Annotated in this window: 55 protein-coding genes (1 of these 55 cut by a window edge); 28 read left to right on the top strand and 27 right to left on the bottom strand. The window is 66.7% G+C overall.

What is annotated here, in order from left to right:
* A protein-coding gene (gene recO, locus CHU93_RS07900; protein WP_094473550.1) for a DNA repair protein RecO crosses the window boundary here: on the top strand, positions 1-437 show its 3' portion. 298 nt of this gene lie to the left of the window's left edge; the window shows 437 of its 735 coding nt (coding positions 299-735); its start codon lies beyond the left edge, outside the window; it ends in the stop codon at positions 435-437.
* 71 nt (positions 438-508) lie between these two features.
* Here recO and CHU93_RS17535 read toward each other — a convergent pair whose 3' ends face one another.
* On the bottom strand, positions 509-1,219 hold the full coding sequence (locus CHU93_RS17535) for a cistern family PEP-CTERM protein (protein WP_094473549.1): 711 nt from the start codon (positions 1,217-1,219) through the stop codon (positions 509-511).
* A 381-nt stretch (positions 1,220-1,600) separates the two neighbouring features.
* Between CHU93_RS17535 and parC the strand changes: the two genes are divergently transcribed.
* The 6 genes from parC to CHU93_RS07875 all read left to right on the top strand — a co-directional run bounded on the left by parC (position 1,601) and on the right by CHU93_RS07875 (position 5,666).
* Positions 1,601-3,850, top strand: a complete 2,250-nt coding sequence (gene parC, locus CHU93_RS07890) for a DNA topoisomerase IV subunit A (RefSeq protein WP_094473548.1) — start codon at positions 1,601-1,603, stop codon at positions 3,848-3,850.
* A gap of 38 nt (positions 3,851-3,888) precedes the next feature.
* Positions 3,889-4,032 (top strand): hypothetical protein, encoded by a 144-nt coding sequence (locus CHU93_RS17530; RefSeq protein WP_165768658.1) that lies wholly within the window; start codon positions 3,889-3,891, stop codon positions 4,030-4,032.
* A gap of 4 nt (positions 4,033-4,036) precedes the next feature.
* On the top strand, positions 4,037-4,213 hold the full coding sequence (locus CHU93_RS17525; protein WP_165768657.1) for a hypothetical protein: 177 nt from the start codon (positions 4,037-4,039) through the stop codon (positions 4,211-4,213).
* Between the two features lie 59 nt (positions 4,214-4,272).
* Positions 4,273-4,485, top strand: a complete 213-nt coding sequence (locus CHU93_RS07885; protein WP_094473547.1) for a hypothetical protein — start codon at positions 4,273-4,275, stop codon at positions 4,483-4,485.
* Positions 4,486-4,555: 70 nt separating this feature from the next.
* Positions 4,556-5,461 (top strand): SPFH domain-containing protein, encoded by a 906-nt coding sequence (locus CHU93_RS07880; RefSeq protein WP_423825897.1) that lies wholly within the window; start codon positions 4,556-4,558, stop codon positions 5,459-5,461.
* 4 nt (positions 5,462-5,465) lie between these two features.
* A complete protein-coding gene (locus tag CHU93_RS07875; protein WP_086117873.1) occupies positions 5,466-5,666 on the top strand; it encodes a type II toxin-antitoxin system antitoxin in 201 nt (66 codons plus the stop codon).
* 31 nt (positions 5,667-5,697) lie between these two features.
* Here the strand turns inward: CHU93_RS07875 and CHU93_RS07870 are convergent, their stop codons facing one another.
* The 13 genes from CHU93_RS07870 to CHU93_RS07810 all read right to left on the bottom strand — a co-directional run bounded on the left by CHU93_RS07870 (position 5,698) and on the right by CHU93_RS07810 (position 19,084).
* Positions 5,698-6,888 (bottom strand): CCA tRNA nucleotidyltransferase, encoded by a 1,191-nt coding sequence (locus CHU93_RS07870; RefSeq protein ID WP_094473545.1) that lies wholly within the window; start codon positions 6,886-6,888, stop codon positions 5,698-5,700.
* Complete coding sequence (locus tag CHU93_RS07865; RefSeq protein WP_094473544.1) at positions 6,888-7,484, bottom strand: CoA pyrophosphatase; 597 nt, start codon at positions 7,482-7,484, stop codon at positions 6,888-6,890. Before CHU93_RS07865 ends, CHU93_RS07870 begins: the two co-directional genes overlap by 1 nt.
* A complete protein-coding gene (locus CHU93_RS07860) occupies positions 7,474-8,043 on the bottom strand; it encodes a DUF1285 domain-containing protein (protein WP_094473543.1) in 570 nt (189 codons plus the stop codon). Before CHU93_RS07860 ends, CHU93_RS07865 begins: the two co-directional genes overlap by 11 nt.
* 27 nt (positions 8,044-8,070) lie before the next feature.
* The gene (locus CHU93_RS07855) at positions 8,071-8,598 is read right to left on the bottom strand and encodes a GNAT family N-acetyltransferase (protein ID WP_094473542.1); all 528 of its coding nucleotides are present in this window, start codon (positions 8,596-8,598) and stop codon (positions 8,071-8,073) included.
* Positions 8,599-8,762: 164 nt separating this feature from the next.
* The gene (locus CHU93_RS07850; RefSeq protein ID WP_094473541.1) at positions 8,763-9,323 is read right to left on the bottom strand and encodes a F0F1 ATP synthase subunit B family protein; all 561 of its coding nucleotides are present in this window, start codon (positions 9,321-9,323) and stop codon (positions 8,763-8,765) included.
* A gap of 11 nt (positions 9,324-9,334) precedes the next feature.
* The gene (locus CHU93_RS07845; protein ID WP_094473540.1) at positions 9,335-9,811 is read right to left on the bottom strand and encodes a F0F1 ATP synthase subunit B family protein; all 477 of its coding nucleotides are present in this window, start codon (positions 9,809-9,811) and stop codon (positions 9,335-9,337) included.
* Positions 9,812-9,880: 69 nt separating this feature from the next.
* Positions 9,881-10,105, bottom strand: a complete 225-nt coding sequence (locus CHU93_RS07840; protein WP_086117866.1) for an ATP synthase subunit c family protein — start codon at positions 10,103-10,105, stop codon at positions 9,881-9,883.
* 36 nt (positions 10,106-10,141) lie between these two features.
* Entirely contained in the window at positions 10,142-10,870 is a 729-nt protein-coding gene (locus CHU93_RS07835; RefSeq protein WP_086117865.1) for a F0F1 ATP synthase subunit A, read from the bottom strand.
* Between the two features lie 18 nt (positions 10,871-10,888).
* Positions 10,889-11,185: an AtpZ/AtpI family protein gene (locus tag CHU93_RS07830; RefSeq protein WP_165768655.1), complete on the bottom strand. Its 297-nt coding sequence runs from the start codon at positions 11,183-11,185 to the stop codon at positions 10,889-10,891.
* A gap of 134 nt (positions 11,186-11,319) precedes the next feature.
* Positions 11,320-14,742: a chromosome segregation SMC family protein gene (locus CHU93_RS07825; RefSeq protein WP_094473538.1), complete on the bottom strand. Its 3,423-nt coding sequence runs from the start codon at positions 14,740-14,742 to the stop codon at positions 11,320-11,322.
* Positions 14,743-14,745: 3 nt separating this feature from the next.
* Positions 14,746-15,486, bottom strand: a complete 741-nt coding sequence (locus CHU93_RS07820) for a DsbA family protein (RefSeq protein WP_094473537.1) — start codon at positions 15,484-15,486, stop codon at positions 14,746-14,748.
* The gene (locus CHU93_RS07815) at positions 15,483-16,238 is read right to left on the bottom strand and encodes a thioredoxin domain-containing protein (RefSeq protein WP_094473536.1); all 756 of its coding nucleotides are present in this window, start codon (positions 16,236-16,238) and stop codon (positions 15,483-15,485) included. Before CHU93_RS07815 ends, CHU93_RS07820 begins: the two co-directional genes overlap by 4 nt.
* Positions 16,239-16,288: 50 nt before the next feature.
* Positions 16,289-19,084 carry a M16 family metallopeptidase gene (locus CHU93_RS07810; protein ID WP_243375409.1) on the bottom strand — a complete coding sequence of 932 codons (2,796 nt, stop codon included), beginning with the start codon at positions 19,082-19,084 and terminating at the stop codon, positions 16,289-16,291.
* Between the two features lie 62 nt (positions 19,085-19,146).
* On the opposite strand from CHU93_RS07810, the gene CHU93_RS07805 reads away from it, so the two are divergent.
* Complete coding sequence (locus CHU93_RS07805) at positions 19,147-20,778, top strand: M28 family metallopeptidase (RefSeq protein WP_094473534.1); 1,632 nt, start codon at positions 19,147-19,149, stop codon at positions 20,776-20,778.
* Here CHU93_RS07805 and CHU93_RS07800 read toward each other — a convergent pair whose 3' ends face one another.
* The 4 genes from CHU93_RS07800 to CHU93_RS07785 all read right to left on the bottom strand — a co-directional run bounded on the left by CHU93_RS07800 (position 20,779) and on the right by CHU93_RS07785 (position 23,470).
* Positions 20,779-21,843 (bottom strand): 5-(carboxyamino)imidazole ribonucleotide synthase, encoded by a 1,065-nt coding sequence (locus CHU93_RS07800; RefSeq protein WP_094473533.1) that lies wholly within the window; start codon positions 21,841-21,843, stop codon positions 20,779-20,781.
* On the bottom strand, positions 21,843-22,346 hold the full coding sequence (purE, locus tag CHU93_RS07795) for a 5-(carboxyamino)imidazole ribonucleotide mutase (RefSeq protein WP_094473532.1): 504 nt from the start codon (positions 22,344-22,346) through the stop codon (positions 21,843-21,845). Before purE ends, CHU93_RS07800 begins: the two co-directional genes overlap by 1 nt.
* Before the next feature lie 94 nt (positions 22,347-22,440).
* Complete coding sequence (locus CHU93_RS07790) at positions 22,441-23,031, bottom strand: TetR/AcrR family transcriptional regulator (protein ID WP_133064352.1); 591 nt, start codon at positions 23,029-23,031, stop codon at positions 22,441-22,443.
* A gap of 64 nt (positions 23,032-23,095) precedes the next feature.
* Positions 23,096-23,470: a hypothetical protein gene (locus CHU93_RS07785; protein ID WP_094473530.1), complete on the bottom strand. Its 375-nt coding sequence runs from the start codon at positions 23,468-23,470 to the stop codon at positions 23,096-23,098.
* Between the two features lie 106 nt (positions 23,471-23,576).
* Between CHU93_RS07785 and CHU93_RS07780 the strand changes: the two genes are divergently transcribed.
* Together CHU93_RS07780 and CHU93_RS07775 are read left to right on the top strand one after the other, a co-directional pair.
* On the top strand, positions 23,577-24,623 hold the full coding sequence (locus CHU93_RS07780) for an MBL fold metallo-hydrolase (RefSeq protein ID WP_094473529.1): 1,047 nt from the start codon (positions 23,577-23,579) through the stop codon (positions 24,621-24,623).
* Entirely contained in the window at positions 24,620-26,347 is a 1,728-nt protein-coding gene (locus tag CHU93_RS07775) for a sulfatase-like hydrolase/transferase (RefSeq protein ID WP_094473528.1), read from the top strand. The genes CHU93_RS07780 and CHU93_RS07775 overlap by 4 nt, the downstream gene beginning before the upstream one ends.
* On the opposite strand, the gene CHU93_RS07770 is transcribed toward CHU93_RS07775, so the two are convergent.
* The 4 genes from CHU93_RS07770 to CHU93_RS07755 are packed head-to-tail and all read right to left on the bottom strand — an operon-like array spanning position 26,344 to position 29,603.
* Entirely contained in the window at positions 26,344-27,006 is a 663-nt protein-coding gene (locus CHU93_RS07770; RefSeq protein WP_094473527.1) for a 2-hydroxychromene-2-carboxylate isomerase, read from the bottom strand. The genes CHU93_RS07775 and CHU93_RS07770 overlap by 4 nt on opposite strands.
* Positions 27,003-27,413, bottom strand: a complete 411-nt coding sequence (locus tag CHU93_RS07765; protein WP_094473526.1) for a DUF1330 domain-containing protein — start codon at positions 27,411-27,413, stop codon at positions 27,003-27,005. The genes CHU93_RS07770 and CHU93_RS07765 overlap by 4 nt, the downstream gene beginning before the upstream one ends.
* A gap of 5 nt (positions 27,414-27,418) precedes the next feature.
* A complete protein-coding gene (locus CHU93_RS07760) occupies positions 27,419-28,324 on the bottom strand; it encodes a haloalkane dehalogenase (RefSeq protein ID WP_094473525.1) in 906 nt (301 codons plus the stop codon).
* Positions 28,299-29,603, bottom strand: a complete 1,305-nt coding sequence (locus tag CHU93_RS07755; RefSeq protein ID WP_243375406.1) for a spinster family MFS transporter — start codon at positions 29,601-29,603, stop codon at positions 28,299-28,301. Before CHU93_RS07755 ends, CHU93_RS07760 begins: the two co-directional genes overlap by 26 nt.
* Before the next feature lie 111 nt (positions 29,604-29,714).
* Here CHU93_RS07755 and CHU93_RS07750 point away from each other — a divergent pair, with 111 nt between their 5' ends.
* From CHU93_RS07750 to CHU93_RS07730, 5 genes are all read left to right on the top strand, one after another.
* On the top strand, positions 29,715-31,148 hold the full coding sequence (locus CHU93_RS07750) for an NAD-dependent succinate-semialdehyde dehydrogenase (protein WP_094473524.1): 1,434 nt from the start codon (positions 29,715-29,717) through the stop codon (positions 31,146-31,148).
* Between the two features lie 43 nt (positions 31,149-31,191).
* Positions 31,192-31,926 carry a 3'(2'),5'-bisphosphate nucleotidase CysQ gene (locus tag CHU93_RS07745; RefSeq protein WP_341476568.1) on the top strand — a complete coding sequence of 245 codons (735 nt, stop codon included), beginning with the start codon at positions 31,192-31,194 and terminating at the stop codon, positions 31,924-31,926.
* Between the two features lie 125 nt (positions 31,927-32,051).
* The gene (locus CHU93_RS07740; RefSeq protein WP_094473523.1) at positions 32,052-32,975 is read left to right on the top strand and encodes a hypothetical protein; all 924 of its coding nucleotides are present in this window, start codon (positions 32,052-32,054) and stop codon (positions 32,973-32,975) included.
* Entirely contained in the window at positions 32,972-33,511 is a 540-nt protein-coding gene (locus tag CHU93_RS07735; protein WP_094473522.1) for a DUF2141 domain-containing protein, read from the top strand. Before CHU93_RS07740 ends, CHU93_RS07735 begins: the two co-directional genes overlap by 4 nt.
* Before the next feature lie 89 nt (positions 33,512-33,600).
* Entirely contained in the window at positions 33,601-34,761 is a 1,161-nt protein-coding gene (locus tag CHU93_RS07730; protein WP_243375404.1) for a glycosyltransferase, read from the top strand.
* 100 nt (positions 34,762-34,861) lie between these two features.
* Here CHU93_RS07730 and CHU93_RS07725 read toward each other — a convergent pair whose 3' ends face one another.
* Positions 34,862-36,088, bottom strand: coding sequence for an acyl-CoA dehydrogenase (locus CHU93_RS07725; RefSeq protein WP_243375401.1), 1,227 nt, complete (start codon positions 36,086-36,088; stop codon positions 34,862-34,864).
* An 88-nt stretch (positions 36,089-36,176) separates the two neighbouring features.
* On the opposite strand from CHU93_RS07725, the gene CHU93_RS07720 reads away from it, so the two are divergent.
* Positions 36,177-37,187: a fumarylacetoacetate hydrolase family protein gene (locus CHU93_RS07720; RefSeq protein WP_094473521.1), complete on the top strand. Its 1,011-nt coding sequence runs from the start codon at positions 36,177-36,179 to the stop codon at positions 37,185-37,187.
* A gap of 12 nt (positions 37,188-37,199) precedes the next feature.
* Here the strand turns inward: CHU93_RS07720 and CHU93_RS07715 are convergent, their stop codons facing one another.
* Both CHU93_RS07715 and CHU93_RS07710 read right to left on the bottom strand, forming a co-directional pair.
* The gene (locus CHU93_RS07715; RefSeq protein WP_094473520.1) at positions 37,200-38,702 is read right to left on the bottom strand and encodes a S8 family serine peptidase; all 1,503 of its coding nucleotides are present in this window, start codon (positions 38,700-38,702) and stop codon (positions 37,200-37,202) included.
* An 11-nt stretch (positions 38,703-38,713) separates the two neighbouring features.
* Positions 38,714-40,159: a hypothetical protein gene (locus tag CHU93_RS07710; RefSeq protein ID WP_094473519.1), complete on the bottom strand. Its 1,446-nt coding sequence runs from the start codon at positions 40,157-40,159 to the stop codon at positions 38,714-38,716.
* A 511-nt stretch (positions 40,160-40,670) separates the two neighbouring features.
* Between CHU93_RS07710 and CHU93_RS07705 the strand changes: the two genes are divergently transcribed.
* The 11 genes from CHU93_RS07705 to CHU93_RS07655 all read left to right on the top strand — a co-directional run bounded on the left by CHU93_RS07705 (position 40,671) and on the right by CHU93_RS07655 (position 52,480).
* Positions 40,671-41,717, top strand: coding sequence for a UDP-glucose--hexose-1-phosphate uridylyltransferase (locus CHU93_RS07705; RefSeq protein ID WP_094473518.1), 1,047 nt, complete (start codon positions 40,671-40,673; stop codon positions 41,715-41,717).
* Positions 41,714-42,883 carry a galactokinase gene (gene galK / locus CHU93_RS07700; RefSeq protein ID WP_094473517.1) on the top strand — a complete coding sequence of 390 codons (1,170 nt, stop codon included), beginning with the start codon at positions 41,714-41,716 and terminating at the stop codon, positions 42,881-42,883. Before CHU93_RS07705 ends, galK begins: the two co-directional genes overlap by 4 nt.
* A 247-nt stretch (positions 42,884-43,130) precedes the next feature.
* On the top strand, positions 43,131-45,479 hold the full coding sequence (locus CHU93_RS07695; protein ID WP_094473516.1) for a TonB-dependent receptor: 2,349 nt from the start codon (positions 43,131-43,133) through the stop codon (positions 45,477-45,479).
* Positions 45,480-45,645: 166 nt separating this feature from the next.
* The gene (locus CHU93_RS07690) at positions 45,646-46,824 is read left to right on the top strand and encodes an alpha/beta hydrolase family protein (protein ID WP_165768654.1); all 1,179 of its coding nucleotides are present in this window, start codon (positions 45,646-45,648) and stop codon (positions 46,822-46,824) included.
* Positions 46,821-47,597 (top strand): SDR family NAD(P)-dependent oxidoreductase, encoded by a 777-nt coding sequence (locus CHU93_RS07685; RefSeq protein ID WP_094473514.1) that lies wholly within the window; start codon positions 46,821-46,823, stop codon positions 47,595-47,597. Before CHU93_RS07690 ends, CHU93_RS07685 begins: the two co-directional genes overlap by 4 nt.
* Positions 47,598-47,649: 52 nt before the next feature.
* Positions 47,650-49,020, top strand: a complete 1,371-nt coding sequence (locus CHU93_RS07680) for an MFS transporter (RefSeq protein ID WP_165768652.1) — start codon at positions 47,650-47,652, stop codon at positions 49,018-49,020.
* A complete protein-coding gene (locus CHU93_RS07675) occupies positions 49,017-49,793 on the top strand; it encodes a VOC family protein (protein WP_094473512.1) in 777 nt (258 codons plus the stop codon). The genes CHU93_RS07680 and CHU93_RS07675 overlap by 4 nt, the downstream gene beginning before the upstream one ends.
* A 21-nt stretch (positions 49,794-49,814) precedes the next feature.
* Complete coding sequence (locus CHU93_RS07670; RefSeq protein WP_094473511.1) at positions 49,815-49,994, top strand: hypothetical protein; 180 nt, start codon at positions 49,815-49,817, stop codon at positions 49,992-49,994.
* On the top strand, positions 49,994-50,950 hold the full coding sequence (locus tag CHU93_RS07665) for an alpha/beta fold hydrolase (protein WP_094473510.1): 957 nt from the start codon (positions 49,994-49,996) through the stop codon (positions 50,948-50,950). Before CHU93_RS07670 ends, CHU93_RS07665 begins: the two co-directional genes overlap by 1 nt.
* The gene (locus CHU93_RS07660; RefSeq protein ID WP_165768651.1) at positions 50,943-51,707 is read left to right on the top strand and encodes an SDR family NAD(P)-dependent oxidoreductase; all 765 of its coding nucleotides are present in this window, start codon (positions 50,943-50,945) and stop codon (positions 51,705-51,707) included. Before CHU93_RS07665 ends, CHU93_RS07660 begins: the two co-directional genes overlap by 8 nt.
* A gap of 26 nt (positions 51,708-51,733) precedes the next feature.
* Positions 51,734-52,480 (top strand): Coq4 family protein, encoded by a 747-nt coding sequence (locus CHU93_RS07655; protein WP_094473508.1) that lies wholly within the window; start codon positions 51,734-51,736, stop codon positions 52,478-52,480.
* 6 nt (positions 52,481-52,486) lie between these two features.
* Here the strand turns inward: CHU93_RS07655 and CHU93_RS07650 are convergent, their stop codons facing one another.
* Entirely contained in the window at positions 52,487-53,149 is a 663-nt protein-coding gene (locus CHU93_RS07650) for a TetR/AcrR family transcriptional regulator (protein ID WP_094473507.1), read from the bottom strand.
* 127 nt (positions 53,150-53,276) lie between these two features.
* Here CHU93_RS07650 and CHU93_RS07645 point away from each other — a divergent pair, with 127 nt between their 5' ends.
* Entirely contained in the window at positions 53,277-55,196 is a 1,920-nt protein-coding gene (locus tag CHU93_RS07645) for a beta-galactosidase (RefSeq protein ID WP_094473506.1), read from the top strand.
* Between the two features lie 249 nt (positions 55,197-55,445).
* On the opposite strand, the gene CHU93_RS07640 is transcribed toward CHU93_RS07645, so the two are convergent.
* The gene (locus CHU93_RS07640; RefSeq protein WP_094473505.1) at positions 55,446-56,138 is read right to left on the bottom strand and encodes a hypothetical protein; all 693 of its coding nucleotides are present in this window, start codon (positions 56,136-56,138) and stop codon (positions 55,446-55,448) included.
* Positions 56,139-56,374 lie beyond the last annotated feature (236 nt).

The following is a 56,374-nucleotide window of genomic DNA, read 5'->3' as shown; positions in this document are numbered from 1 at the left end:
TGTTGCCCGATGCTGTTCCGCAGCCGAGGCTTTACGGTATGGTGGACGCCCTGTTGATGGCAGCCGGCAGCGGCGCGGCGGCACACACGCTGGGCATTGCGCTGGCACGGCTGGAATTGGCGCTGCTGGACGAACTTGGCCTGGGGCTTGACCTGAGCAGTTGTGCTGCCAGCGGGGCCCGGGAGGATTTGGCCTTTGTGTCGCCCCGGTCGCGGCAGGCGGTGGCGCGCGGCCCGGGCCAGCCCTGGGCCAGCCGGCTGCTGCCCCTGCCGGCGTTTCTGATCGGCGACCGTGATGCCGATGCCCAGGCGGTGGGCGACGGCCTGCGGCTGACGGGCCATTTTCTGGCGCGCGATGCGCTGGCCGGCACGCGCCAGCGCGAGCGGCTGTTGCAGGGCCGTGCGCGGGCGGTGACGCTGCTGACCGCCGCCGCCTGATCAGCGATCGGTATCAGGCAGCAAAAAGCCGGCCACCGCGCGGTGACCGGCCTGTTGCCGAAATCCGGGGATCAGGCGACCGCGAGGCGACGGCGACGCAGCGTCGCACCCACCAGACCGAAGCCGGCGATCATCATCGCCCAGCTCGACGGTTCCGGCACGACCGTGCCCGCGGCCGACACATCGGCATTGTTGAGGATGACCTGGCCGCCCTGCGCATCCTGCGCGACGCCGTTGACGCTGGTGAAGCGCAGCACGAAGTTTTCGAGCCGCACCAGCGGTTGCGGGGTCGAGAAGTTGAGCGCGAACGTCTGGGTTTCGTGGGCACCCTTCATCACACCGCCGGTGCCGGTGGTGGAGCATTCGCCGAGCGTGCCGCCGGTCTTGAAGCAGATCTGCTGCGACGAGGACAGTTCAGGCGTGGTGAAGCCGGTGGTGTTGCTGAGCGAGAGGGTGGTGAAGCTGCCGCCGGTGGCGCCCAGGCTGTTGATCGGGCGATACTGGCTGCCAGCCGTGTTGGGATCATCGGTGGAGAAACCGAACAGGCCGACCACGGACGAGGTGAAATCGCCGCCAGTGCGGTTGCGCACCTGGGCGGTGAAGTTCCAGCGACGGCCTAAGTTGGTGATGCCGGTGTAGGTGAACACCACATCGGCGGTCAGATTGTCCTGCCGGATGCCGTCGACATAGCCATAGTAACGGCGAACGAAGCTGTGGCCGACCGAAGTGTCCAGGATGGATTCCGTGGCGGGATCGACCGGCACCACGGCACTGGCCGGCACAGCCGCAACGCAAGCTGCGATCAATCCAAAACCAATTGCAAAACGGTTAATCACGGTAAAGACCCCATTAACTCTGCGGAATCCTGTCCATTCCGCATTCCATGTACGGAATGGTTAATGCGCAAGATGCAGCATTTCAACGATTTTTTTTCTCCGTTCTGCTCTTAAGCCGGTTTTGGGCCGAAACGGATGATTTTCAGCGGCTAACAGGATTTGGAGGCGAACGGAAGGTAAATTAATGGTTAACGACATGCCGAAATCACGCCAATATTTGAAAATTCGGCGCACCACCGGGCCTGCCTGGTCGAATCATCGTCGCCGCCCGGCTGACGCAGTGGCCGGCGGCTTGCCGGTTGCCGGCTGGCCGGCTAACGCTGGGCCATGGCCAGCCTGATCCCCGACATGGAGCAGAATATTCTCGACGCGCCGTTCGATGCGGCGCTGGGCGAGCGCTATCTTGTCTATGCCCTGTCCACCATCACCGCCCGCTCGCTGCCCGATCTGCGCGATGGGCTGAAGCCGGTGCACCGCCGACTGTTGTGGGCGATGCGGCTGCTGCGGCTGAACCCGGATCAGGCCTACAAGAAATGCGCCCGCGTGGTGGGCGATGTGATCGGCAAATATCACCCGCACGGCGATGCGTCGGTGTATGACGCGATGGTGCGCCTGGCCCAGGATTTCGCCTTGCGCGTGCCGCTGGTGGATGGCCAGGGCAATTTCGGCAACATCGATGGCGATAACGCGGCCGCCATGCGCTACACCGAAGCGCGGCTGACCGATGCCGCCATCCGCCTGATGGACGGGCTGGACGAAGAATCTGTCCCCTTCCGCACCACCTACAACGGGGAAGAGGAAGAGCCGGAGGTGTTCCCCGGCCTGTTCCCCAATCTGCTGGTCAATGGCGCCGCCGGCATCGCGGTGGGGATGGCGACATCGATCCCGCCGCACAACCCGGTGGAAATTGTCGACGCCGCCCTGCACCTGCTTCACCAGCCCGATGCCGACACGGCGGCGCTGCTGCAATTTGTCGGCGGGCCGGATTTCCCCACCGGCGGCGTGCTGGTGGAGCCGCCCGAAAGCATTGCCGAGGCCTATGCCACCGGGCGCGGCAGTTTCCGGCTGCGGGCGCGCTGGGCGGTGGAGGATCAGGGCCGCGGCACCTGGACGATCATCATCTCCGAAGTTCCCTACCAGGTGCTGAAGGGCAAGCTGATCGAGCAGCTGGCCAGCCTGATCACCGAGAAGAAGCTGCCGATCCTGGCCGATGTGGCTGACGAGAGCGACGAGGCGGTGCGCATCGTCATCACGCCGAAATCGCGCAATGTCGATGCCGACGTGTTGATGGAAAGCCTGTTCAAGCTGACCGATCTGGAAGTGCGCGTGCCCTTGAACATGAACGTGCTGGATGAAGGCCGGCCGGGCGTGCTGGGGCTGAAGCCGGTGATCGCCAAGTGGCTGGTGCACCAGCGCGAGGTGTTGCTGGCCCGGTCGCGCTATCGCCTCGGCCGCATTGATGCGCGGCTGGAGGTGCTGGGCGGGCTGCTGAAGGCCTATCTGAACCTGGATGAGGTGATCCGCATCATCCGCGAGGCCGACGATGCCAAGGCCGAACTGAAGGCGGCCTTTGACCTGACCGATGTCCAGGCCGAAGCCATCCTGAACATGCGGCTGCGCAGCTTGCGCAAGCTGGAAGAGATCGAGATCACCCTCGAGAACAAGGCGTTGACCGAAGAGGCCCGTGGCCTGCGCACCCTGATCGCCGATCCGGCGAAGCAGACGGAGCGGCTGGCCGCCGATCTGACGGCCCTGCGCACCGCCTATGGCCCGACCACGGCGCTGGGCCGGCGCCGCACCAGCCTGGCCGCCGCGCCGCAGGTGAAGCTGGTGCCGATCGAGGCGATGATCGAGAAGGAGCCGATCACCATCATCTGTTCGGCCAAGGGCTGGATCCGGGCGATGAAGGGCCATGCCGATCTGGCCGGCACCGATGCGTTGAAGTTCAAGGAAGGCGATGGCCCGGCCTTTGCCTTCCACGCCCAGACGACCGACCGCATCGTGGTGGCGGCGAGCGACGGCCGCTTCTACACGCTGATGCCCGACCGGTTGCCAGGCGGGCGCGGCTTTGGCGAGCCGCTGCGCCTGATGATCGATCTGGCCAAGGGCGTGGAGATCGTGTCGATCTTCACCCACCAGCCAGAGCGGCGCCTGCTGCTGGCGGCCAGCGATGGCCGCGGCTTCCAGGTGGACAGCGCCGAGCTGCTGGCCGAAACCCGCAAGGGCAAGGCGGTGATGAACCCGCGCGACGGCAGCCGGCTGGCGGTGGTGCGCTGGATCGCCGCCGGGGATGATATGGTCGCCGTGATCGGGGAGAACCGCAAGTTGCTGGTGTTCCCGCTGGAAGAGCTGCCGCAGCTGCAGAAGGGCCAGGGCGTTGCCCTGCAGAAATACAAGGATGGCGGCATGAGCGACGTGCGGACGTTCGTGATGGCCGACGGGCTGAGCTGGCCGATGGGCGGCGGTTCGGGGCGGACGCGGACGGAGGCGGATCTGACGTTCTGGAAGGGCGCGCGGGCCAGCGCCGGGCGCATGCCGCCCACCGGCTTCCCCCGTGACAACAAGTTCAGCCTCTAGCCCTCGCCAGCCGCGCCGGCAGCGGTTAAAAGCCCGACATGACTGGTGTGATCCTTGTTGGCGTCCTCAACATCCTGATGTTTATCTGGTTTGGTTACCAGTTCAGCCAGGACAAGGCGAACGTGTGGAAAAAGCGGCGGCCGCCGGCCGAGACGGCTGACGATCAGCCGAAGCAGGATTGAGCCGATGGTGGTGATCGTCCTCATCCTGTTGTCGCTGGGCGTTGCCATGTTCATCATGCTCAGCGACACGCGCAAGAATGACAATTTCAAGCGGCTGGATCAGGGTGGCGACGCGCCGGTGATCGTGGATGCCGGCAGCGATGGCGGTGACGGCGGCGGTGGCGATGGTGGCGGCGATTGAGCCGCCGGTGACCGCAGATGCGCGCGCGGTGACCGATTTCGCGCGCTGGCCCTGAAGCCATGGGCGATTTTGGCCTGGGTTTCATCCTGATAACGATTGGCGCGCTGGCGCTGATCCTGGCCGCCGTCCGCTCGGGCAGCGGGGCCAGCCGGCCGCCACCCAGGCGCCGGGCCGATCGGCCGGCGCCACCCGATCCGATGCTCGACATTGATCTGAATCCCGACGTGGAACCCTGGACCGACCAGCCGCCGGTGCGCCGCCGGCGGGACTGATCCGATTGCGCTTGCGCGCGGCCTTCGAATCGATATAATTATGATATCGTATTTAATCGAGGAGCCGAACGTGACGTCTGCACATTCCAGTGATGGCAACCGACAGCCCAACCGCGAGGTGACGGGCGTGGGCGGCAATGGCATTGCCATGCTGTTCCTGCTGCTCATCAACCTGCTGGCATCGGGCGGCGCCATCCTGCTGCTGCTGGCCGATCCGTCGGGCGGGCTGGTGATCATCAACGGCCTGCTGCTGTTCAGTTTCCTGTTCATCCTGTCGGGCTTTTACAGCCTGCAGCCGAACGAGGCGGCGGCCATCACCCTGTTTGGCCAGTACAAGGGCACCGACCGCCCCAACGGCCTCAGGTGGACCTGGCCGTGGATGGGCAAGAAGAAGATTTCGCTGCGCGCCAACAACCTGATTTCGCAGCAGATCAAGGTGAACGACCTGCGCGGCAACCCGATCGAGATTGCCGCCCAGCTGGTGTGGCGCGTGACCGACAGTGCCCAGGCGCTGTTCGACGTCGAAGATTATCGCGGCTTTGTGACGGCCCAGGTGGAGGTGGCGGTGCGCACCATCGGCGCGCGTTATCCCTATGACGATTTCGAACACAAGGAAGTCACCCTGCGCGGCGATCATGAGCGTGTGTCGGGCGAACTGCGCACCGAATTGATCGAGCGGCTGGCCGTGGCCGGCATCACGGTGGACGAGTGCGGCTTCACCCACCTGGCCTATGCCCCGGAAATCGCCGGCGCCATGTTGCGCCGCCAGCAGGCCGCCGCCGTGGTGGCCGCCCGCGAAACCCTGGTGTCGGGCGCGGTCGGCATGGTCGAAATGGCGCTGGCCCAGCTTTCGGGCAAGGATGTCGTGGTGCTGGATGACGAGCGCAAGGCCGCCATGGTTTCCAACCTGATGGTGGTGCTGTGCGGGGAGCGTGACACCCAGCCGGTGCTGAACACGGGCAGCCTGTACCAGTGATGCGATGAGCGCGAAGAAGGCCTTTGCCCTGCGGCTCGATCCGGCATTGCACGACGCGCTGGAACGGGCCGCAGCGGCCGACTTCCGCAGCCTGAATGCCGAGATCGAGGTGTTGTTGCGTGAAGCGTTGGCCCGGCGCGGCGTGAAGGTGGCGGTGTCTCCCGCCCCGCGCCGGGGCCGGCCGCCGGCGGGGGATGGGTGTTGATCCTCCCCCTTTGGGGGAGGATCGGGATCAATCAGCGGGCTGCGTCGTCTAGCAGGGCGGTGATGCTGGCCGTATCGGCCGGGAAGCCGGCCGCCACCCAGGCGCGTTCGAAGGCGCCGAGGCGGCGGGCGACATCAGGGCCGGGCGCGATGCCGCGGGTGATGATGTCCTTGCCGGAGGCCGGGAGTTTTGGCCGCTGCCAGCCGATCAGCGGCTGGGCGGCGGCTGCCTCGCCAGCGATCAGCAGCCGGTCCACCACCGCCTCTGCGCCATCCTTGTAGGCGGCGGGCCAGGGCGGCGGCGGGCCGGCGGGCTGCACGGCGGCGACGAGGCGGATGCGCACGGCGTTGGCGAGTTTCAACCGCGCGCCAATCTCAGCAGCAAGGCGCGTGTCGCCGGGCGGCAGCAGCGCGGCGAGGCGGCGCGGCCAGGCAGGCGCCACCCCGGCGGCGGTTTCGGCGGCAATGGTGCGGGCCAGCACGGGCAGGCGGCCGTCCGCCAGTTCGGGCAGCACGGCGCGCCAGATGCCGCCTTCGATCATCGCGGCCAGCACCGGCACCGGATCGGCGACCAGCAGCAGGCCCTGCAGCTCCATGGCAATGCGCTCACGGCTGAGTGCCATCAGATCATTGGCGCGAGCGACGCAGGCGGCGAGACCATCGGCATCCAGCCTGGCGGCATAACGGGCGGAAAAGCGGAAGAACCTGAGGATGCGCAAATGATCCTCGGCAATGCGGGCCAGCGGATCGCCGATGAAGCGCACGCGGCGGGCGGCAAGATCGGCGCGGCCGCCGGTGAAATCATGGATTTCGCCATCGGGCAGGCCGGCATAGAGCGCGTTGATGGTGAAATCGCGCCGGGCGGCATCCTCCTGCCAGTCGCTGGTGAAGGCGACTTCGGCATGGCGGCCAAAGCTTTGCACGTCGCGGCGCAGGGTGGTGACTTCAGCGACCAGGCCCTCCCCCACCGCGGTCACCGTGCCATGGGCGAGGCCCGTCGGCACCGCCTTCAGCCCGGCGGCGCGCAGGCGGCGCATCACCTCCTCCGGGGTCAGGCGGGTGGCAAGATCAATATCCTTGACCGGCAGCCCGAGCAGCGCATCGCGCACCGCACCGCCGACCAGCCTGGTTTCCCCGGCGGCGGCATCGAGCGCGCCGAGCAGCGCGGCGCCGTCCGGCCTGGCCAACGCCGGCAGCAGCGGGAGATGATCGGGAATGGCCATCAGCGAACGGCCGCCAGCCGCTGGCTAAAGGCGACGATCATGCCGGCGGTCGCGCCCCAGATGTGGAAACGGTCGTGCCGGATCGTCCAATATTGGCGCTGGCGGCCCTGCCACATGGCGCTTTCCTGCACATGGTTGGCCGGATCGATGACATGGGCGAGCGGGACATGGAACAGCGTATCGACCTCGCCCGGATCAGCGCGCAGCTCCAGCCCCGGCGGCACCACGCCAACCACGGGGGTGACGATGAAGCCGGTGCCGGTGCGATAGGGATCGAGCGTGCCCAGCACCTCCACCACATCGGCCGGCATCGCCACCTCCTCCTCCGCCTCGCGCAGGGCGGTGGCGATCAGGCCGGCATCGCCCTCGTCCTGCCGGCCGCCGGGAAAGGCGACCTGGCCGGCATGGCGCTTCAGATGGGCGGTGCGGCGGGTGAGCAGCAGTTGCGGGTCAGCCTCGTTGGAAATGGCCATCAGCACCGCGGCCGGGGTCAGGCGATCGGCCGGTGGTGGCGGATCGCGGCCGAGATCCCAATCGCCCTGCGGGTTGGGAATCAGCGGCTGGGCCAGCAGGGCGCGCACCCGGTCAAGCGGCATCGCTGGCATCCATGAACGGGAAAAAGCGGCCGTCGCTCCACAGGCCCGGCGGTTCGCCGCCCTCTTCCAGCGCCAGATCGGCGAGGCGGTAAAAGGTGGCGCGGTTGACCAGCGCCATCAACCCGGCGCGGACGTGGAGATAGGGCCGGGGCGTGCCATCGGGATCGATGCGCACATCAAGGCCATGATCGGGGCCGCAGGCGACGACATCATCGGTGTTGAGGCGGAACAGGATGCGGCGTGCCGGCCCCTGCCCTTCCCAATCGGCGTCCACCGCGATGAACGGAGCATCCTCCACATCAATGTCCAGCTTTTCGACCGGCGTCACCAGCACATGGCTGCCATCCGCCTCCCGCCGCAGGATCGAGGCGAACAGCTTCACCAGTTCCTTGCGGCCGATCGGCGTGCCGGCGTGGAACCAGGTGCCATCGGCCGCAATGCGCATGTCGCTGTGGCCGCAATGGCTGGGGTGCCATTGCTCAACGGGCAGGCGCTTGCCGGCCCGCGACAGGGCGAGCAGTTCGGCAAACCGGTCTGCAGGGGATGATTCGGCGGTCACGCCTGCCTTATTGGCCGGGTGGCGGCTTCAGGCAACCTTGGCGGCGCGGGGGGCGACCAATTGCGCCGCCTCCACCGCCGCGATGCGCGGCAGGCCGGTGCTGGGCCCGCGCAGCAGCAGGCGATCATGATCGACCGGGCCGGGCATGGTCCACAGGCGGGTGGCCGCCGCCGAAAAGCCGAACCGGCCATAAAAGGGCGCATCACCGATCAGCAGCACCGGCGGTTCGCCAGCGGCATCGATGGCCGCCAGCGCAGCCCGCATCAGCGTGGTGGCAATGCCCTGACCCTCACGATCGGCGGCGACGGCCACCGGGCCGAGCAGCACCAGCGGCAGCCGGGCGCCATGCACGGGCTTCAGCCGGATCGACCAGCATTGCACGCTGCCCACCAGTTCATCGCCGTCCATCGCGACGAACGACAGATGGGCCAGCGGCTGGGCCCCATCGCGCAGGCGATAGGCGGTGCGGTTGTGGCGGGCGGGGCCGAAGCGGTGATCGAGCAGGGTTTCAATCGACGCGTGATGATCGCCGGTGGCGGGAAGGATCTGGAACACGTGGAGCTGGCACTTTCGGACGGCTGGGCAGAGACGGGCGGGCGCGCGGGGATGGCCGCGCGGGGCGCGTCAAAATCGTCGGTGCAGGGCCAGCAAATGCGTCATCGCCCGACTACATAACAGCCGGGCGATGAATGCGCAATGTATCGAATGCCTTGGCCTGATCAGTGCAGGCGGCGGTCCAGTCCGGCGATGGCGTCATCGGTCAGCCGGGTCTGCAGCGCCTTGTCCGCCTTGGCGGCGATGATGGCGGCGGCGGCCTTGGTGACCTGGGCGGCGACTTCGGCCTTCAGCTCGGCCGCGGCGCTGCGCTCGGCAGCGGCGATGCGCTGTTCGGCAGCGGCGGTGCGGCGGGCGATGGCTTCGCTGGCGGCGGCTTCGCTGGCCTTGACCAGATCGGCGGCTTCCACCTCGGCACGGGCGCGGATGGCGGCGGCATCGGCTTCGGCAGCGGCGCGGGCCTTTTCGGCACCGGCCAGCAGGGCTTCGGCTTCGGCGCGCAGAGCGGCGGCTTCGTCGAGCTGCTTCTTCACGCCGGCGATGCGTTCGTCCAGCGCCTTGGCGATCAGCGACGGCGCCTTGAAGACGACAACGGCCAGCACCAGGAAGATGGCGACGCCGGTGTAGACCCAGCCTTCGGCGTTGAGGCCGAGCAGCACGGGCTCTTCATGATGGGCGGCGCCGTGGGCGACGGTTTCGGCGGTCAGTTCGGCGGGTTCGGCCATGGCAAGGCTCCTCAGCGCGCCGCCAGCGCGGCCGACACGTCGGCAGCGGTGACTTCGATGCCGGCCAGCTTGGCAACGGCTTCGGTGGTGAGTTCGGTCACGGTCGATTCGAGGCCGGCACGGGCATTGGCACGGGCCAGATCGAGGCTGGCCGCTGCTGCTTCCGCATCGGCATCGAGCCGGGCGGCGAGTTGCTTCAGCCGGGCTTCGGCGGCCTTGGCAGCGCCATCGCGGGCGGCCGCAACAGCCGACTGGGCCGCATCACGCGCCTGCTTCATGCCATCATCATAGGCCGTGCGGATAGCATCGGCCTGGCCCTTGGCGGCTTCGGCGCGATCAAGATCGCCCGACACCTGCGCTTCGCGGGCATCGATGACCTTGCCCACCTTGGGCAGCGTCGGGCGCACCACAGCGACATAGAGCAGCGTGAAGAACACGCCGAACCAGAAGATCTGTGAAGCAAAACTGGCAGGATCAAACTGCGGCACGGATCATCCCCGGCGAAGCATGAGGGCAGGATCGGCGCCCGGCCGGCTGGCCAGGCGCCGGAACAGCAATCAGCCGAAGGCCAGCGCCAGCGCGACGACGGCGGCGATCAGGCCGAGCGCTTCGGTCACGGCGAAGCCGAAGATCAGGCGGGCGCCCAGCTTGTCGGCAGCGGCCGGGTTGCGCAGCGCGCCCGACAGGAACATGCCGAAGATGATGCCCACGCCGATGGCGGCGAAACCGGCACCCATGGCGGCAAGGCCAGCACCGATCAGCTTGTAAGCAGCGACTTCCATTTTACGTCCTTTTCGTGTGGTAAGCGGTTGAAAGGCTTAGTGAAGGTTGACAGCGTCGTTGAGATAGATGCTGGCCAGCAGCGCGAACACATAGGCCTGCACCACTGCGATCAGCAGTTCCAGCGCGGTGAGCGCGACATTGACCACCAGGGGAATGGCGCCCAGCGCGATGTTGTAGGCACCCAGGCTGACGACGAAGCCGCCGAACACCTTCATCAGCACGTGGCCGGCGGTCATGTTGGCGAACAACCGGATGGCGAGCGTGAAGGGGCGCGACAGGAAGGAGAGGAATTCGATCAGGGCCACCAGCGGCGCCACGAAGATCGGCGTGCCTTCCGGCAGGAACAGCGAGAAGAAGTGCAGGCCATGGCGGGCAAAGCCGACGATCACCACCAGGGTGAAGACGATCATGGCAAGGCCGAAGGTGACGGCAATGTGGCTGGTGGGCGTGAAGCTGTGCACGAACGGCACCATGCCCAGGAGGTTGCAGGCCAGCACGAATACGAACACGGCAAAGATCAGCGGCGCATAGCGCAGGCCATCCTTGCCGACATTTTCGCGCAGCATGTCGCGAATGAAATCATAGAGATACTCAACGGCAGCCTGCATGCGGCCCGGCACCAGCTGCGGGCGGGCGGTGCCGATGAACAGGAAGGCGGCAATGCTGATCAGCGAGATCAGCATCCACAACGAGCTGTTGGTGAAGGACAGATCGGTGCCCGCCACGGTCAGCGGCGCGATCGTCTCGATCTTGAACTGCTCCATCGGGTTGGCCACGGCCGTTCAATCCCCATTCCGCTCGTCTGCATCCATCGCCTTCTGCCGGCGCAATGACTGGTAGAGGCCAGTCACGAAACCGAGCATCAGCATGATGATCAGGCCCCAGGGTCCGCTGCCCAACTGCCGGTCGATGAACCAGCCGATGAACCCGCCAGCCAGCATGGCCCCGATGAACTCGGAGGCCAGTTGCCAACCGGTGTTCTCTTGCCGTTTGGCACCATCCTTCGCACCGGATTCGGCGGCCCGGGCCGCAGCGATGCGGCGCGCGAGGCTATCCTCGTCGGTCTGGCGGTCGGCCAAGGCGAAAACCCCTGTCGTCCAATACATCTGCCGGATGCGGCAGAAGGCCCCACTGGCGATGCCAGTTGGGCTTGGCGCGCGTCCTAGAGGGCCGGGCTTGGGGTGTCAACCATTGTGCAGTGCACACTTTGGTATCATGCGCCGGAAACGCTCTGGGCGAGCAGGCGTTCGGCGGCCTGGAGATCGACGCTGACCAGCTGGCTGACGCCGGGTTCGGCCATGGTGACACCGAACAGCCGGTGCATCCGGCTCATGGTGACGGCGTTGTGGGTGACAATGAGGAAGCGGGTGGCGGTCTGTGCCGCCATGCGATCAAGCAGGTCGCAGAAGCGTTCGACGTTGGCATCATCCAATGGCGCATCGACTTCGTCGAGCACGCAAATGGGCGCCGGATTGGCGAGGAACAGCGCGAAGATCAGCGCGGTGGCGGTGAGCGCCTGTTCGCCGCCAGACAAAAGTGTGAGGGATTGCAGCTTCTTGCCCGGCGGCTGGGCCATGATTTCAAGGCCGGCTTCCAGTGGATCATCGGATTCGATCAGCGCCAGCTGCGCCTCGCCGCCGCCGAACAGATCGTTGAACAGGGTGCGGAAATGGCCGTCCACGGCCTGGAAGGCGGCGGCCAGGCGCTGGCGGCCTTCGCGGTTGAGGCTGCCGATGGAGCCGCGCAGGCGGGCGATGGCGGTATCAAGCTCGGCCTTTTCGGCGACGGTCAATTTCGCCTGTTCTTCCAGTTCCTTGAGCTCGATATTGGCGCGCAGGTTGACGGGGCCGAGCCGGTCACGCTCGGCGGTGAGGCCATCAAGCTGGATGGCCAGCGCATCGGCGTCGCCGGGTTCGGGCGCGAAGCCGAAGCGGCCGGGCAGCATTGGCGGAGAGCATTGAAATCGTTCGCCTGTCTGGCGTTCGATCTCGGCCCGGGCGGTGTCCTGATGGTCAGCTTCGGCGCGCAATGTGGCACGAAGTTCGCGGGCTTCGGCCACCTCGCTTTCCGCGGCGCGGGCTTGCGCGTTGGCGGTTTCGACGGCGGCTTCGGCGCGGCCCAGGGCATCGGCGGCGGCGGCGCGTTTGGAATCAGCGGCTTGGGTCTGGTCCGCCAGGCTGGCGAGATCGGCGGCGATGGCTTTCACCCGGGCGGCGATGCCGGCGCGATCATCGGCGGCGGCCTCGGCCCGGGCGGCGAGTTCGGCGCGCTGGCTGCCGCTCTGTTCGAGGCGGCGGGCCCAATCGGCCTGTTCCTGGGTGATGAGATTGGCGCGAAGCGTGGCCGATTCGGCGGCGCGCGTGGCCACATCCTGGTCGCTGCGTGCCCGCGCCAGCGCCTGGCGTGCCCGCTCGGCCGCATCACGTGCCCGATTGAGGGCGGCGGCCAGTTCGGCGACCTGATCGGCCGGCGGCACGGCGGCGCGCAAGGTTTCGGCTTCGGCGGTCAGCCGCTGCGCCTCTGCCTCGGCGCGGGCGGCGGCGCTGGCCAGGCTGGCCTGTTCGCCGGCGGCGCGGGCGGCTGCGGTTTCGGCGCTGGCGAGCCGGCCGCGTGCCTCGGTGAGGGTGCGGGCGGCGGCATCGCGGGCGGCGCGGGCGCTGCGTTCGGCTTGGGCTGCGGCGCTGGCGGCGGCTTCGGCCGCGCGCTGCCGGGTGGTGGCGGTGGCCACGGCATCGGCGGCGGCGGCCTGTTCGGCGGCAAGTTCGGCGGCACGGCGGCGGGCGCGCAGGCGGGCGGCGGCGGCATCGGTGCGGCCACCTGCATCAACCAGCCCGTCCCAGCGCCACAATTTTCCATCGCGGCTGACCAGGCGCTGGCCGGGGCGCAGCGCGGCGATCAGTTCGGGCGATGGCGGCGCATCGACGACGCCGAGTTGCGCCAGCCGGCGGGCGAGTTCGGGCGGCGCCTGGACATGGGGGGCGAGCGGGGTGACGCCGGCCGGCAGCGGCGGATCATCGGCGGCGGGTGTGCCGGCAAATCGGCGCGGCTGGGCGGAACTGGCCGGGCCGGCCTCCATATCCTCCCCAAGCGCGGCGGCGAGCGCGGCTTCATAACCGGCGGCCGCGACAAGACTGTCGGCGATGCGCGGGCCCTTGCCCTGATCGGCGGCGAGGCGGCGGGCGAGCGCGCTGCTTTCGGCCTCCAGGCTGGCGAGCGTGGCACGGGCGGCGGCGACAGCGGCGGCGGCCTCGCTGCGGGCGGCTTCCAGCGGCGGGCGGGCCGATTCGGCATCGGCGACGCCGGTTTCGCAGGCGGCCACATCAGCCTCCGCCTGGGCGACAGCGGCCTGCAGCGGCGCCAGATCGGGCGCGGGGGCCAGCCGGGCCAGCCGATCGGCGAGGCCTTGCGCCTCTTGCCGGGCGCGCAGCGCGCGGCCTTGCGCGGCGGCGGCGGCATCGGCGGCGGCGCGGGCGGCGGCGGCCGCGGCAGCATGGGCGGCCATCGCGTCTGACAGGGCGGCTTCTGCGCCTTGCGCCGCGGTTTCGGCGGCGCGCACCGCCTCGGCCAGGGCGGGTGCCTGCGCAGCCAGTTCGGCGCGGCGGGCGGCCAGTTGCGCCGCCTCCGCCGCCAGGCGGCCTTGCGCGCTGGCGGCATCATCGGCCAGCGCGGCTTCGCGGGCCGAATCGCGGGTGAGGCTGGCCAGTTGCGTCACCAGCGCGGCATCGCGGCGGGCGAGTTCCTGTTGTTCCGCCTCGATCAGGGCACGGCGCTGGCGCAGGGCCTGCACGGCGGCGGCGGCTTCGGCTTCGGCGGTGCGCAGGGCAGGCAGGGTTGCTGCGGCATTGGTCGCCGCCGTCACCAGCGTGGCGGCGGCGCGGGTGCGTTCCGCCGCCAGCTGGTCGGCCGCCAGCGCGGCGGTGCGGGCCTTGTCACAGGCGGCGACCGCGGCATGCCAGCGCGCGAAGTTCAGCGCCGCCTCGCCATGGCGGATCCGGTCGGTCAGGCCACGATAGCGTTCGGCGCTGCGGGCCTGGCGCTTGAGGCTGGCGGCCTGGGTTTCCAGGCCCTTCACCACATCATCCAGCCGGGCGACATTGGCTTCGGCGGCGCGCAGGCGGATTTCGGCCTCTCGGCGGCGCACGGCAAGGCCGGCGATGCCGGCGGCCTCTTCCAGCAGCTGGCGGCGCTCGGCCGGCTTGGCGGCGATGATGGCGCTGATCCGCCCCTGCCCGACGATGGCCGGGCTGTGCGCGCCGGTGGCCGAATCGGCGAACAGCAGGCGGATATCCTGTTGCCGCGTGTCCCGGCCGTTCAGGCGATAGTCCGAGCCGGCGCCGCGCTCGATCCGGCGCTGCACCTCCAGCTCTTCGCCGGCGCTGCCGGCGAGGCTGAGGGTGACATGGGCAAATTCGCGCGCCGGCCGGGCGGCAGTGCCGGCAAAGATCACATCGTCCATGCCGCCGGAGCGCATGGACTTGGGGCTCGCCTCCCCCATCACCCAGCGCAGCGCTTCCAGGAGGTTGGATTTGCCGCAGCCGTTGGGGCCGACAACGCCGGTCAGCCCCGGCTCGATCAACAGATCGGTGGGTTCAACGAAGGACTTGAAGCCCGCAAGGCGAAGGCGGCGAAACTCCAATTCTTACCTCAGGGCGGCCTGCAGCTTGGGTTCCAGATCGGCCCAGGTGTAGGTGCCTTCCTGCACGGTGCCGTTGATGATGAAGCTGGGCGTGCCGGTGAGCTTGTATTCGTTCACCGCCTGGTTCCTGAGGTCGTTGATCGCCTTCACCTGGGCCGGATCGGCAAGGCACTGATCAAATTTGGCGCGCGGGATGCCGCGCAGCTTCACATAAGCGGCGAGGCCGCCCAGTTCGGCCATGCGGGCAATCGCCTTGTCTTCCGGCAACTTGGCCAGCGCTTCCTGATCGGGCTTGCTGATGCGGCCGAACGGCTCGGTCCAGCCGGCCTGATCGGCATAAAAGGCATTCAACAGGCCGAAGAAGGCGGTTTCGCCCTGGCAACGGGCCAGCACGGTGGCGGCGAAATCCGGGCCGTTCAGCACGAAGTTGCGATATTCATAGGAGACATTGCCGCTGGCGACATATTTGTTCTTGATCACCTCGGCCGCGGCCTCGTGGAATTCGCGACAGTGCGGGCAGGTGAGCGAGGCAAATTCCACCAGCTTCACGCGGGCATCCGGATTGCCCATGCGGAACCCGCCTTCCGGCGTGGCGGCGACCACATCCACCCAATTCTGGCCGGCCGGGGCGGCCACGGCCGGGCCGGCGCCCTGATCGGCGCTGGCGGCGGGCGCCGTCTTGCTGTCGTTGCAGGCGGCCAGGGTGAGGGCGGTGGCGGCCAGGAGCATCAGGCGCTTCATCATTTCGTCCTTCTGGGGGCGGTGGGGCGGGCAACCGGGGGCGTGCCAGCGGATTTCACTGCGGCGGCGAGGATCGGTTCCAGCGCCGCCCAGTCAAACACATCGGTCTGCATCTTGCCGTTGATGAGAAAGCTGGGGGTGCCGGTGAGGCCATGGGTTTGCACGGCATCGGTGCGGATGGCCATCAGCCTGTCCATCGCTGGCCTCGCGGCAAGGCAGGCCTGATATTGCGCCAGCGGCAGGCCGGAAAATTCCGGCAGCTTGCCTAAGGTCGCCATGCGCGGCCCCTGCTGATCATCGGGCAATGCCTGCACGGCGGCGCGATCCGCCTCGCCAATCTGCATGAACGGGGCAACCAGCTGATCCTGGCGCAGATAGGCCTTGTTGACGAAGGCCCAGGCCGCAGCCGGGGTCTGGCAATAGAGCAGGTGGCCGGCCATCAGATCGATGCCGTTGAGGCTGAAGGCGCGATATTCGTAGGAGACGGCGCCGCTGGCGATGTAGCGCGCCTTGACGACCGGCAGGCCGGTTTCGTGGAAATGCCGGCAGTGCGGGCAGGTGAGGCTGCCGAACTCCACCAGTTTCACCCGGGCATTGGGATTGCCAATGAGCAGGCCGCCGGCCGGCGTCAGGGCAATGCGGCCGGTCCAGTCAACGGCGGCAGCGGGTTTGGCGGCGGGCTTGCCCGGTGCCGCCGCCAGCGCGGGCGCAGCGAGCAGCAGGGCGGCGGCCAGAAGGGTGCGGGTGAACATCATCTGTTCTTAGCGTGGCAGGGCCGGCAGCGCCAAGCCCTGTTGCATTCGCCTCACTGTCCCTTCCTCACCTCGACGGCCATGCCCAGTTGCTTCAGCTGCGGTTCCACCCGGGCGGCATCGCCCACCACCACCCAGAGCAGATCATCGGTGCCGAACAGCTGCACAGCGCGGTTGAGATCGGCGGTGGTCAGCGCGGTGATGCGCTTGGCGACAGTGACATAATGATCGTCGGGCCGGCCGAAGAGATTGTTGCGCTCCATCGCCGAAAGAAAGGCGGTGCCGCGTTCGAATTCGCCGGGCAGGGCCAGCACGCTGTTGGCCACGGCCCGGTCACGCTCTTCGCCCGTAATCGGCTTGGCGGTCTTGATGGCGGCGATGTCGTCGATCATCGCCTTGATGCTGTCACCGGTGCGGTCGGTCTGCACCGGGGCATAGATGATGCTGGTGAGCTGGCCCTTGCCGTCGGACAGGCCGGCGAAGGCGCCATAGGCCCAGTTCTTCTCCTCGCGGATGTCCATGTTGATGCGGCTGGTGGACAGGCCGCCCAATATGTCGGCGGCGGCGCGTTCGGCATAGAGATCCTGCGCACCGGTGACGGGCAGCAGGCTGCCGGCGAGGATCAGGCTTTGCGGGCTGTTCGGCCGGTCCACCAGGATGATGCGCTGTTGGCGCAGCGGCGGCGGCGTGGCCGGCATCACCGCGCCCGCTGCGACGGCCGGATCGGCGCGCCAGTTGCCGAAGGCGGCTTCGAGCTGGGCCTTCAATTTGGCGGTGGTGATATCGCCGACCACGAACAGGGTGCCGGCATCAGGGCGCACCCAGCGCTTGTGCCAGGCGATCAGATCATCGCGGCTGATGGCCTTGACGCTGCCTTCCGTGCCCAGCCCGCTGGGCGGCGCGCCATAGGGGTGATCGGGGCCATAGAGCGCCGGGGTGAGGATGCGCCGGGCGATGCCAATGGGGTTGCTGGCCTCCTGCGCCAGCGCCGCCAGCTGCTGGCCGCGCACCCGTTCGATTTCGGCGGGCGGGAAATCCGGGCGCTGCACGATATCGGCAAACAGCTTCAGCGACGGGGCGAGGTTGGACGCAAGGGCATCCAGCGTCAGCCGCGTGCGGTCCTGCCCTGCCGAGGTGCCGATGCCGGCGCCCAGCCGCTCGCGCGCCTCGGCAATCTGCGGGCCGGTCATGCCGGCGGCTCCTTCGTCGAGCAGGTTGAGCGCCATCGACTGGATGCCGAGCTTGCCGCGCTCATCGGCGGCCATGCCGCCATTCAGGCTGAGCATCATGCGCACCAGCGGTACGGTGGTGCGGCGGGCGAATTCGACCTTGAGGCCGTTGGCGAGGGTGAAGCGCTCCACCGCCGGCCATTGCAGCAGCGGGGCGGCGCCCACCGCCGGTTCGGCCATGCGGGCGGGGCCGCGTGCCGGCTCGGCCACCTTGGCGGGCCTGGGCGGCGGCGGCACCTCCTCGGCAGCGGGGCGGTCGCCGGGCAGCACGGTCTGGACATAGGCGCCCTTGCCCAGCCAGTCGCGGGCGGCGGCTTGCACATCGGCCGGCGTCGCCTTGGCATACCAGCCCAGTTCAACACGATATTGTTCGGGATTGCCGGCATAGACGGCGCCTTCGGCCAGCGCGACCGCCTTGCCGCCAAAGCCGCCCACCGCCTCCAGCCCGCGGATGGTGCCGGCGACATTGCGGGTGGCGACACGGCTCACCTCGTCGGCGGTGGGGCCAGTGGCGATGAAATCCGCCAGCGTCTGCCTGACGATGGCCTCCACCTCCTCGGGCTTGGCGCCGGGGGCAAGGCGCACCTCCAGCTCGGCCATGCCGACCTTTTCATAGGCCTGCACCCCGCCTGACACGGCGACCGCGAGTTTCCGCTTGCGCACCAATTCGTTGTAAAGCCGCGAGGAGGGGCCGCCGGCCAGCACGGTGAGGCCGATATCGGCGAGCGCCGACGTGCGGTCGAGCCGGCCGGGCACCGGCCAGTGCCAGCTGAGGCGCGGCGTGGGCACCTTGTCGTACAGTGTCTCGCGCCGTTCCTGATCCCAGCGCGGCACCGGCGCGGCCAGGCGCTTCACCTCGGGGCCCTTTGGAATCGCACCGAAATATTTGGTCACCAGCGTGCGCGCCGTGGCCGCATCAATATCGCCGGCCAGCACCAGCACGGCATTGTTGGGGCCATAGTTGGCGCGGAACCAGGCCTGCACATCGGCTAGGCTGGCAGCGTTGAGATCGGCCATGGAGCCGATGGCATCATGGGCATAGGGGTGGCCGGCCGGGAACAGAGCCTTCAGCATGGCATAGCCGGTGAGGCCGAACGGCTCGTTGTCGCCCTGGCGCTTTTCATTCTGCACCACGCCGCGCTGGGCATCGAGCTTGGCCTGGTTCACGGCGCCCAGCAGCCAGCCCATGCGATCGGATTCGAGGAACAGCGCCAGCTCCAGCGCCTGGGTGGGCACATTCTCGAAATAATTGGTGCGATCGAACCAGGTGGTGCCGTTGGCATCGGTAGCGCCGACATTCTCCAGCTTCTTGAAGAACACGCCGTCGTTGTTCTCGCTGCCATAGAACATCAGATGTTCGAACAGATGGGCAAAGCCGGACTTGCCGGCCGGTTCATCCTTGGAACCGATGTGATACCACACGCTGACCGCGACGATGGGCGCCTTGCGATCGGTGTGGACGATGACGCGCAGGCCGTTGGGCAGGGTGAACTGCTCATACGGCAATTGCACCTGATCGACGAGGGCGGCGATGGAGGCCGCCGGCGGGTTGGCGGGCTGGGCCGCAACCGGTTGCGCCAGCATCAGGCCGGCAAGGGCGGCGATCATCAAGGGCTTCATGCACGACATCCCGTCAAAACAAGGCATTTGCCGGTGCATAGCGCGACTGATACAGCGCGCCAATGAACAAGCCGCTCCTGCTCGCCGCCGCCGCCCTGCCGCTGATCGCCGCAGCCCCGCCGCCCGCCGGTCCGCTGGCCGCCAGTTTCCGCAGCCATGTCGCCTTTCTGGCCGATGATTTGCTGGAAGGGCGCGGGCTGGGCAGCCGCGGGCACGAGATTGCCGCCAATTATATCGCCCAGCATTTCGCCCGGCTGGGCCTTCAGCCGGCCGGCACCAATTCCTATGTGCAGCGGATCGGCTTTGCCGAAAGCCGCTTCGCCAGCGAGCGCGAATCGGCGCTGCTTGATCTGGGCGCCACCAAGCTGACGCTGGAAAACGGCGTGGGGCTGGTGGTGTCGCCGGGCAGCACGGCCGGGGCGGAAGAGGTGACCGGCGAGATGGTGTTTGTCGGCTATGGCCTTCAGGACCCGTCGCAGGGCATTGATGATTATGCTGGGCTCGATCTGAAGGGCAAATATGCCGTGGTGCTGTCGGGCGCGCCCGATGGCATGAACAGCGAGATTGCCGCCCATCTGGCCCGCGTGTCGAAGGCGACGGGGGCCGAGGCGGCGGGCGCCATCGGGGTGATCACCATCCGCACCCTGAAGGAGGCGGAGCGCCTGCCGTGGGACAAATATGCCGGCCGGGCCCGGCTGCCGCGCCGGCTGGTGCTGGATCCAAACGGCCAGCCGCTGGGCGATGGCGCCGGCCTGAAGGTGCGCGCGGCCATTGATGATGCCGCCGCCACTGCGCTGTTTGCCGGGGCGCCCATGGATTTTGCCGCCGTGCGCGCCGCTGCCCAGAAGGGCATGGTCAAGGGCTTCCCCCTGCCCGGCCGCTTCACCGTGCGCCGCGCCACCAGCGTGGAGCGGATCAGCAGCCCCAATGTGCTGGCGCTGCTGCCCGGCACCGACAAGACGCTGGGACGCGAGATCGTGGTGATTTCCGCCCACAGCGACCATGTCGGCATGAAGGTGGGGGCCAAGCCGGGTGAGGATGCCATCTACAATGGCGCCATGGACAATGCCGCCGGCACCGCCACCCTGCTGGAGGCGGCGACCGCGCTGGTGAAGGCCCCGCCGAAGCGGACCGTGCTGTTCCTGGCCACCACGGCGGAAGAGTCCGGCCTGTTGGGTGCGGATTATTTCTCGCGCTTTCCCACCGTGGACGTGAAGCGGATCGTGGCCGATGTGAACATCGACATGCCGATCCTGACCTGTGATTTCGGCGATATCGTCGCCTTTGGCGGGGAGCGTTCGACCATCGGCACGCTGGTGGCGCAGGCCGCGAAGGCGGAAAAGCTGGGCGTTTCGCCCGATCCGCAGCCGGAAGAGGCGGTGTTCACCCGGTCGGACCATTATCCCTTTGTGAGGAAGGGCGTGCCATCGGTGTTCCTGAAGACCGGCTGGACGGACACCAAGGGCGGCCTTGCCTGCAAGGAGGCCGAGCGCAAGTTCCGCCTCAACAATTATCACGAGGTGTCGGACCAACTCGACCTGCCGTTCGACTGGAACGCCGCCGCCAAGTGGACGCGGCTGAACATCGGCATCATCCGCGGCCTGGCCAACGCCAAGGCGGCGCCGCGCTGGTATGAGGGGGATTATTTCGGCAACGCCTTTGCGGCCGGGGCGCCGAAAGCCAAGAAACCCTGATCAGCGGCCCAGCCGGGTGACATGGCCCATCTTGCGGCCGGGGCGCGACGCGCCCTTGCCGTAGAGATGGACATGGGTGCCGGGTTCGGCAAACAGCCGTGGCCAATCATCGGCCTGGTCACCGATCAGGTTGAGCATCTCCACTCTGGGCAGCACCAGATCGGTGGGGCCCAGCGGCAGGCCGGCGACGGCGCGGATATGGTTTTCGAACTGGCTGGTCAGGCTGCCCTCGATCGTCCAGTGGCCGCTGTTGTGGACGCGCGGGGCCATTTCGTTGAAGCGCAGGCCATCGCGGCAGGCGAAAAATTCGCAGGTGAGCACGCCGACATGGCCCAGCTTGTCGGCAATCCGGCGGCTGAGCGCCACGGCATCGGCGGCCTGGGCCCGCACCAGCGATGGCGCCGGCAGGCTGGAGGACGCAAGGATGCCGCCGGCATGGACGTTGACCGGCACCGGCCAATCAACCATGCGGCCATCGGCGCCACGGCACAGCATCACGCTGTATTCATGGGCAAATTCCACCATGCCTTCCAGGATGGCGGGCTGCTGGCCGATGGCATCCCAGGCGGCATCGGCGTCATCGGCGCTGTGGAGGCGGGCCTGGCCCTTGCCGTCATAGCCGAAGCGGCGGGTTTTCAGGATGGCGGGCAGGCCGATGCGGGCAATGGCCTCGTCCAGCTCGGCCCGGCTCGACACCGGGGCCCAGGGCGCGGTGCGGCCGCCGAGCCATTCGACGAACTGTTTTTCGGCCATCCGGTCCTGGGCCACTTCGAGGCTGTGGACACCGGGGTGGACCGGCACCAGCCCGGCCAGCAGGCGGACGGCGGCGGTGGGGACATTTTCCCATTCAAAGGTGACGACATCAACCGCGCCGGCAAAGGCGGTGAGCGCGGCCGCATCGGAAAATTCGGCGCGGGTGACGGCGGCGCAGACATCGGTGGCGGGCGGCGCGTCTTCGGGGGCAAAGACGTGGCAGCGATAGCCCAGCTGCGCCGCCGCGACCGCCAGCATGCGGCCCAACTGGCCGCCGCCCAGGATGCCGATGGTGGAACCGGGGGTGAGCATCAGGGCAGATCATCCGATGGCGCGTCGGCCACGGCATCGGTTTGCGCCTGGCGCCAGGCGGCGAGCCGGGCGGCCAGCGCCGGATCATTCAGAGCCAGGATGGCAGCGGCCTGCAGGGCCGCGTTGACGGCGCCGGCCTTGCCGATGGCAAAGGTGCCCACCGGCACGCCGGCCGGCATCTGGACGATGGAGAGCAAAGAATCGATGCCCTTCAGCGTGCGCGATTCGACCGGCACGCCCAGCACCGGCAGGCTGGTCATGCTGGCGGCCATGCCGGGCAGGTGCGCGGCGCCGCCGGCCCCGGCGATGATGATCTTCAGCCCGCTGGCCGCAGCGCCCTGCGCATAATCATGCAGGCGCAACGGCGTGCGGTGGGCGGAAACGATGCGGGTTTCGTGCGGCACGGCCAGCGTGGCCAGAATTTCGGCCGCGTGCACCATGGTCTGCCAATCGGATTGGCTGCCCATGATGATGCCCACCAGCGGGGGCTGTTCGCTTGCCATGGCCGTTCACCTTACCTGCGGAAAGCGGCAGCGTTTAGCCGCTGGCCCAGACACACGCAAAGAAATTCGCGCCACTGCGGCGGCGGGCCGTGGTTCAGTGCTTGTCGGCCAGCAGGCGTTCGACGGCGGCGGTCATCACCTCGGCCGCCTGGGTGTGCGACAGGCCGCGCCGTTCGCGCAGGCTGGCATAGCAATCAAGGCTGAGCCACAGATCAAGCTGTTCCAGCCACAGATCGTCGGCGCGCGCGGCGGCCGGCACCACCGATTCGAGCCGGCTGCGCAGCATTTCGTTGAACACGCCCGGGCCCAGATTCATCGTCGCGCTGCCATCGCGGAACAGTTGCGCCGCGCGGCTGTAGGCCAGGCCGCTTTCATACAGCTCCAGCCGGCGGGCCAGCGACTCACGCAGCTGGCCGTGCCAATCCGCCGCCTCATAGGGCCGCATGAGGTGGACATAGCGCTTGCCGATGCGTTCGAGCACGGCGGTGTAGAGCGAGGCCATGTCGCCAAAATGGCGGAACACGCTGCGCAGGCCGACATTGGCGCGGATCGCCACCACTTCGGCGCTGGGCGTCACCCGGCCTTCATCGATGATTGCCACCACGGCATCGATGATGCGTTCCCGGCTGGCCTGCGAGCGCAGGCGCCGTCCATCGGTTTCGTGCAGGCCAAGGGACTTCATCACGTCATTACAATAAATCAATGTTCTGCATAATGCAAAGTTTCGTATGACGCGGCGGCCGCGTCAATCAGCGTTTCAACCCAGACCGGCAGAGCAGCAGCAGGCTGATCATCACCGCTTCGGCGACCATGGGCGGGATCGCGTCCGGGCCGATGCCATCGGCGACCAGCGAGACGGCGCGGCCAGTGAGGGCGATGGCCAGCAGCATCACCGGCACCAGCAGGGCACGGCCATCCTTTTGCAAGGCCCCAATGAGGGCAAAGCTGCCGCCGGTGATGAAGAAACCGGGGAAATCGGCCCGCAGCGTGGCCATGCCCTGGCTGCCATCGGGAATCAGGAAGAAATTGGCGGCGGCACCGGCCGGATTGAACAGGAACAACAGGCCGATGGCGATGTTGAACAGCCCCACCGCAGCCACCAGCACCCGCAAGATCATCGTCATGGCCCTATTCCCCCCTTGGTCTGGCCGGCACGCTATCATTGATCGGGGGGAATGGAAGGGCGCGAAGGCCATTGTTTCATCGGCCGCACCGGCCTAGCCTTGGCCGATGCGACGCCTTGGGGGGATCTTGCTGTTGCTGCTGCTGGCCGCTGGCCTGTGGTGGAACCGTGTGCCGTTGGGCACGGAAATCTATGGCCGGGCCGCTGCCGCCCGGGCCGACCGGGATGCGCTGGCCGATGCCGGCGACGGGCTGACCCTGGTGTTCTGCGGCACCGGCACCCCCCTGCCCGACCCTGACCGGGCCGAGGCGTGCCTGGCCGTGCAGGCCGGCGACAATCTGATCCTGATCGATGCCGGCGATGGCGCGGTGCGCAAGCTGGCGAGCCGGGGCGTGCGGCTGGGCGGGCTGGATGCGGTGCTGCTGACCCATCTGCACAGCGACCATATCGAAGGCCTGGCCCCGGCGCTGCTGCTGCGCTGGACCGGCAGCGCGGCAACCACCCCGCTGCCGCTGATCGGGCCGCCGGGCACGGCCCAGGTGGCGCAAGGCTATAATCTGATGCTGGCGGCCGACGCGACCTATCGCACCGCCCATCATGGCGCAGCGATTGCCCCCAACGGCGGCGGCGCCTTTGCCGGGCGCGATGCGGGCCCCGGCGTGGTGTGGAACGCAGGCGGCCTGGTGATCACCGCCTTTGCCGTGAACCATGCGCCGGTGGCGCCGGCCTGGGGCTATCGCATCCAATACAAGGGCCGGATGGTGGTGGTGAGCGGCGACACCGCCGCCAGCGCCGCCGTGGCCAGCGCCGCCAAGGGGGCCGACCTGTTGATCCACGAGGCGTTGCAACCGCGCCTGGTGGCCGGCATCACCCGCGGGCTGGATGGCAGCGGCCAGCCGCGCACCGCCCAGATCACGCGGGACATATTGAATTATCACACCACGCCGGAACAGGCCGCCGATCTGGCTGCCCGCGCCGGCGTGCGCGAACTGGTGCTGACCCATATCGCGCCGCCGCTGCCCAGCCGGCTGTTCCACGCCGCCTTCCTGGGCGATGCGCCGCAGCGCTTTGGCGGGCGCATCCGCATTGCCGATGATGGCCTGCGCCTGTTCCTGCCGGCCGGCAGCACCGCCATAGAGGACGCAGCCTTGTGAAACGACGGGCGGCGATCCTGCTGGCGGCCAGCGCGCTGGCGCCGGCGGCCGCCCAGACGCCGGCCACGCCCCGGCCCAACATCGTGCTGATCATCGCGGACGACTGGGGCTTTTCCGATCCGGGCCGGTACGGCAGCGAAATTGCCACGCCGAACATCGATGCGCTGGCGCGGCAAGGCACAAGCTTTGCCAATTTCCATGTGGCGGCCAGCTGTTCGCCCACCCGTGCCATGCTGTTGACCGGCGTGAACGCCCACAAGGCCGGGTTGGGCAACATGCCGGAAACCATCCCGCCGGCGCATCGCGGCCAGCCCGGGTACAATGCGATGCTGGCGCCGGGGGTGACCACGCTGGCGCAACGGCTCAAGCGTGCGGGCTATGCCACGCTTTATGCCGGCAAATGGCACCTGGGGCACGACGCCGCCGATCTGCCCACCGCGCGCGGCTGGGACCGGGCGCTGGCGCTTTCGCAATCGGGGGCGGACAATATGGAAAACAAGCCCAACCGCCTGCTGTATGAACGGGCCGACTGGACGCGCGATGGCAAGACGGCGCGCCTGCCACGGCGCTTCTACAGCTCCACCCTGATCGTGGACGAAGCCATCGCCCAGATCGACAGCGTGCAGGGCAAGCCCTTCTTTGCGACGCTGGGCTTTCTGGCCAACCATATCCCGCTGCAGGCCAGCGAAGCCGACATCGCCCGATACCAGGGCCGTTATGCTGCCGGCTGGACGGCGCTGCGTGCGCGCCGCGCCGCCGGGGTGGCGCGGGCCGGGCTGTTGCCGGCGATCACCCCAGTGGTGATGGACAGCACGCGCGACTGGCAGGCGCTGGATGCGGCGGAACGGGCGCGCTGGGCCCGGGCGATGGCGGTTTATGCCGGCATGGCCACCGCGATGGACCGCGAGGTCGGCCGGCTGGTGGCGCATCTGAAGGCCAGCGGCCAGTATGACAACACGCTGTTCGTGTTCGTATCGGACAATGGCGCGGAGGCCACCAACCCGGAAGCCAACCGCTTCACCACCTTCAATGCCCGGCTGCAATATGATCTTGCATCCGAACGGCAGGGCCAGCCGGGCAGCTTCACCTATATCGGCGCCAGCTGGGCCAGCGCGGCGGCCAGCCCCTTGCGCGGTTTCAAGTTCAGCGCCTGGGAAGGCGGGGTGCGGGTGCCGTTCATCCTGTCGCTGCCGCCCGGCCTGCGCCAGGCCCGCGGGCAGGTGGCGACGGCGCCGGCCCATGCCGTCGATCTGGCGCCCACGCTGCTGGATCTGGCCGGCATCGCCGGGCGGCAGGGGCTGGAGGGCCGTTCCCTGGTGCCGGCGCTGATCGATCCGGCGGCGGCGGTGCATGATGCGGCCGAACCCATCGGTTATGAACTGTCGGGCAATGCGGTGCTGTATCAGGGGCCGTACAAGCTGGTGAAGAATCTGCCGCCCTATGGCGATGGCGCCTGGCATCTGTTTGACATCATGGCCGATCCGGGCGAGGCGCGCGATCTGGCGGCGGCCGATCCGGCCCGGCTGGCGGCGATGCAGGCGGCCTGGGCGGATTGGGCGAGGGCCAATCAGGTGCTGCCGATGCCGCCCGGTTACAGCGCGCCGCAGCAGATCCAGGACAATGCGACGCGCGATCTGCTGCCCGGCCGGCTGGCCCCGATGCTGGCCAGCCTGTGGCTACTGGCGGTGAGCCTGTGGGTGGGCCGGCGCTGGCGGCGCCGTTAGCGGGCCTGCAGGCCCTTTTGCCTGAGGCGCCAGACCAGCTGGTCGAAACGGTCCTGGCCGAAGAAGGGTTCGCCATCCAGCGCCATCAGCGGCACGCCATAATGGCCGGCGGCGCGCTGGGCGTCCTGATTGGCCTCGATCCGGGCGCGATAATGATCGGGATTGGCAGCGACGGCGGCATCCAGCGCGGCAAGATCGAGCCCGGCACGGGCGGCGGCATCGGCCAGATGATCGCCCTCGTGCCAATCATCCACCGTGCCCGACCAGATGGTGTGGGAGACTTCGCGGATGAAGGCGAGGCCGCGCCCGGCCTCCGTCGCGGCGATGCCGAGATGCGACAGGCGGTGGATGTGCGGCTGTTCGGGCGGATATAGGCGGGTGGCCGGGTCCATGTAGACCGGGTCGGGCTTGGGCCAGCGATAGGGCATGCGCAAGAATTCGGCCTCGCGATAGGTGTCGCGCATCAGATAGAACATCCACAGCGGATCGACCTTCTGGAAGAAATCCGCCTGCCGGACTGCGATCGGATAGACGATGCGGACATTGCAGGCGACATTGTGGGTGGCGACGAGATCAACCACGCGCGGCAGCAGCAGATAGGAATAGGGCGAGCGGAAGGACCAGAACAGGTCGAAGGCCAGAGGTGACTTGCTGGTCATGCGCGGGGCTTCGTGCGGATGTTGAGCTGGCCGGCCAGCCCGGCATATCGGTGAATCTCGATGGCCTGATATTCGGGCGTTGCCACCATCTGCAGCATGGCCTGCGGGCTGGGATAATAGGCCAGCGCGACGGCATCCCAGAGTTCCCCGACATCGCCCAACAGGATGCCGGTGACCGGGCCGGAATAGACGACATGGCCGCCCACCGCCTTCAGGCAATCCACCACGGCAGCGCCATAACGGTCATAGGCCTCGCGGCCCGACAGATCGGGATCGCGGCCGTCGGGATAGGTCGCCTTGTCCTTGAACTTCAGCAGGTTGACCATGACCATCGGGCCATGATCGGCATCGCTGAAAAAGGCCTGGGCCAGTTCCGGCCGGGACGCGGTCTCGTTGGTCACCTCCATGTGGCTTACCCCCTGTTGATATGGTCGAGGATGATGCGCACCAGCTCTTCGGGTGCGTCTTCCTGCAGGAAATGGCCGCCGCCGGCCACGATCGTGTGCGGCTGGCCGCGGGCGCCGGGCACGCGTTCGATGAAGACCTTCTCCCCGCCCGCCGTCACGGCATCCTTGTCGGAAAAGCAGGTGACGACCGGCTTGTCGAAGCGGGACAGCACCTCCCACGCCGCCTTGTTCTCGGCGACGCTGGCATGTTCGGGCGTGACGGGCACCAGGGTGGGGAACTGGCGGGCGCCTTCCTTGAACGTCTCGTCCGGGAAGGGCGCATCATAGGCGGCGACTTCGGCCGGGGTGAGTTCGCGGGTGGTGCCGCCGTTGACGATGAAGCCGACCGGGAATTGCGGCACGCTTTGCGAGAAATCCAGCCAGGCCTTGAAGCCCGGCGACCAGCCGGTGCCCACCGGCAGCCCGGTGTTGGCAATGACCAGCCGGGCGAAGCGTTCCGGGAAGGCGGCCACCAGGCGCAGGCCGATGAGGCCGCCCCAATCCTGGCAGAACAGGGTGATGCCCTTGAGATCGAGCGCGGTCAGCCAGTCGCTCATCCATTCGACATGGCGTTCGAACGTGTAATCCGTGCGCGCCGCCGGCTTGTCGGACTTGCCGAAGCCGATGAGATCGGGCGCAACAACGCGGTGGCCGGCGGCGGTGAGCGGGCCGACGAACTTGCGGTAGAGATAGGACCAGCTGGGTTCGCCGTGCATCAACAGCACGGGGGCAGCATCGCGCGGGCCTTCATCAACATAATGCAGCCGCAGCGGTGCGCCTGAGGCGCGGTCGGTGAGCTGGTGGTAGTGCGGCGCAAAGGGATAATCGGTCAGGCCGGCAAAGGCCTCATCCGGCGTGCGCAAGACCTGCATCGGTCGCATCCTTTCCGTTGGTTTCGCGGCCAAGCGCGCGGGCGCCCAGCCAGAACAGCAGCGCCGGCAGCAGCCCGGCCCAGGCCGCAAAATACAGCACGATGCGCACCGATTCGGCGCCATAATCGGCCTTCAGCCATTGCGACAGCGCCCCAAACAGCAGCGGGCCAAGGCCCAGCCCGATCAGATTCTGGCCGAACACCATCCAGGCCGCCGCCATCGCCCGCGTGTCGGGCCGGGCCAGCACCTGGGCGGCGCCATAGGCCGGGCCGTAATAGGCCGAATTGGCGATGGTGGGCAGCACGAGCAGCGCAATCGCCAGGCGCCAATCATCGGCGGCATAGCCCATGAACAGGATCGGCGCGGCCAGCACCATGGCAACCGCCGGCAGGGTGAGCATGTGGCGGCGATCCTTCGCGCCCCAGCGATCGGCGGCCCAACCGCCAGCCCAGGTGCCAATGATGCCGGCAATCCCGAGGATCACCCCAACCCAGAGCGAGGTTTCGCCCACCGACAATTTGTGGGTGCGCTGGAAATAGATCAGCACCCAGACGCCCTTGCCATAGGAAAGGAAGGCGACGAGCGAGGCCCCGGCGAGGATCAGGCAATAGGCCGGCGAGGTGGCCAGCGCCTTCAGCCCGGCCCACATCGACAGGCGCGGCGGCGCGTTGACGGGGGCGGCACGGGCGCGGCGCGGGTCTTTCAGCACCAGCCAGACGAAGATGGCGAGCGCAATGCCGGGCAGGCCGACCAGCCAGAAGGCCTGGCGCCAGCCCAGCGCCTCGGCAACGCCGCCACCGATCAGCGTGCCCATCAGGCCGCCGATGGGGATGCCAAGGCCGAAGAAGGCGATGCCGCCGGCGCGCTTTTCGGGCGGCAGACTGTCGGCAATCAGGGCATGGGCGGTGGGGGTGCAGCCGGCCTCCCCCACGCCGACGCCGATGCGGGCGAGCAGCAATTGCCAATAATTCTGCGCCACGCCGCACAAGGCCGTCATGCCCGACCAGACGACGAGGCACATGGCGATGAGCTTTGACCGGTCGGTGCCGCCCTTGTCGGCCCAGCGGGCGATGGGCACGCCCAGCGTGGCATAGAAAAGCGCGAAGGCAAGGCCGGTCATCAGGCCGATCTGGCTGTCGGACAGATGGAGTTCGCGGGCAATGGGTTCGGCCAGGATGGAGACGATCTGGCGATCGATGAAGTTGAAGATATAGACGACCAGCAATGTCCACAGCAGCAGCCGCGGATGCACAGCGGTTGGCGGCCCGTTGGCGCCCATCCATTTCCCTCCCCATCGGCGGGCTTTTGCCCGTCCCAATGTCAGCCTGCCCGCAAGCCCCTTGGCTGGCAAGCTGCTTGGATTAGAGAGTTATCGCAAAGGAGCCCTGCCATGACCGATTATCCCGCCCGGCCCAGCCTGTTCATCGATGGCCACTGGCTGGCGCGCGAGGGCCGCGATGTGCATGTGGTGATCAACCCGGCCGATGGCCGCCCGCTGGCCGAGCTGCCGCTGGCCACCACGGCCGATCTGGATGCCGCGCTGGATGCGGCCCAGCGCGGCTATCCGCTGTGGCGGGCAACATCGATCGATCAGAAGGCCGCCGTGCTGGCCGGCGCCGCCCGGCTGATCCGCGAGCGCAGCGAGCTGATCGCAACCACCGCCACGCTGGAACAGGGCAAGCCGCTGGCCGAAGCGCGCGGCGAGGCGGCCTATACGGCGGCGCTGGTGGAGTTTTATGCCGGCGAGGTGCGCCGCAACTATGGCCGGGTGCTGGCGCGGCCGGCCGGGCAGCGCAGCCTGGTGGTGCACGAGCCGGTGGGCCCCAGCCTGGCGCTGTGCCCGTGGAATTTCCCGATCCTGAACCCGGCGCGCAAGCTGGCGCCGGCGCTGGCGGCCGGGTGCAGCATGATCATCAAGCCGCCCGAGGAAGCCCCCGGCACCGCCGCCTTGGTGCTGCAATGCTTCATAGATGCCGGGCTGCCGGCACCGGTGGCCAGCATGGTGTTCGGCGTGCCCGACCACGTGTCGCGCGACCTGATCGCCAGCCCGGTGATCCGCAAGATCAGCTTCACCGGATCGGTGCCGGTGGGCAAGCATCTGATGGCGCTGGCTGCCGCCGGGGCCAAGCGCACCACCATGGAACTGGGCGGCCATGGCCCGGTGATCGTGTGGGAGGATGCCGATTTCGAGAAGGCGGTCACCATGGTCAGCGCCTTCAAGTGGCGCAACGCCGGCCAGGTGTGCGTATCGCCCACCCGCATCATCGTGCACGACGCCATTGCCGACCGGTTTGCCGCTGCGCTGGCCGAGCGCGCGCGGGCGCTGCAGGTGGGGCCGGGGCTGGATGCCGGCACCCAGATGGGCCCGCTGGCCAACGCGCGCCGACCGGCTGCGATGGCCGGCCTGATCGGTGATGCACTGGCGCAGGGCGGAACCTTGCTGGCCGGCGGCGAACGGCTGGGCAGCGCCGGCAATTTCTGGGCCCCAACCGTGCTGGCCGATGTGCCGCTGACCGCCCGGCTGATGAACGAGGAGCCGTTCGGCCCGGTTGCCACCGTGAGCCGTGTCACAACGCTTGACGAGGCCATTGCCGAGGCCAACCGCCTGCCCTTTGGCCTTGCCGCCTATCTGTTCACCGAAAATGCCCGCACCGCCAACATCCTTTCGGACGCAGTGGAGGCCGGCATGGTGGGCATCAACATGATGGCAATGAGCGCCGCCGATGCGCCCTTTGGCGGGGTGAAGGACAGCGGCCACGGCAGCGAGGACGGGCCGGAGGGGATGCGCGCCTTTCAGGTGGTGAAGGCCATCCACCAGCATTGATGCGACTTGCGCCCGCTCCCGGTGCCTGCCAGTGGAGGCGGCCATGATGACCGATGCCGCTCTCGCCCGCCAGCTTGCCACCGAAGCCGGCCAGATCCTGCTTGCCCTGCGCCGCGACAGCGGCCTGGAAGGCAAGGCGCTCGGCAAGGCCGGTGATGCCGATGCCAACCGGTTTCTGATGGACGCGCTGCGCGCCGCCCGGCCGGACGATGCCATATTGTCGGAAGAGGAAGCGCCCGATCTGGCGCGGCTGGCGGCGCGGCGGGTGTGGCTGGTCGATCCGCTGGACGGCACGCGTGAATATGGCGAGCACCGGCACGACTGGGCGGTGCATGTCGCGCTGAGTATCGATGGCCGCATCGCCGATGGCGCCGTGGCGCAGCCGGCACTGGATCAATGTTTCTGCACCGCCAACCCGCCGGCCATCCCGGCCCCGGCGGATGCCCTGCGCTTTGCTGTCAGCCGCACGCGGCCGGCGCCGATGGCCGAGGCGCTGGCCGCCACCGTGGGCGGTGAACTGGTGCCGATGGGCAGCGCCGGCGTGAAGACGCTGGCCGTGGTGCGCGGCGAGGTGGATGTCTATCTGCACCAGGGCGACATGAACGAGTGGGACAGCGGCGCGCCCGCTGCTGTGGCCCAGGCCGCCGGCCTGTGGGTGTCGCGGCTGGACGGCAGCGCGCTGAAATTCAACCAGGAACGGCCGCTGACGCCCGATATCCTCATCTGCCACATGGAAAACCGCGACCGGCTGCTGGCCCATATCGCCCCGCTGCTGTGAGCGAGCCGCCGCCGGGCGCGCGGCCGCCCTTGCCCGCCTCCCGGCCCCAACCCTTGTCCGACGTCGCGAAATTGCCATATTGGCGCGATAGGGCCGAGACGAGTTCAGAGGATTTGGCGCCAGACATGTATCAGAGTGACGCCGGCGCCGCCCCCTCCAGCCTGGGACCGGAAACGCTGCCTGCGCTGCCGCGCAGCGAGCGCGGCTGGACCTGGTGGGTGGGTTCGGCCATCACCCTTGCCGTGCTGATTGCCGCGCTGGTGCAGCTGGCGCAGGTGGATTTTGCCCGCATGGTGGCGATCGTGCCGGCCGGCATCGGTTTCTGGGCGGTCTATGCCCTGTCCTATTTTGCCGGGCCGCTGGGCGATTTCATCATCTTCCGCCGGCTGTGGCAGATCCCGGCGTCGGGCTTCCTGGCCCTTTTGCGCAAGCTGATCGGCAACGAGCTGATCACCGGCTATGTCGGCGATCTTTATTTCTACACCTGGGCCCGGCAGCGCACCGGCATGACATCCGCGCCCTTTGGCGCCATCAAGGATGTTGCCATCCTGTCGGCGATGGCAGCCAATATTGTCACCCTCATCCTGATGGTGATGGCCTATCCGCTGCTCGACACGCTGCATCTGGGCATTGATTCCAGCGCCTTCACCTGGTCGGTGGTGCTGATGCTGGTGATTTCATCGGGCGTGCTGCTGTTCCGGAAAATATTGTTCAGCCTGCCGGCCCGCGACCTGTGGCATGTGACGGCGGTGCAGATGCTGCGCGTGGTGGCAACGCTGGTGCTCACCGGCTGGTGCTGGCACCTGGCGCTGCCGGCCGAAAGCTGGAAGCTGTGGGTGCTGCTGTCGGCGATGCGCATGCTGCTGTCGCGCCTGCCCTTCCTGCCCAACAAGGATGTGGTGTTCGCCGCGCTGGCGGTGTTCATGATCGGCCAGGATGCCGCTGTCGGCACGCTGATGGCGATGATGGCCAGCCTGTTGCTGGTCACCCACCTGGGCCTGGGCCTGCTGCTGATGGGCAGCGAGGCGGCGGGGTGGCGCAAGAAATGAGGCAGGCGGCACTGGCGGTGATGCTGGCCCTGCTGCCCGCAGCGGCGCAGGCGCAGGTGGAATCCAACCCCAATCTGGGCAAGGCCGAAGGGCAATGCCGCCCGAACGAAGCCGGGCCGGCGGTGATTGTCACCATTGTCGGGCTGAAGGACCGCAAGGGCAACATGCGGGCCGAGCTGTATCCGGACAATGACAAGGATTTCCTGGAAGACGACAATATCCTGATCAACGCCGGCAAGACGTTCCGCCGGGTGGAAATGCCGGTGCCGCCGGCCGGCGCCGTGCAATTGTGCATCCGTGTGCCGGGGCCGGGCCAATACACGCTCAGCCTGCTGCACGATCGCGACATGAACCGGAAATTCGGCCTGTCATCCGATGGCGTGGGCTTTCCGAACAATCCCAAGCTGGGCCTGTCCAAGCCCAAGGCCGCCGCCGTGCGCTTTGCCGCCGGGCCGGGCCTGACCGATATCAGCATCCGCCTGAATTATCGCCGTGGCCTGTTCAGCTTTGGGCCGCTGGATCGCCCGGCAAATTGACCGGCGACCGCAAAGGGGGTTGACCCTGCACCCCCGCCGCCGCTTATGGGCACAGGCCCAACCCGGCAGGAAACCGCACGCACGTGCACGTGGTCGACATCTCTGCGCTTTACTCGCCCGATGGCGGCGGGATCCGCACCTATACCCACCGCAAGCTTGAGGTGGCGGAGCGCCACGGCGTGCGGCTGACCGTGGTGGTGCCGGGCGCCGAGGATGGCGTGCGGCAGGTGGGCAAGGCCCGGCTGATCAGCATCAAGAGCCCGCGCTTCCCGCTGGACCGCAATTATTTCTATTTCGCCAGCGACCGCATCATCCATGCCGCGCTGGACGCGCACCAGCCGGATTTCATCGAATGCTCCTCGCCCTGGGGCAGCGCCGCGGCGGTGGCGGACTGGCCGGGCGCCGCCCCGCGCAGCCTGTTCATGCATGCCGAGCCGCTGTCGGCCTGGGTCTATCGCTACCTCGATGGCTTCCTGCCGCGCCAGGCCATCGATCGCGGCTTTGACTGGTTCTGGCGCTATCTGCGCCGGCTTGATGCGCGTTATGATCAGGTGATCTCGGCGGCGCCCAGCCTGTCAAAGCGGCTTCGCGATGGCGGCCTGACCCATATTGTCGACAATGCGCTGGGCGTTGATCCGGGCGTGTTTTCCCCGGCCAACCGGGATGAGGGCCTGCGCGCCCGGCTGCTGGCGCAATGTTCGCTGCCGCCCGAAGCCACCTTGCTGGTGGGCGTGGGCCGGCACAGCCCGGAAAAGCAGTGGCCGATGGTGATCGCCGGCGTGACGGCGGCCAGCTATGGCCGGCCGATGGGCCTGATCATCCTGGGCGATGGCCATGGCCGCGCCAGCGTGGTGCGCGCCGTGGGGGAAAATCCGCACATCCAGCTGATCGCGCCGGTGCGCGACCGGCCCGAATTCGCCCGCATCCTCGCCAGTGCCGACATGATGGTGCACGGTGCCCCGGCCGAAACCTTTGGCATCGCCTGCGCCGAAGCGCGGGCCAGCGGCCTGCCGCTGATCGTGCCCGACGAAGGCGCGGCCTATGACCAGCTGGAGCCGGGGCTGGGCTTTGCCTTCAAGTCCCTCGACGCCGCCAGCCTGGCCGGGGTGCTGGCCGAGGCGATTCCGCAATTGCCGGCGATGCGCGCCCGCGCCATCGCGGCCGCGCCAGACTGCCGCACCATCGATGAACATTTCGAGGCGCTGTTCGCCGGCTATGCTCAGGTGCTGGCCAGCCGGCGGGCGGCCTGACCCCCGTCAGCAACTGGTCGAGGCCGGCCCCCGGGGGCGGTGCGTCCCTCGACAAGCCCGGCACGAGCGGGTTTGTCTTCGACGCTGACAGGGCGTTTGCCTAGAAAAACGCCTGCAACCCGGTCTGCGCGCGGCCGAGAATCAGGGCGTGCACATCATGCGTGCCCTCATAGGTGTTGACCGCTTCGAGGTTCATCACGTGGCGGATCACGCCATATTCATCGGAAATGCCGTTGCCGCCGTGCATGTCGCGCGCCTCGCGGGCGATGGCGAGCGCCTTGCCGCAATTGTTGCGCTTCAGCAGTGAAATGGCTTCCGGCGCCAGGCGCTTTTCGTCCATCAGCCGGCCGCCGGCCAGCGCGGCGGTGAGGCCCAGGGTGATTTCGGTCTGCATGTCGGCCAGCTTCTTCTGCACCAGCTGGGTGGCGGCCAGCGGCCGGCCGAACTGCTTGCGGTCCAGCGTATATTGCCGGGCGGCGTGCCAGCAAAATTCGGCGGCGCCCATTGCGCCCCAGGCGATGCCGTAGCGCGCGTTGTTGAGGCAGCCGAACGGGCCGGCGAGGCCTTCGACGCCCTTCAGGACACGCTCTTCGGGCAGATGCACATCGGCCAGCACGATCTCGCCGGTCACGCCGGCGCGCAGCGAGAACTTGCCTTCGATCTTGGGGGTGCTGAACCCGGCATCACCACGTTCCACGATGAAGCCGCGGATCTTGTCATCCTCGCACTTGGCCCAGACGACGGCGACATCGGCGAGCGGCGAATTGGTGATCCACATCTTGGCGCCGGTGAGCAGCCAGCCGCCCTGCACCTTCCTGGCGCGGGTCTTCATGCCCGCCGGGTCCGATCCGGCGTCGGGCTCGGTCAGGCCGAAGCAACCGATCAAATCGCCGCTGGCCAGGCCAGGCAGATAGCGTTCGCGCTGTGCTTCGGAGCCGTAGGCATAGATGGGGTACATCACCAGCGACGACTGCACGCTCATCGCCGAGCGATAGGCCGAATCCACCCGCTCCACCTCGCGCGCGATCAGGCCATAGGCGACATAGGACGCGCCGGCGCAGCCATAGCCCTTGATGGTGGGGCCCAGCAGGCCGGCGGCGCCGAACTTCTTCATCAACTGGGGATCAAATGTCTCGTGCCGGTTGGCCAGCTTCACCGCCGGCATCAGCTCCGCATCGCAAAAGGCGCGCGCCGCATCGCGGATCATCGCCTCTTCCTCGGTCAGTTGGGCCGCCAGCAGCAGCGGGTCTTCCCAATCAAACTTCGGCCATTTGGGGGCGAAATGCTGCCCATTGGCGTTGTTTTCGGCGGCGGCGGCGGTGGCCATGGTGAAACTCCCTTTTGGCCTGTCTTAAGCCGGCAAATGCGCCGCGCCAAGGCTTGCCAGCCGCGCCAAACGGGTTCAGCAAGGCATTATGAAGCTCGCATCCCTGAAATCCGGCCGGGATGGCCGGTTGGTCGTCGTTTCCAAAGATCTGGCCTGGTGCGCCGCACCGCCGCCCATGTATCCCACATTGCAGTCGGTGCTGGACGATTGGGATCGGGCCGCCCCGGTGCTGGAAGGGGTGGCGCTGTCCCTCTCTCACGATGCCGTGCCGCACGCGCGTTTCCATGAACGGGATGCCGCCGCCCCCCTGCCCCGCGCCTATCAATGGGCCGATGGCAGCGCCTATGTGAACCACGTCGAGCTGGTGCGCCGGGCGCGCGGCGCCGAACTGCCCGCCAGTTTCTGGCATGATCCGCTGATGTATCAGGGCGGCAGCGACGAATTCCTGTCGCCGCGCTGCGCCATTCCGTTCCACGATCCGGCCTGGGGCCTGGATCTGGAGGCCGAGGTGGTGGTGGTGACCGGCGATGTGCGCCAGGGTGCCAGCCGTGAAGAGGCGCTCGCCGCCATCCGGCTGGTCGGCCTCGTCAACGATGTCTCGCTGCGCGGGCTGATCCCCGATGAACTGGCCAAGGGCTTCGGCTTCGTGCAGTCGAAGCCGGCCTCTGCCCTGTCGCCCGTGCTGGTGACGCCCGAAGCCCTGGGTGCGCGCTGGCAGGATGGCAAGCTGATCGGCACGCTCAGCATCGATCTGAATGGCCAGCCGTTCGGCCGGGTTGAAACCCATGTCGACATGACGTTCGATTTCGGCACGCTGATCGCCCACCTGGCGAAAACCCGCAACATCGGCGCCGGCAGCATCATCGGTTCGGGCACGGTGTCCAACCGCGATGCCGATGGCGGCCCCGGCCGGCCGGTGGCCCTTGGCGGCCGCGGTTATGCCTGCATCGCCGAACAGCGCATGGTCGAAACCATCCACGATGGCGCGCCCAAGACCGGCTGGCTCAGCCCCGGCGACGTGGTGCGCATCGAGATGCTGGACGAAAAACACCACAGCATCTTCGGCGCCATCGAACAGACGGTTTCGGCGGCTGGTTGAACGGCTGCGCGATCAGGCCTGCCTGACCGCGGCCAACACATTGAGCCTGCCAAACCCCATGAAATCGTTGCGGCCGTTCTGGTAGGCAAACTGACCAACCTTGTCGGCGGTGCCGGTGATCAGGTTGCGCACCCGTGCCTCGGTCAACTGCGGATTCTTCGACAGCACAAGCGCACAGGCGCCCGCCACCAGCGGTGTTGCCGATGATGTCCCGTTAAAGCGGGGCGCATAATCACCATCCGAATAGCCAAGGCCGCCGATCACATCGGTCGTCCGGTTCTGCACGCCGGGCGCAGCGACATCGATCTCGGGGCCAAGGCATGAGGCCCAGTTGGTCTCGTTGTCGGCGGTGGTCTTGGTCTTGGCTTCATCAAACTGGTTGCTGGCAGCAACGGCGAGGACACCAGGCAGGTTCGCCGGATAATTCACGGCACCGCCATTGTTGCCGGCGGCCGCCAGAACGACCGCCCCCAGGCCCCCGCGCCCGCTGGTGCGGGCCCGGTTGATGGCACTGGTAACGGCGTTCGACTCTGCGCCCCCGCCCCAACTGTTGCTGATGATGTCGGCCCGGCCCGTGCTCCATGCCCAATCGATCGCATGGGCGATGATGGCATTGCTGGTCACCCAATTCCGGTCAGCGGTATGCGACTGCGCCAGGCGCACCGCGACCAGGCTCGCCCCCGCGCCGACACCGGCGACCGACCCCGGCCCGGTCTTGCGGGCGACGGCCAGTCCGGCACAGGCCGTCCCATGCCAGTCTGTCGGATTGGGCGCCTGGAAACTGTCCCGGTCAATGGCATCATAGGTGGCCACCACGGCCGGGGCGAGATCGTGATGGGTGATATCAACCCCATCATCGAGCACCGCCACCCTGATCTGGGGGCTGCCCTGCTGGATGGCCCAGGCCGCGATCGTGCCGGTGATGTGCAGCGCATATTGATTCTGGAATGTGGCCGGCAGGGCCGGCGGCACGGGGCCGGTGCGTTGCGGCATGTGGGTGCCAAACAACACGAAATCCGGTTCGGCATAAAGCGTGCGCTGGTCAGCATCGAGCGCTTCGACCACGGCGAAGATGTCGGCACCGTCGGGAATGCTGGCCAGCACCCGCTCTTCCTCCCGCGACAGCAGCGCAAGCCCATGGTCGGCCAGCAGCGCATCAATGTTGCTGCCGGGCTCGGCGCCGATGATCACCTTGCCGCATGTCACGGCATGGCCGTCGCCCACCTTGAACACGGGCTGCGCACCGGCAACGGCATCCTGGGCCTCCAGTGCCGCCAGCACCGGAAGCGATTCTGTCCCGGCCTGCCAACCCAATGGATGGGCGGCACTGGGTGCGGCGACGATTGAAACGCCAGCGGGCTCCAGATCAAAACCGTTGGCCAGCGGGCCCGCCCCAGCGCTGCTCAGGGCGGCCGCCCTGTCTCCGCGGGTGCCGCCGGCGAAACGGACCGCCACCAGCGAGGGATCGACATCCAGAACGACGGGGCGCCCGCCGACCTTGTATTGATAAGCCATGATGCTGCTCCTTACTTCGGATCGGCTGCGGCCTCGCGCAGGTCGTTCAGCTTCTTGCGTGCTTCTTCCTTGGCGATGGCACGCTTGAGGGCTTCGGTTTCGGCATCGCGGAGCGTATCAAGGCCCTGGCCAACCGCATCGACGACGCCAGCGACATCGGCCGAAGCCGGGGCGCTGCCATATTCAAGGATCGAAGGCGCGCCCAACGCATCAAATTTGGCCACGGCGGTGCGCGTGCCAAACAGGCCGCCCTTGCCGACCGACAGAAATTGATCCCTGGACAAGTGCATGAGCGCCACCCTGCCCGTCAGGCTGGCATCCTGGCCGGGCTTGCTGGTGTCTGGGGTGCAGTCAGCGCCTGATGCGGCTGATGCGCATGGCTGCACGCTGACCGAGGCCCCGATTGGCAGGCGATAGACCAGATGCTTGTGGGGTTTGTCAGCGCTGCCATAGGGCTTGCTCTTGTCTTCGGGTGTTCGGTGGTTCGGATGGTTGTCGTCGATGGTCAGGGCGAGCCTGAACCCGTGGACGCCCGGTACCTTGACGCTTGCAAGGCTGTCCTTGAGCGACATTTGCGGCGCTGGATAAAACCATTCGCCGTAATCGACAGAAGCCAGCACCTGCGCCGTTGTCGCATCGGTGATCATGTGCCGTTTCGTCAGGGTCAGGCTGTCGCGGAACTGCGCGCGCCGGGCGCGCCAATCCGCGAGCAGGGCTGTCGCGGCCGGATTGCCCTTGCCTTCCGCGATCGAAGTCTCGAGATTGTTGATCTTGCTGTTCAAATCCGCAAGTTTCTTGAAGATTGCCTCCACGACATCAGAGCAAGCCGGGAGAGGATCGGGCTTTCTTGGCGAATCAACTGAACTTGGACCGACACTGGCTGCCGCGACCTTGAACGCCAGGTTGGCAATGCTCTTCAGGATTGGCCCGCCCTGGCCTTCGGCGGTCGAATTGAAGGCGGCCAGCGTCTGATCAGCGTTGAGCTCCAAACGGACGGTTCGCTTGGCAAACACCCCGCTTCCGGCATCCAGCAGCACGCGGGCCGCCAGATCAGCAGCACGCTCGGGCACAACCGTGATGGTTGTTTCAACCTCTGCGTCACCGCCACTTGCCGGACAGGCGGTCAGTTGCTGGCTGATCGTGACATGCAGAACGGTTTTCGGCAGATAATAGGCCAGCAGCGGTTTCGCCGCGGTGGCCTGAACCTTGTCAGCTTCAGTCGGGACAACAGCTCCTTGCCTGTCCTTGGCCTGAACAGGCAGCACAGCGAGCATCATCGCGATCGCGCTGCCTGCCCCCGCCAGCAATGCCTTGCCGGATGTGATCAGCGAAACTTGTGCTGTTGTCATGGCATCCCCCAAATGGCCCGTCGCGAATCGCGGCGTTTGGGCGTCGAGATTGGGAATATCATCGTGATCGAAACGTGATTTTTCCGTCTCTCCTTCGATGGACTGCACAGCTTCATGCCGTGCCTTTCAAACAGCTGGTGCCGCCGCTTGATGCGGCACCCTTGGCGCAAACCAGTATTATCGGGTTGATCAACCAACCATTGGGCGGAAGGCCGAAGCCGGGCATCAACGGCCAGGATCGGTTAGGCGGACGGTGGATGCAGGCGAGGTACAGCAGCTGACCCCAACAGCGTGAACAGGCCCTTTCACATCCGAACCGCTGGTTCCTGTTCTGGCGAGGAATCGCCGCCGCCATCCGCGTGCCGCCCTTGCATTCATGCACCACAGAGGCTTGTGTGCGCATGTGGGCGCTGGCTGGACACGACTGGAAGCGAGGTTTAGTGGAAATATGGTCAATAGTGGATATTGCTGGCACTGCATCCGGAACCGGACCTGTGGGGGATGGGCTGACCGGGTGCAGGACAGGCAGCGCGGATCGCAGGGATGAGTGTCGCGCCAACCAGGCGCAGCCCGGCCGCAGTCGCGGCCGCGAAGGCAAGTGGCAGGAGAGCATGAGCTGATGGATGACGCCACAAGGGTGCACCGCCGCTTCAACCCGCTGAATGGCCGATGGGTGCTGGTGTCGCCCCATCGCACCCAGCGCCCCTGGCAAGGCCAGCTGGAAGCGCCTGATGCCCTGGCCCTGCCTGCGCATGACGCAGCATGCTTTCTGTGCCCGGGCAACACCCGCGCCAACGGGGCCGTGAACCCGCACTATAGCGGGCCGTGGGTGTTCGAGAATGATTTCGCCGCGCTGGCACCGGGGCCGCTGTCCTGGGCCGCGGACGCGCCTGCGGCCGACGCGTTGCTGCTGGCCGAGCCCGTGTCCGGCACGTGCCGGGTGATGTGCTTTTCCCCCAATCACGCGCTCACCTTGCCGGAATTGTCCGCCGCTGAACTCCGCGCCGTGATCGACACATGGGCGGAACAATCCGCCGAACTGGGCAAGCACCATGCCTGGGTGCAGGTGTTCGAGAACAAGGGGGCGGCCATGGGCTGCTCCAATCCGCATCCGCACGGCCAGATCTGGGCCAGCGCGCATGTGCCCGATGAACCGGCCGTGGAAGATGCCCGCCAGCACGCCTATTTCGAGCGCAACGGCCGGGCCATGCTCGCCGATCTCGCCGCGCGCGAAGCCGGCGGGCTGCGGGTGGTGATCGAGAATGAGCGATGGTTGGTGATCGTTCCATTCTGGGCCGTCTGGCCGTTCGAAACGCTGGTGCTGCCCCGCTTTTCGGTCCAGCGCCTGGAACAGCTGGCGCCGGGCGACCGCGACAGCCTGGGCGCGGTGCTCAGCGAGCTGACGGCGCGTTACGACAATCTTTTCGGCTGCTCATTCCCCTATTCGATGGGCTGGCACGGCGCGCCCTACACGCCGGGCAATCAGGCGCACTGGCAGCTGCATGCGCATTTCTTCCCACCGCTCCTGCGCTCGGCCAGCGTACGCAAATTCATGGTCGGCTATGAGATGCTGGCCGAGGCGCAGCGGGATCTGACCGCCGAACAGGCCGCCGAGCGCCTGCGCGCGACGAGCCCCATCCACTATCGCAAGGCAGGCCGGGCATGAGCCAATCCTCTCCTCTCGTCGAGCAGACGATTGCAGCGTTTCGCGAGGCCTATGGCCATGAGCCCGAGGTGGTGGCCTTTGCCCCTGGCCGGGTCAATCTGATCGGCGATCACACCGATTACAACGACGGCTTTGCCCTGCCATGCGCATTGCAGTTCGGCACCGTGGTGGCCGCAGCGCCGCTGGCCGATCAGCGCATCATCGCCAGGGCCGTGGACTTTGGCGCGGAGCAGGACGAACTCCGGATCGACGCGCCCATTGCACCGTTGGGCCAGGGACATTGGCAGAACCATGTCCGCGGGATTGCCGCCGGCCTGCCGCTGTTCGGCCTGCCCCAGCGCGGCGCAAGCCTGGCCATTTCCGGTGACGTGCCGCAAGGCAATGGCCTGTCGTCCTCCGCCTCTCTGGGTGTGGCATTGGGCCTTGCCCTGGCCGCCCTGGCGGGCGAACGCCGGCCCGACCGGCAGGTGCTGGCGCGCGTGGCGCAATGGTCTGAGCATCAATATGTCGGTTGTGCCTGTGGCCTGCTGGACCAGACGGCATCCGCCTTTGGCGAACAGGGCAGCGCACTGCTGCTCGATTGTCGGAGCCTGGCGGTCGAGCCGGCGCCCTTCCCGGCCGACACGACGATCCTGATCGTGCCGTCGGGGGTGGCCCGCGGCCTGGTGGACAGCGCCTACAACGAACGCCGCATGCAATGCCGGCAGGCAGCGGCGCATTTTTCGGTTGAGAGCCTGCGCGACCTGGACGAAGCAAGGCTGATGGCCGGACAGGATGGTTGCGATGCCACCATATTCCGCCGGGCCCGGCATGTTGTGACAGAAAATGCGCGCACATTGTTGGCAGCCGCAGCGATGGCGCGGGGCGATCTGGCGGAGCTCGGCCGGTTGATGCGCGCATCACATGCCTCCTTGCGGGACGATTTCGAAGTCAGTGTGGCGGCGGTTGATGCCCTGGTGGACGCGCTGAATGCGGCGATCGGCGAAGGTGGCGGCGCCAGAATGACCGGTGGCGGATTCGGTGGCTGCGTGGTTGCCGTGGTTGCGGCCGACCGGTTGGCCAACGTCGAACGCGCATTAAGCGCGCATTGGCAGCAGGCGGGCCAACCGGCCCAAGCCCATTTCCGGGGCATTCCGTCGGCCGGTGCCCGGCTGCTGCGAGGCTGACGGCTGCGAACCGGCAGGGCCGCCCGCCACGCCACCTCTCCCCGTCAGGCCGGCCAAGCAAGTCTCTTGCAACAAAGGGATTTCGCTGTCGCACGCGACCGGCATACTATTGCGCGAATGGTAAATTATACGCCAGAAATCGGCTCCGAAATGCCTGTTTCGTGCGCCGGGACCGGCTTTTGCACGCACCCTATTGACGATATGTCTATTTCAATTACACATATCGTCAAAACAAGGGGAGGACAGCATGACGAACAGGTTGAGCAGGGCGTTGGGCACATCGGCGCTGGCGCTGGCATGGCTGGCAGCGGCGAACCCGGCGGCCGCGCAGGACCAGGCGGCCAATGCCGCGGACGACCGCGACACCATTGTCGTCACAGCACAGCGGAAATCAGAGAATATCCAGGCCGTGCCGATCGCGATCACCGCGCTCAACGCCGAAGCGCTGCAGGCCGCCCGCATTGAAGATGGCAAGGATCTGCAGTTCAACGCGCCCAACGTCACCCTCTCCGCAAACCGCAACCTGACCATCCGCGGTGTGGGTTCCCAATCGTTCGGCGGCACGGGCGACACGAACATCGGCATCCTGGTCAACGGCGTGTTCCTGCAATCGGGCAGCACCTTTGGCGAGTTCTTCGACATGGAGCGCATCGAAGTGCTCCGCGGGCCGCAAGGCACGCTGTTCGGCCGCAACACGACCGGCGGCGCGATCAACTTCATCACGCGGCGGCCGACCAAGGACTTTGAAGGCTATGTTGAGTTGCAGGGCGAAAGCCCGCGCGGCATCCGCGCCAATGCCGCCATCAACATCCCCATTGCGCAAGGCATCTATCAACGCTTTGCCGCCAATTACATCAATCGTGACGGCTATACCCGCAACCTGCTCGACAACACGAAGATCGACGGGCGCAACCAGTTCACCCTTCGCTCGAGCACGCGGATTGAGCCGAGCAGCTCAACCACGATCGATCTGACCCTGACCTACTTCAAGGAGGACTCGGACCGGCAGAACGCGGCAAAGTCGCTCTGCACACCAGATGCCCAGTTCGGATGCTCGCCCAATTCGGCCGGCACGGCCTTCCCGACCACGAATTTCCCGATCGACAATTTCCTGCTGCCGGGCGTTGTGCGGGCCGGGACGTTTGCAACCAACCCGCCAGGCCTGCGGGACGTGCGGATTGATGTGCGCCCCTTCCAGAGGGCCGAGGATTTTCTGGGCACCCTGGAAATCACCCAGGAACTGGGCGCCCTTACGCTCACCTCGCTGACGGGCTTTCGTGATGGGCACAACACGAGCGAGCGGGATTTCGATCAAGGCTTTCGCCCCAATGCGTTCAATCCCGGCACCTTCGGATCCCGGGTCGTGCCCGATGCCGGCAACGGCAATGGCGTGTTGACCTATCTCCTGTCTGGCCGGCCGGTGACCACGACCGATTATCGCACCTCGCAAACCGGCGGCGGCAGCCAGAAGCAGTTCAGCCAGGAACTGCGGTTGGCGTCGCGCTTCGATGGCAGGTTCAACTTCATCTTCGGCGGCTTCTACATGAATTCGCGCGGCAGCGGCTTTGTCGACACCTGGACCCCGGCAAACGGGTTGCTGGGCGCCGTCTCGAAGTTCGACACGCGCCTGGGCCAGGTGAAATCCTATGCCGTGTTCGGCGAGGCCTATGTCGATATCACCGATACGCTGAAGCTCACCGGCGGCCTGCGCTACACACACGATGAGAAGCGCATCGAGACGGCCTCCGGCACCTTCGCGCTCAATCCCTATTTCATTGGCAGGGCCGAGTTCGACAAGGTCACCGGGCGCGCCGTCGTGAACTGGGCGCCGAAACTCTCCTTCACGCAGGAAACCAACGTCTATCTGTCCTTCTCGCGCGGGTTCAAATCAGGCGGGTTCAACCCCGGCAACAACACGATACCGCTGTTTGAATCCGAGGAGATCGATGCACTCGAACTGGGGATGAAGAACAGCTTCCTCGACGGCAAGGGTCGATTGAACCTGGCGCTGTTCAACTATGATTACGCCAATCTGATCGTCGGCAACCTGGTCGGCACCGCGGTTGCCAACACCAACATCCCCAAGTCGCGGGTGCGCGGGTTCGAGGCGGAGCTCGTTTACAATCCCGTCCCGCCGCTGCGCCTGGAGGCCAGTCTGGGCCTGCTCGATGCCGAAATCCGCAGCGATTTCCTGTCGGCCGACCCTTCCCGGGGCAATGCCCGCTTCCAGCTGCGCGGCAACCAGCTGCCCAATGCCCCGCGGCGCACCCTGAAGCTTGCGGCTGAGTACACGGTCGATGCGGGGGATGGCTGGACCGTACGGCCACGCGTAGACTTTTATTCGCAATCCGGCTTCCACTCGCGGGAGTTCAACCTGCCGGCTGATCGCGTGGGCAGCTGGTCCCAGCTCGATGCATCGCTGGTGATTGCCAACAGCGACAAGGACTGGAGCCTGACGGCGTTCGTGAAGAATCTGACGAACGACGACAGCATCACCTTCCTGGAAGTCAACTCCAACCTGGTTGGCAGCTTCCGCAGCGCGTTCCTGCTCGATCCGCGCACGGTCGGCCTGGCACTGCGCATCGGCTTCCATTGATCGCCCACGCCATGACAATGTGAACGGAGTAACCAGGCCAGTGGAGCGTTTCCGGACCAGCAATCTGGGAAAGATAGTGGCGGTCGCCTTGGCGATGCTTGTTTCGGTGGAGGCCCGACCGGCCGACCAGAACAGGCCATCGCCTGGGCGCCCCACGTCCGCAGAAATGCCCGAACTGTCTGGCCATGGCCAATATGTGGTCGGGACGGTGTTTGAGGAACTGACGGCCGGCAACCGGACGATTGGCATTCGCTTCTGGTTCCCTGCCGCCCAGGATAGCAGTGCACAGCCTCAGCAATATCATCACATGCGTGCTGTTCCCGGCCAGCGGATGCTGGCGCTTTCAGAACAAGGTAAGGCTCTCGCTCCAGTCAAACCACTGACCGGAAGCCATTTTCCACTGATTGTCATGTCGCACGGCTATGGCGGATGGTCCGAGCACATGAGCCGCCTGGGCGAGACCCTGGCCTCGCGCGGATATGTGGTTGCGTCCATCGACCATCGCGACCCGTCGTTTAGCGACGTGGCCTCGTTTGCGGCCTCGTTCGGCAGTGTGCTCGTCAACCGTTCCAGGGATCAGCAAGCGGTTCTGCGCGCCGTCCTCGACGGCGCTGTCAGGAACCAGGGCGTGGCGCGCCTGATGGACCCGAACGCCATTGGCGTTCTGGGCTATTCCATGGGCGGTTACGGCGCCATCACCACTGCGGGCGTGCCGCTTGAGCCGGCCGCGCCAGCCTTTCGCCAGTTTCCGCGTCAGGCATTGGCTGCCTTGCCACGGCCCGACCCGGATCTTGCCGCGAAGATCGGGGCGCTCGTCACCATGGCACCATGGGGAGGCCAACCCGATGCCATGGCCTGGCGCGACCAGGATCTTGCCGGGCTGAAGACCCCAATGCTGCTGATCGATGGCGATCAGGACGATGTGGTGGATTTCGAGAGGGGCGTGAAGCGCCTGTTCGGCACGGTGCGGGGCGCGGACCGTTACCTGCTGGTCTATCGCGAGGCTGCCCACAACATCGCTGGCAATCCCTGGACCCTGCCGCAGGACGCGGATTTCCCGGCGATCGAATTTCTTTCGGACCCCGTGTGGCGCAAGGACCGGATCGAAGCGATCAATGCCCACTTCATCGGTGCTTTCTTCGACCTGCATCTGAAGCAGGATCAGACAAGGCGGCGATACCTGGACGTCCCGGTGCCGCAGTCCAACGCCGGACGCTGGCCAAGCATGTTCGGACAGCAATGGGGCGGGATGGTCGCGGGCGACAACCAGCCTGACTATTGGCGCGGCTTTCAGCGCCGATGGGCGCGCGGACTTGAACTGCATCACAAATCACGAGGCGAATGACCCGAATGCACAATCTCTTCGATCTTCAGGGGCACGTCGCCCTCGTCACCGGCGGCAATGGCGGCCTGGGCCTCGCCATGGCCAAGGGCCTGGTAAAATGTGGCGCTGCCGTTGCCATCTGGGGGCGCAATGCCGACAAGAATGCCGCCGCCATCGCCGAACTGGAAGCACTGGGCGGGACGGCGCGCAGCTTTGTGGCCGATGTCACGGATCCAGCGTCGACGGCAGCTGCCTTTGCGGACACGCTGGCCGCCTTCGGTCATGTCGACAGCTGCTTTGCCAATGCCGGCGGATCAGGCGTGCGCGGCCCCTTTGACGAACTGGATCGCGATGCCTGGCTGCAGACGCATGAACTCAATGTGATGAGTGTCATCGACACGTTTCAGCTTGTGGTCCGGCACTGGAAGGCGATCGGCGCGGGCGGCAAGCTGGTCGTGACATCGTCGGTCGCCGCGTTGCTGGGGCTCCCCAACTCGGCCGGCTATTGCATGACCAAGGCGTCGGTCACCGGTCTCGTGCGCTCGTTGGCGATCGAGCTTGGCCGCAGCGGCATCCAGGTCAATGCCATTCTGCCAGGCTTCATCGAGACCGAAATGTCGCTGAACACCCCCAAGGCCTTTCAGGACGGGTGTCGCCGGCGTGCCGCTTCAGGCAGCATCGGGCAGCTGGAGGACATGGAGGGGATCGCCGTTTATCTCGCCTCGCAGCAGAGCAATTTCATGACCGGCCAAGCCCTCGTGCTGGATGGCGGCCACACGATCTTTCCGCTGTGAAGATGCCCCCCCACCTCGACCACAGGGCAAAGACTGCCAAACGGTGGTGCGCATGACGGCTGCTTCTCCGACTGCCGATGCGCCAATCGCCTTCTGGCGCATCCTGGCCTTCGGGTCGGTGCAGTTGCCGCTTGGCATGATCGGGCTGCCGATCGCCATCTACCTCGCCCCCCTCTATTCGGGGCAGCTGCAACTCAGTCTGCAGCTGATCGGCATCGCCTTGATCCTGGCGCGCCTGTCCGATTTCATCACCGATCCGATCATCGGCATCCTGTCGGACCGGTGGCGGCCGCGCATCGGTCGCCGCCGGGTCTGGCTGATCTTCGGCACCATCGCGATGGTGGCAGGGGTGCGGTTGCTGTTCGTGCCCGCAGCCGGCGCCGGCATTGTCTATTTCGCGTTGGCAGTCTCGCTGGTGTACTTGGGCTATACGCTGATCCTGCTGCCCTATCAGGCTTGGTCTGCCGAGCTTTCGACAGACTATCATGTCCGCACGCGCATCAGCTCCGTATCGCAAGGGTTCAGCATTGTCGGGCTCATCGCATCGACACTGATCCCGGCCTATGTCCTGTCACGGCCGGGCGCGACCAGTGCCGATGTCATGGCGGCGTTGAGCATCGTGATCATCCTGTTGCTGCCTATCTGCGCAAGCACCGCCTTCCTCCTGGTGCCTGAGCCTGCCGCACCCATTCGCAAGGCACCGTTCGATCTTGGCATGGCGCTGCGCATGCTCGCCAGCAACCGCGCCTTCCTGAACATCACGCTGCTTGTGCTGATCGCCACCATCGGAGAGGTGTTCCGCCAGACGATCACCGTGTTCTTCGCCCGCGACGTCGTGGGGGTCACCAACATCGGCATCGTCTATTTTCTCTATTTCGCGGCTGCGCTGCTGGTGATGCCGGGGTGGGTCTGGCTGGCCAAACGGATCGAGAAGCACCGGGCGCTGACGCTGGCTCTCGTCATCGTGGCCTTGACCAATTCCTGCATGTTCCTGGTGCCCAAGGGCGGCGTCATCCTGTTCACCGGGCTCTTCATCCTGAAGGGCTGCTGCTATGGGGCAGTGCTGATGCTGCCGCATGCGATGGTGGCCGATACGGCCGATATCGACACGGCCGAAACGCTTGATCGCCAGCAGGGCCTGTTCTTTGCCGCGATGGCGATGGTGCAGAAGATGGGCTATGCGGCCGGCTCCGGGTTGCCGCTGCTGATCCTCGGCGCTGTCGGCTATCAATCATCGGGCGAGAGCCGGGCCGAACCACTGCTGGCCTTGTCGATCAGCTACAGTCTTGTGCCCTGTGCGCTCGTGCTGATCGCCGCCATGCTGGCGTGGCGCTATTCACTGACAGCCGAGACGCACAAGGCCATCCGTGCCAGGATTGCGGAACGGGCAAATGGGTCCATGGAAGCGGAGTCCGTGCCATGATTACCGGCCTTCATCACACCGGCCTTGTCGTCACCGATCTTGATGCCGCCATTGCATTCTATTCCAGGCAGCAGGCCTTTGCGCTTGTCTCGCGCCATGCGCTTGCGGACACCGCCGAGAACCGGGCGATGCTGCAGCTGGACGATTGCCGTGCGCAGGTCGCGTTCCTGCGGGGCGCCCTGGGCGCGATCGAGCTGTTTGAATATGCTGCCCCCACCCGCCAGCCCGTGCCGGCGCGCGAGGTCTTTTCCGCCGGCATCCGCCACATCTGCCTCCAGCAGGATCTTTCCGATGGGCTGTATCGCGGCTTCATGGCGGCCGGCGCCGCGTCGCATGGTCCGCCTTCCGGGCTCGGCACCGGCAACAGCTATGTCTATATCCGCGATCCGGAAGCCAATATCATCGAACTGGAGGGTGTGCCCTGGGCGCCCATGCCGTCTGAACGGCCCTGGTTTGCCCACACCGCCATCGTTTCCCCGGACATGCCGCGCCTGCTGGCCTTCTATGCGATGCTCACCGGTCAGGAGGCCACGCGCCGGGGCGCGTTCGGGCCGGACCCCAAGTTTGATCGGGTCGCCGGCATCGCCAATGTCCGTTTCGACGGGGCCTGGTTGCGCCTGCCCAACGCGGAGCTGGAGTTCTGGCAGTATCATCATCCGCAGACCCTGCCCGCCGCGCGCCGGGATCTGAGCGCGCCGGGCTGGAACCATATCTGTTTCGAAAGCGATGATCTCCACGCCGATCACGCGCGTCTGCTGGCGCATGGCATCTAATTGCACGGGCCACCGCTGGACATGGGGACAGCCATTGTCCTGTTTGGCCGCGATCCGGACGGCAATGTGTTTGAACTGCTGCAGCCGGCCCGCCCGGCGCTGCGGCCGGCCGACACGAGCGGACACGACGCCTGGGGCCAGACCGTGGCGGCGGCCCGAACGGCCTGGCGCCAGCGGCTGGCGGCTGGAAGCGGCGCGTGATGGCGGCGCCTGACCCCTTGCCCGGAACCACGAGCGCTGTGCCCGTCCAGCACCGCATCGCGGTGAACGGGATCGAACTGGATTGTCTGGAACAGGGCGATGGCGTGCCGCTGTTGATGCTGCATGGCTTTCCCGACCATGCCGCCAGTTGGCGGCCGCTGGCCGAACGGCTTGGTCCGGGGATTCGCCAACTGGCGCCGGATCAGCGCGGCTATCGGGGTAGCAGCCGACCGCCCGGCGTTGCAGACTATGGCATCGATATATTGGTGAACGACCTCGTTGGCCTGATCGATGCGCTCGGGATCGAGCGGGTGCATCTTTGCGGTCATGATTGGGGCGGCGTGCTGGCGTTCGAACTGGCCGAACGCTTTCCGGCCCGTGTTGCCGGGCTGATCGCGCTCAATGCCCCGCCGGCGCGCATCTTCCAGCACCTGATCCTGCACGACGCCGAACAGCGAGCGGCCTCGCAGTATATCAACCTGCTGCGATCCGATGCCTCGAACGGGCTTTTTTGCGAAGCGCGTGTTGAAGCGCTGGTTGACCGGTTTCTGGGCGATGCGGCCCGGCGGGGACGTCTCAACGCGGACGACCTGGCATGTTATCGTGACGCTTGGACACGGCCCGGGGTCTGGGCTGCGATGCGCGCCTGGTACCGGGCCGCTCCGTTCGACATTCCCGCGCCTGGTGCGCCGCCGGCCATGGATGCACAGGCGTCGCCGCCGCCGCTGGCGATCAGCTGCCCCGTGCTGATCATTTGGGGCGAGCGCGACATCGTGTTCGTGCCAGGCATGCCGGATGTGATCGCGGCGGCCTGCCCCGATGTTCGCATCGTCAGGCTGCCGGATGCCGGGCATGTGCCCCACCGCGATGCCGCGGCCGAATGCGCCCAACTGATCCGCGCCTTTGTCGCCGGCGATGGCCGCGCTTCACTCGAGAAGGACCAACATCATGGCTGAATCCTCGCTCCATGGCCGTGTGGCCATCGTCACGGGCGCGGCGCGGGGCATCGGGCTGGCCGCCGTGCGCAGGCTGTGCGCCGATGGCGTTCGGGTTCTGGCGTTCGACCGGCCGGATGCCGATTTCGGCGAGGCCAGCGCTGCCGGCGATGTCACCCCGTTTGCGGGCGATGTGGTCCACAGCGCGGACTGGCTGCGTGCCGTCGACGCGGCCTGCAGGCTGGGGCCCGGCATCGACATCCTGTTCAACAACGCCGGGATCCCCGGCCCGATTGCCAGCGCGGTAGAGTATGGCGAGGATGATTTCGACCGCATCATGGCGGTGAATGTGAAGGGCGTGTTCCTGGGCCTGAAGCATGTTGGCGGGCACATGCAGCGCAATGGCCGCGGCGTCATCGTCAACACCTCGTCGGTGTCGGGCTTTGGCGGCGGCGGCAATATCTTCGGGTACAACACCAGCAAGGCGGCCGTGAACAGCATGACCAAATCGGCCGCCGTGAGCATGGCGCGATATGGCGTCAGAGTGCTCGCCATCTGCCCCAGCCCGACGGCAACCGACATGATCTTCCAGCTGGAACGTCACCTGTCGCCCGACAAGCCGGAAGCCGTCCGCCCGCAGCTGGCGCATGGCACGCCGCTGGGCCGCTATGGCACGCCTGAAGAAATGGCCGACGTCCTCGCCTTTCTGGTCAGCGACGCGGCCAGCTTCATGACGGGCGCCCTGGTGCCGGTCGATGGCGGCAGCCTGGCGAAATAAGCAGCGCGGTCCGAAGGGAGACGCATATGGCCACACCGATCGCACGCGGCTTTGGAGAGAAGTTCCTCCTCAGCATCGACAATTTCTACAGCCACGGGATCGATTGGCTGTTCAACGAATGGTGGGAAACCGCACCCGCCGACGCCATTGCCAAATATGAGGCGGCCATCCTCGACCACCCCGAACATGGGCCGCTGGCGCGGGCGGCGTGGCTGGCGCCGGATTTCGAGCTGGCCGCGCTGGCGGATTGTGCGCCCGGCACCCTTGGCCATGCCTATCGCACCTTCATGATCGACAACAATCTGGTCGAGCATCTGGCAGCGGGTTATCGCGCGCGGCACCAGGCGCTTGAACAGGGCGGCAGGATTGCCCGCATGCCGCCGGCCATAGCCTACAAGGTGGTGCGGGGGTTCCAGACCCATGACCTGCACCATGTGCTGACCGGGTATCCGGCAACGCCGTTCGGGGAACTGGCGCTGCAGGCATTTCAGCTCGCGCAGATGGATTTCCCCTATGCCGCGATGTGGATTGCGGTTGTCACCGGGCATATGGCGCTGGTGGATCCGCTGCTGATCCAGCCGGCGATGGATGCCATCACCGATGGCTGGTCACGGGGGCGCCGGGCCCGCAGCCTGCAGTTCGTCGCCTTTGAACAGCGTTTGCATGAACCACTGGACCGCCTGCGCAGCGAATATGGCCTGGCCGATGGGCCGGGTGCCGTGATCAATCCGGCCCGTGCGCGAATGCCGGACCTGCTGGCGGCCGCGGCCTGACGCATGTCATCGCAGCGGCGGGGCGCGCCGGATCGGCAGACGGCGGGCCATCTGCTCGCGCTTCAATTCGTTCAGCGTGCCCAGGATCATGGTGACGGTCAGATCTTCCAGCACGTCACGGCTCAACCGCCGCTGCAGCAGGTAAGCCCCCGCTGCGGCCGGCAGGCCGAAGCTGATATCGGTCGCCGCCCTCGCGATGTCTGCGGGCAGGCCATAATGCTCGGCCACGATCTCGGCCAGATAGCCGACCGCAGTGTCCCGGCCGAACTCGGTGGGGTCATGGATGGCGGACACCGACGGCTCCGCCTGGAGCCGTTCGATCAGCATGCCGCGCTCGTCGATATATTTGAGGTAGACATGGGTGACCGCGCGCACCAGCCCTTCCATCGTCTCGGCCCGGTCGGCCGCCTCCGCCTGCAACCGCCGCAAACGGCGCCATTCGCGCTGCAGCAACTGCCGCAACAGGTCTGTCATGCTGGGGAAATAGGCATAGACCAGCGACTTGCTGACGCCCGCCTCGCGGCCGATCCGATCCATCGACAACGCAGACACGCCTTCGCGCGCAATGATGTCCGCAGTGCGGTCCAGGATCAGCGATTGCCGCTCCTGCGGCGCCAATCGGACCCGCTTGCGCGGTGCGGCTTTGGTTTTCAGGCTCCGCTCAGCCATGGTCAGCCTTTTTGATGTGGTGTGCGCACCAATTGAACATGTTCTCTCTTCGTAATTGCCCCCTCAACCAGAAAAGAGCAACCGCGCGGCCATGACGTCCCAGCGCCCTTCCCCGACGCCAAAACCCATGCACCTCGGTGTCTGCTACTACCCTGAACACTGGCCGGAAACGCAATGGGCCGATGATGCCCGGCGCATGCGCGCGATCGGCCTGACCCGCGTGCGCATTGGCGAATTTGCCTGGAGCCGGATCGAACCGGAGCCGGGCCGGCTTGACTGGGCCTGGCTGGATCGGGCGATCGCAACGCTGCACGCTGCCGGGCTGGGCATCATCCTTTGCACGCCAACTGCCACGCCGCCCAAATGGCTGGTCGATGCCATGCCGGACATGATCGCAATCGATCGCGAGGGGCGGCCCCGTCGGTTCGGTTCGCGGCGTCATTACTGCTTCAGCCATGCCGGATATCGCCGGGAGGCCGCACGCATCACCCGCGCGATGGCGGAACGCTATGGCCACCACCCTGCCGTGGTCGCGTGGCAAACGGACAATGAATATGGCTGCCACGACACCGTGCAGAGCTTTTCGGCTGCAGCCGCGACGGCCTTTCGGGTCTGGCTGGCCGAACGCTATGGAAGCATCGCGGCACTCAATCAGGCGTGGGGCACCATATTCTGGAGCCAGACGTATCGCAGCTTCGACGCGATCGATTTGCCCAACCTCACCGTCACCGAAGCCAACCCGGCGCATTGGCTGGCCTTTCGCCGCTTTGCGTCAGATGAGGTCGTCCGCTTCAACCAGATCCAGGTGGACATCATCCGGGCCCTCTCGCCCGGCCGCGACATCACCCACAATTTCATGGGCTTCTTCACGGAATTCGACCATCACGCCGTGGCGCAGTCCCTGGATGCCGTGGGCTGGGACAGTTATCCGCTGGGCTTTCTCGACAGCTTTCGGTTCAGCGAGGCCGACAAGCTGCGCTATGCCCGGCAGGGCCATCCCGATATCGCCGCCTTCCATCATGATCTGTACCGGGGGTGCGCGCGCGGCGGACGCTGGTGGGTGCTGGAACAACAGCCGGGACCGGTCAACTGGGCCGGGCATAACCCGGCACCGCTGGACGGAATGGTGCGTCTCTGGACGCTCGAGGCCCTGGCCCATGGCGCTGAACTGGTCAGCTATTTCCGCTGGCGCCAGGCGCCCTTTGGCCAGGAACAGCTGCACGCCGGCCTGCTGCGCCCGGACGATGTGCCGGCGCCGGCCTATGCCGAAGCGGCCCGGACCGCACGCGAGATCGAGGCTCTCGGCCCAATGCCTGCCGCGGAAAAATGCGTGGCGCTGGTCTTCGCCTATGAAGCCGATTGGATGACGACAATCCAACCTCAGGGCGCTGGGCTGTCCGCACTCTGGGCGGCCTTTGCGGCCTATTCGGCGCTGCGGCAGATGGGGCTGAACATCGATATCGTGCCGCCCGATGCCGCGCTGGACGGCTATGCGCTGTGCATCCTGCCCTGCCTGCCGGTGGTGCCCAATCAGTTGCTGCAACAGCTGGCCGATTTTGACGGCCCGATTGTGATTGGCCCACGGTCGGGCAGCCGCACGGCCGACTTTGCCATACAAGATGGCCTGCCGCCTGGTCCGATCTTCCCCGCCAAGGTGACAAGGGTGGAAAGCCTGCGTCCGGGGCTGGAGCATGTCGGCGAGGGCTGGTGCGTCCGGCACTGGGTCGAGCATCTGGAAACCGAGGCCACGGCCGAGCTTGTGGCCGACGACGGAACCGTCGCCTGCTGGCGGTCAGGCAACCGCCGCTATCTCGCCGCCTGGCCCGAACCGGAGCTGCTTGCGGTGGTTCTGGACAAGGCGGCCAGGGAGGCCGGTCTCGAGCGCCTGGATCTGCCGGATGGACTGCGCGTGCGCCGCACGGGCAGTCTCATCTTCGCCTTCAACCATGCCAACAGGATGCTTGTGCTGCCCGAAGAAGTCGGCGGCCGGGTCGTGCTTGGGCAGCGGGAACTGGCGCCAGCAGAGGTCACCGTGCTGGCGCTCTGATCCGTTGCGGCGCGTCATCGCCAAACCCGGCCGGGCACACTGATCGCACAGTGTCTTGATCGCGATGGCCATGTGNCGCGGCAGGGATTGAACCTGCGACCCCTGCGATGTCAACACAAAAAGAAGGGCGTTTGCGTGTTATATTTCAATGGCTTAGCCTATTCTTGGCCACGAAACACACCATAATCATATCAAGAACATAGCAAAAACATGCCGCTTCCTCACCGGAGTTTCACCGGAACGTACGGGCTACCCATCCCTATCGTGCATGGCCGGGTTTGGCCGTTGATAAGGGCACGCCAAGCACCAGGCATGCAGCTCAGCAAGCGTCATGACTTTGGTGCGCTCGAGGTACACGCCAATCCGGTGCGCAAGGCTGCTGGCATTGATCACGCTGATCCGTTTGGCCTTCATTGGATCCGTAAGGTCGAAATAACCTTCGGCTGAGGTCGCCCGCCGCAAAGGGCCATAGCCAACGATCGGGGTGAACCTCCCATTGGGTGACTGCCGGCGCCGCTCCTCTTCCACGGCCTTCGGGTCATCGGATTTCGTCAGCCCATCAAAACGCTCCAGGCTGAGGGTGATCACCGCAGGATAAATGCTCTCACCGGTCAGCTGGCCGCGATGCGCACGGCCTATGGTGGACAGGATGTTCGATAGTCCCCTTGGCCAAGCGTATGTCAGAAGCCGAGCGGCCTTTTCCGTCGACAGCGACATCTGGATCATCTCCACGGCGATTGCCACCTGGAAGACACTGATCAGATCAAAGCGCGCCTTGCGCCCTGTTCCGACCCGCTGCGCATCGGGCACACCTAGGCGCGCGAGCAGCTTCAACCGCGAGGTAAGCGCGGCTTGATCCTCTTCTGGCACATCATTGATAGCGATCAGCAGCTGTTCCAGCTCCTTCGAGCCGATGGCCACTTCAGACAAAGATTGATCCATAACTTTTCTCTTGCATGCCAAGCCGGATGTGTCTAGAGGAGTTTAAGGTTAGGATTAATCCTTAGCTTTTGGAGAGTGAAGTGACAGTGCAAGAGCGACTCAAGACCATCGCTTCGATCGACAGGAAGCTTCTGTCTGCTGCGCAAAGTGGCCGCCGGCTGTCGCTTACACCCGGAGAGGTCGAAGTGATGATCGATGTAGCGCGACGATCAAGGTGAGAACTACGCGACGATCAG

This window comes from Sandarakinorhabdus cyanobacteriorum (assembly GCF_002251755.1).
GTDB lineage: Bacteria > Pseudomonadota > Alphaproteobacteria > Sphingomonadales > Sphingomonadaceae > Sandarakinorhabdus > Sandarakinorhabdus cyanobacteriorum.
The sequence above is the reverse complement of the archived record's forward strand: the minus strand, read 5'-3'. Positions and strand labels throughout refer to the sequence as shown.

Coding starts and splice junctions, on each gene's coding strand:
- CHU93_RS07655 (WP_094473508.1), top strand. CDS start 51,734: ATGGCCACACCGATCGCACGCGGCTTTGGAGAGAAGTTCCTCCTCAGC.
- CHU93_RS07690 (WP_165768654.1), top strand. CDS start 45,646: ATGCCCGAACTGTCTGGCCATGGCCAATATGTGGTCGGGACGGTGTTT.
- CHU93_RS07780 (WP_094473529.1), top strand. CDS start 23,577: ATGCGACGCCTTGGGGGGATCTTGCTGTTGCTGCTGCTGGCCGCTGGC.
- CHU93_RS07740 (WP_094473523.1), top strand. CDS start 32,052: ATGTATCAGAGTGACGCCGGCGCCGCCCCCTCCAGCCTGGGACCGGAA.
- CHU93_RS07835 (WP_086117865.1), bottom strand. CDS start 10,870: ATGGAGCAGTTCAAGATCGAGACGATCGCGCCGCTGACCGTGGCGGGC.
- CHU93_RS07695 (WP_094473516.1), top strand. CDS start 43,131: ATGACGAACAGGTTGAGCAGGGCGTTGGGCACATCGGCGCTGGCGCTG.
- CHU93_RS07675 (WP_094473512.1), top strand. CDS start 49,017: ATGATTACCGGCCTTCATCACACCGGCCTTGTCGTCACCGATCTTGAT.
- CHU93_RS07810 (WP_243375409.1), bottom strand. CDS start 19,084: ATGAAGCCCTTGATGATCGCCGCCCTTGCCGGCCTGATGCTGGCGCAA.
- CHU93_RS07815 (WP_094473536.1), bottom strand. CDS start 16,238: ATGATGTTCACCCGCACCCTTCTGGCCGCCGCCCTGCTGCTCGCTGCG.
- CHU93_RS07885 (WP_094473547.1), top strand. CDS start 4,273: ATGGGCGATTTTGGCCTGGGTTTCATCCTGATAACGATTGGCGCGCTG.
- CHU93_RS07820 (WP_094473537.1), bottom strand. CDS start 15,486: ATGATGAAGCGCCTGATGCTCCTGGCCGCCACCGCCCTCACCCTGGCC.
- CHU93_RS07685 (WP_094473514.1), top strand. CDS start 46,821: ATGACCCGAATGCACAATCTCTTCGATCTTCAGGGGCACGTCGCCCTC.
- CHU93_RS07670 (WP_094473511.1), top strand. CDS start 49,815: ATGGGGACAGCCATTGTCCTGTTTGGCCGCGATCCGGACGGCAATGTG.
- CHU93_RS07745 (WP_341476568.1), top strand. CDS start 31,192: ATGATGACCGATGCCGCTCTCGCCCGCCAGCTTGCCACCGAAGCCGGC.
- CHU93_RS07645 (WP_094473506.1), top strand. CDS start 53,277: ATGCACCTCGGTGTCTGCTACTACCCTGAACACTGGCCGGAAACGCAA.
- CHU93_RS07850 (WP_094473541.1), bottom strand. CDS start 9,323: ATGGCCGAACCCGCCGAACTGACCGCCGAAACCGTCGCCCACGGCGCC.
- CHU93_RS07680 (WP_165768652.1), top strand. CDS start 47,650: ATGACGGCTGCTTCTCCGACTGCCGATGCGCCAATCGCCTTCTGGCGC.
- CHU93_RS07720 (WP_094473521.1), top strand. CDS start 36,177: ATGAAGCTCGCATCCCTGAAATCCGGCCGGGATGGCCGGTTGGTCGTC.
- purE (WP_094473532.1), bottom strand. CDS start 22,346: ATGGCAAGCGAACAGCCCCCGCTGGTGGGCATCATCATGGGCAGCCAA.
- CHU93_RS07750 (WP_094473524.1), top strand. CDS start 29,715: ATGACCGATTATCCCGCCCGGCCCAGCCTGTTCATCGATGGCCACTGG.
- CHU93_RS07755 (WP_243375406.1), bottom strand. CDS start 29,603: ATGGGCGCCAACGGGCCGCCAACCGCTGTGCATCCGCGGCTGCTGCTG.
- CHU93_RS07865 (WP_094473544.1), bottom strand. CDS start 7,484: ATGCCGCTTGACCGGGTGCGCGCCCTGCTGGCCCAGCCGCTGATTCCC.
- CHU93_RS07640 (WP_094473505.1), bottom strand. CDS start 56,138: ATGGATCAATCTTTGTCTGAAGTGGCCATCGGCTCGAAGGAGCTGGAA.
- CHU93_RS07875 (WP_086117873.1), top strand. CDS start 5,466: ATGAGCGCGAAGAAGGCCTTTGCCCTGCGGCTCGATCCGGCATTGCAC.
- CHU93_RS07725 (WP_243375401.1), bottom strand. CDS start 36,088: ATGGCCACCGCCGCCGCCGCCGAAAACAACGCCAATGGGCAGCATTTC.
- CHU93_RS07805 (WP_094473534.1), top strand. CDS start 19,147: ATGAACAAGCCGCTCCTGCTCGCCGCCGCCGCCCTGCCGCTGATCGCC.
- CHU93_RS07760 (WP_094473525.1), bottom strand. CDS start 28,324: ATGCAGGTCTTGCGCACGCCGGATGAGGCCTTTGCCGGCCTGACCGAT.
- CHU93_RS07735 (WP_094473522.1), top strand. CDS start 32,972: ATGAGGCAGGCGGCACTGGCGGTGATGCTGGCCCTGCTGCCCGCAGCG.
- CHU93_RS07665 (WP_094473510.1), top strand. CDS start 49,994: ATGGCGGCGCCTGACCCCTTGCCCGGAACCACGAGCGCTGTGCCCGTC.
- CHU93_RS17525 (WP_165768657.1), top strand. CDS start 4,037: ATGGTGGTGATCGTCCTCATCCTGTTGTCGCTGGGCGTTGCCATGTTC.
- CHU93_RS07765 (WP_094473526.1), bottom strand. CDS start 27,413: ATGGAGGTGACCAACGAGACCGCGTCCCGGCCGGAACTGGCCCAGGCC.
- CHU93_RS17530 (WP_165768658.1), top strand. CDS start 3,889: ATGACTGGTGTGATCCTTGTTGGCGTCCTCAACATCCTGATGTTTATC.
- CHU93_RS07800 (WP_094473533.1), bottom strand. CDS start 21,843: ATGCTCACCCCCGGTTCCACCATCGGCATCCTGGGCGGCGGCCAGTTG.
- parC (WP_094473548.1), top strand. CDS start 1,601: ATGGCCAGCCTGATCCCCGACATGGAGCAGAATATTCTCGACGCGCCG.
- CHU93_RS07785 (WP_094473530.1), bottom strand. CDS start 23,470: ATGACGATGATCTTGCGGGTGCTGGTGGCTGCGGTGGGGCTGTTCAAC.
- CHU93_RS07660 (WP_165768651.1), top strand. CDS start 50,943: ATGGCTGAATCCTCGCTCCATGGCCGTGTGGCCATCGTCACGGGCGCG.
- CHU93_RS07650 (WP_094473507.1), bottom strand. CDS start 53,149: ATGGCTGAGCGGAGCCTGAAAACCAAAGCCGCACCGCGCAAGCGGGTC.
- CHU93_RS07705 (WP_094473518.1), top strand. CDS start 40,671: ATGGATGACGCCACAAGGGTGCACCGCCGCTTCAACCCGCTGAATGGC.
- CHU93_RS07870 (WP_094473545.1), bottom strand. CDS start 6,888: ATGGCCATTCCCGATCATCTCCCGCTGCTGCCGGCGTTGGCCAGGCCG.
- CHU93_RS07840 (WP_086117866.1), bottom strand. CDS start 10,105: ATGGAAGTCGCTGCTTACAAGCTGATCGGTGCTGGCCTTGCCGCCATG.
- CHU93_RS07715 (WP_094473520.1), bottom strand. CDS start 38,702: ATGGCTTATCAATACAAGGTCGGCGGGCGCCCCGTCGTTCTGGATGTC.
- galK (WP_094473517.1), top strand. CDS start 41,714: ATGAGCCAATCCTCTCCTCTCGTCGAGCAGACGATTGCAGCGTTTCGC.
- CHU93_RS07770 (WP_094473527.1), bottom strand. CDS start 27,006: ATGACCAGCAAGTCACCTCTGGCCTTCGACCTGTTCTGGTCCTTCCGC.